The organism is Pseudomonas sp. JAI120, from assembly GCF_014207255.1.
In the GTDB taxonomy this organism is placed as follows: domain Bacteria; phylum Pseudomonadota; class Gammaproteobacteria; order Pseudomonadales; family Pseudomonadaceae; genus Aquipseudomonas.
In genome coordinates this window covers 2,251,987-2,307,514 of sequence record NZ_JACHCZ010000001.1, presented here as the reverse complement: position 1 = coordinate 2,307,514, position 55,528 = coordinate 2,251,987, and the positions used below count along the sequence as shown (strand labels likewise).

58 protein-coding genes and 2 pseudogenes (2 of these 60 running past the window's edge) are annotated in these 55,528 nt (G+C 60.4%); 30 read left to right on the top strand and 30 right to left on the bottom strand.

Annotated features, from left to right (window positions below):
* From HDC32_RS10905 to HDC32_RS10880, 6 genes are all read right to left on the bottom strand, one after another.
* Positions 1-39, bottom strand: partial view of a HAMP domain-containing sensor histidine kinase gene (locus tag HDC32_RS10905; protein WP_145337872.1) — the beginning only. Its footprint begins 1,305 nt before the window's first position; the window shows 39 of its 1,344 coding nt (coding positions 1-39); it begins with the start codon at positions 37-39; its stop codon lies off the left edge, out of view.
* 68 nt (positions 40-107) lie between these two features.
* Entirely contained in the window at positions 108-572 is a 465-nt protein-coding gene (locus tag HDC32_RS10900) for an LTXXQ domain protein (protein ID WP_184743922.1), read from the bottom strand.
* Positions 573-714: 142 nt separating this feature from the next.
* Complete coding sequence (locus tag HDC32_RS10895) at positions 715-1,392, bottom strand: response regulator transcription factor (RefSeq protein ID WP_131697875.1); 678 nt, start codon at positions 1,390-1,392, stop codon at positions 715-717.
* Between the two features lie 7 nt (positions 1,393-1,399).
* Positions 1,400-1,807: a translation initiation factor 2 gene (locus HDC32_RS10890; protein ID WP_184743919.1), complete on the bottom strand. Its 408-nt coding sequence runs from the start codon at positions 1,805-1,807 to the stop codon at positions 1,400-1,402.
* Between the two features lie 106 nt (positions 1,808-1,913).
* The gene (locus HDC32_RS10885) at positions 1,914-2,213 is read right to left on the bottom strand and encodes a YciI family protein (RefSeq protein WP_090400541.1); all 300 of its coding nucleotides are present in this window, start codon (positions 2,211-2,213) and stop codon (positions 1,914-1,916) included.
* A gap of 1 nt (position 2,214) precedes the next feature.
* Positions 2,215-2,811, bottom strand: coding sequence for a septation protein A (locus HDC32_RS10880; RefSeq protein WP_090400540.1), 597 nt, complete (start codon positions 2,809-2,811; stop codon positions 2,215-2,217).
* A gap of 87 nt (positions 2,812-2,898) precedes the next feature.
* On the opposite strand from HDC32_RS10880, the gene HDC32_RS10875 reads away from it, so the two are divergent.
* The 6 genes from HDC32_RS10875 (at position 2,899) to HDC32_RS10850 (ending at position 8,728) form a co-directional block, all read left to right on the top strand.
* The gene (locus HDC32_RS10875; RefSeq protein ID WP_027605570.1) at positions 2,899-3,762 is read left to right on the top strand and encodes a PHP domain-containing protein; all 864 of its coding nucleotides are present in this window, start codon (positions 2,899-2,901) and stop codon (positions 3,760-3,762) included.
* A gap of 13 nt (positions 3,763-3,775) precedes the next feature.
* Positions 3,776-4,405 (top strand): L-threonylcarbamoyladenylate synthase, encoded by a 630-nt coding sequence (locus tag HDC32_RS10870; RefSeq protein ID WP_027605571.1) that lies wholly within the window; start codon positions 3,776-3,778, stop codon positions 4,403-4,405.
* A 120-nt stretch (positions 4,406-4,525) separates the two neighbouring features.
* Complete coding sequence (locus HDC32_RS10865) at positions 4,526-5,224, top strand: ScpA family protein (RefSeq protein ID WP_169898658.1); 699 nt, start codon at positions 4,526-4,528, stop codon at positions 5,222-5,224.
* Positions 5,225-5,236: 12 nt separating this feature from the next.
* Positions 5,237-6,157, top strand: coding sequence for an SMC-Scp complex subunit ScpB (scpB, locus tag HDC32_RS10860; protein ID WP_184743916.1), 921 nt, complete (start codon positions 5,237-5,239; stop codon positions 6,155-6,157).
* 206 nt (positions 6,158-6,363) lie between these two features.
* Positions 6,364-7,611: a 23S rRNA pseudouridine(2605) synthase RluB gene (gene rluB, locus HDC32_RS10855; protein ID WP_092488924.1), complete on the top strand. Its 1,248-nt coding sequence runs from the start codon at positions 6,364-6,366 to the stop codon at positions 7,609-7,611.
* Between the two features lie 199 nt (positions 7,612-7,810).
* Positions 7,811-8,728: a tyrosinase family protein gene (locus tag HDC32_RS10850; RefSeq protein WP_184743912.1), complete on the top strand. Its 918-nt coding sequence runs from the start codon at positions 7,811-7,813 to the stop codon at positions 8,726-8,728.
* Positions 8,729-8,849: 121 nt separating this feature from the next.
* On the opposite strand, the gene HDC32_RS10845 is transcribed toward HDC32_RS10850, so the two are convergent.
* Entirely contained in the window at positions 8,850-9,809 is a 960-nt protein-coding gene (locus tag HDC32_RS10845; RefSeq protein WP_131697871.1) for a leucyl aminopeptidase, read from the bottom strand.
* Positions 9,810-9,882: 73 nt separating this feature from the next.
* Positions 9,883-10,020, bottom strand: coding sequence for a hypothetical protein (locus tag HDC32_RS10840; protein WP_034100099.1), 138 nt, complete (start codon positions 10,018-10,020; stop codon positions 9,883-9,885).
* 638 nt (positions 10,021-10,658) lie between these two features.
* Here HDC32_RS10840 and HDC32_RS10835 point away from each other — a divergent pair.
* Both HDC32_RS10835 and arfB read left to right on the top strand, forming a co-directional pair.
* Positions 10,659-12,086 carry an amino acid permease gene (locus tag HDC32_RS10835; protein WP_145337874.1) on the top strand — a complete coding sequence of 476 codons (1,428 nt, stop codon included), beginning with the start codon at positions 10,659-10,661 and terminating at the stop codon, positions 12,084-12,086.
* A gap of 68 nt (positions 12,087-12,154) precedes the next feature.
* Complete coding sequence (arfB, locus tag HDC32_RS10830; protein WP_017139168.1) at positions 12,155-12,568, top strand: alternative ribosome rescue aminoacyl-tRNA hydrolase ArfB; 414 nt, start codon at positions 12,155-12,157, stop codon at positions 12,566-12,568.
* Here the strand turns inward: arfB and HDC32_RS10825 are convergent.
* The 3 genes from HDC32_RS10825 to HDC32_RS10815 all read right to left on the bottom strand — a co-directional run bounded on the left by HDC32_RS10825 (position 12,565) and on the right by HDC32_RS10815 (position 14,718).
* Positions 12,565-13,761: an MFS transporter gene (locus tag HDC32_RS10825; protein WP_184743909.1), complete on the bottom strand. Its 1,197-nt coding sequence runs from the start codon at positions 13,759-13,761 to the stop codon at positions 12,565-12,567. The genes arfB and HDC32_RS10825 overlap by 4 nt on opposite strands.
* A gap of 93 nt (positions 13,762-13,854) precedes the next feature.
* Entirely contained in the window at positions 13,855-14,040 is a 186-nt protein-coding gene (locus HDC32_RS10820; RefSeq protein WP_184743906.1) for a hypothetical protein, read from the bottom strand.
* Between the two features lie 366 nt (positions 14,041-14,406).
* On the bottom strand, positions 14,407-14,718 hold the full coding sequence (locus HDC32_RS10815; protein WP_027605580.1) for a DUF962 domain-containing protein: 312 nt from the start codon (positions 14,716-14,718) through the stop codon (positions 14,407-14,409).
* A gap of 163 nt (positions 14,719-14,881) precedes the next feature.
* On the opposite strand from HDC32_RS10815, the gene HDC32_RS10810 reads away from it, so the two are divergent.
* Positions 14,882-15,940, top strand: a complete 1,059-nt coding sequence (locus HDC32_RS10810; protein ID WP_131697867.1) for an AraC family transcriptional regulator — start codon at positions 14,882-14,884, stop codon at positions 15,938-15,940.
* On the opposite strand, the gene HDC32_RS10805 is transcribed toward HDC32_RS10810, so the two are convergent.
* From HDC32_RS10805 to HDC32_RS10780, 6 genes are all read right to left on the bottom strand, one after another.
* A complete protein-coding gene (locus tag HDC32_RS10805; protein ID WP_131697866.1) occupies positions 15,897-17,351 on the bottom strand; it encodes a TrkH family potassium uptake protein in 1,455 nt (484 codons plus the stop codon). The genes HDC32_RS10810 and HDC32_RS10805 overlap by 44 nt on opposite strands.
* Before the next feature lie 235 nt (positions 17,352-17,586).
* On the bottom strand, positions 17,587-18,930 hold the full coding sequence (locus HDC32_RS10800; protein WP_131697865.1) for an imelysin family protein: 1,344 nt from the start codon (positions 18,928-18,930) through the stop codon (positions 17,587-17,589).
* A gap of 126 nt (positions 18,931-19,056) precedes the next feature.
* Positions 19,057-21,108, bottom strand: a complete 2,052-nt coding sequence (locus tag HDC32_RS10795; RefSeq protein ID WP_167655098.1) for a bifunctional diguanylate cyclase/phosphodiesterase — start codon at positions 21,106-21,108, stop codon at positions 19,057-19,059.
* 583 nt (positions 21,109-21,691) lie between these two features.
* Positions 21,692-22,288, bottom strand: a complete 597-nt coding sequence (locus tag HDC32_RS10790; protein WP_003212997.1) for a superoxide dismutase — start codon at positions 22,286-22,288, stop codon at positions 21,692-21,694.
* A 177-nt stretch (positions 22,289-22,465) separates the two neighbouring features.
* A complete protein-coding gene (locus HDC32_RS10785) occupies positions 22,466-23,068 on the bottom strand; it encodes a LysE/ArgO family amino acid transporter (protein ID WP_131697863.1) in 603 nt (200 codons plus the stop codon).
* Positions 23,069-23,072: 4 nt separating this feature from the next.
* Complete coding sequence (locus tag HDC32_RS10780) at positions 23,073-23,474, bottom strand: ACT domain-containing protein (RefSeq protein ID WP_027605586.1); 402 nt, start codon at positions 23,472-23,474, stop codon at positions 23,073-23,075.
* Between the two features lie 100 nt (positions 23,475-23,574).
* On the opposite strand from HDC32_RS10780, the gene HDC32_RS10775 reads away from it, so the two are divergent.
* The 10 genes from HDC32_RS10775 to HDC32_RS10730 all read left to right on the top strand — a co-directional run bounded on the left by HDC32_RS10775 (position 23,575) and on the right by HDC32_RS10730 (position 34,665).
* The gene (locus HDC32_RS10775) at positions 23,575-24,468 is read left to right on the top strand and encodes a LysR family transcriptional regulator ArgP (RefSeq protein ID WP_184743902.1); all 894 of its coding nucleotides are present in this window, start codon (positions 23,575-23,577) and stop codon (positions 24,466-24,468) included.
* Positions 24,469-24,520: 52 nt separating this feature from the next.
* Positions 24,521-25,519: an NAD(P)-dependent oxidoreductase gene (locus HDC32_RS10770; RefSeq protein WP_145337879.1), complete on the top strand. Its 999-nt coding sequence runs from the start codon at positions 24,521-24,523 to the stop codon at positions 25,517-25,519.
* Between the two features lie 127 nt (positions 25,520-25,646).
* Positions 25,647-26,492 (top strand): ATPase, encoded by an 846-nt coding sequence (locus HDC32_RS10765; RefSeq protein ID WP_131697860.1) that lies wholly within the window; start codon positions 25,647-25,649, stop codon positions 26,490-26,492.
* 152 nt (positions 26,493-26,644) lie between these two features.
* The gene (locus HDC32_RS10760) at positions 26,645-27,904 is read left to right on the top strand and encodes an AGE family epimerase/isomerase (RefSeq protein ID WP_184743899.1); all 1,260 of its coding nucleotides are present in this window, start codon (positions 26,645-26,647) and stop codon (positions 27,902-27,904) included.
* 104 nt (positions 27,905-28,008) lie between these two features.
* Positions 28,009-29,295, top strand: a complete 1,287-nt coding sequence (locus HDC32_RS10755) for an ABC transporter substrate-binding protein (protein ID WP_131697858.1) — start codon at positions 28,009-28,011, stop codon at positions 29,293-29,295.
* 80 nt (positions 29,296-29,375) lie between these two features.
* Entirely contained in the window at positions 29,376-30,284 is a 909-nt protein-coding gene (locus HDC32_RS10750) for a carbohydrate ABC transporter permease (RefSeq protein ID WP_048726858.1), read from the top strand.
* Positions 30,277-31,122 carry a carbohydrate ABC transporter permease gene (locus tag HDC32_RS10745; protein ID WP_034115702.1) on the top strand — a complete coding sequence of 282 codons (846 nt, stop codon included), beginning with the start codon at positions 30,277-30,279 and terminating at the stop codon, positions 31,120-31,122. The genes HDC32_RS10750 and HDC32_RS10745 overlap by 8 nt, the downstream gene beginning before the upstream one ends.
* Positions 31,123-31,124: 2 nt before the next feature.
* Complete coding sequence (locus HDC32_RS10740; RefSeq protein ID WP_184743896.1) at positions 31,125-32,285, top strand: ABC transporter ATP-binding protein; 1,161 nt, start codon at positions 31,125-31,127, stop codon at positions 32,283-32,285.
* Between the two features lie 85 nt (positions 32,286-32,370).
* Positions 32,371-33,717 (top strand): carbohydrate porin, encoded by a 1,347-nt coding sequence (locus HDC32_RS10735; RefSeq protein WP_184743893.1) that lies wholly within the window; start codon positions 32,371-32,373, stop codon positions 33,715-33,717.
* A gap of 102 nt (positions 33,718-33,819) precedes the next feature.
* Complete coding sequence (locus tag HDC32_RS10730) at positions 33,820-34,665, top strand: D-hexose-6-phosphate mutarotase (protein ID WP_131697855.1); 846 nt, start codon at positions 33,820-33,822, stop codon at positions 34,663-34,665.
* Positions 34,666-34,734: 69 nt separating this feature from the next.
* On the opposite strand, the gene HDC32_RS10725 is transcribed toward HDC32_RS10730, so the two are convergent.
* A complete protein-coding gene (locus HDC32_RS10725; RefSeq protein ID WP_169898656.1) occupies positions 34,735-35,595 on the bottom strand; it encodes a MurR/RpiR family transcriptional regulator in 861 nt (286 codons plus the stop codon).
* 219 nt (positions 35,596-35,814) lie between these two features.
* Between HDC32_RS10725 and zwf the strand changes: the two genes are divergently transcribed.
* Genes zwf through HDC32_RS10710 form a run of 3 tightly spaced genes read left to right on the top strand, consistent with a single transcriptional unit; the run spans position 35,815 to position 38,664 of the window.
* Positions 35,815-37,281, top strand: a complete 1,467-nt coding sequence (zwf, locus tag HDC32_RS10720; protein WP_131697854.1) for a glucose-6-phosphate dehydrogenase — start codon at positions 35,815-35,817, stop codon at positions 37,279-37,281.
* Positions 37,268-37,981 (top strand): 6-phosphogluconolactonase, encoded by a 714-nt coding sequence (gene pgl / locus HDC32_RS10715; protein ID WP_184743890.1) that lies wholly within the window; start codon positions 37,268-37,270, stop codon positions 37,979-37,981. The genes zwf and pgl overlap by 14 nt, the downstream gene beginning before the upstream one ends.
* Positions 37,982-37,998: 17 nt before the next feature.
* Positions 37,999-38,664: a bifunctional 4-hydroxy-2-oxoglutarate aldolase/2-dehydro-3-deoxy-phosphogluconate aldolase gene (locus HDC32_RS10710; RefSeq protein ID WP_026067364.1), complete on the top strand. Its 666-nt coding sequence runs from the start codon at positions 37,999-38,001 to the stop codon at positions 38,662-38,664.
* A gap of 101 nt (positions 38,665-38,765) precedes the next feature.
* Here HDC32_RS10710 and HDC32_RS10705 read toward each other — a convergent pair whose 3' ends face one another.
* Positions 38,766-39,941, bottom strand: coding sequence for an aminotransferase class V-fold PLP-dependent enzyme (locus tag HDC32_RS10705; protein ID WP_184743886.1), 1,176 nt, complete (start codon positions 39,939-39,941; stop codon positions 38,766-38,768).
* Between the two features lie 10 nt (positions 39,942-39,951).
* On the bottom strand, positions 39,952-40,188 hold the full coding sequence (locus HDC32_RS10700) for a DUF3820 family protein (RefSeq protein ID WP_017139191.1): 237 nt from the start codon (positions 40,186-40,188) through the stop codon (positions 39,952-39,954).
* A 206-nt stretch (positions 40,189-40,394) separates the two neighbouring features.
* On the opposite strand from HDC32_RS10700, the gene HDC32_RS10695 reads away from it, so the two are divergent.
* Positions 40,395-40,862 (top strand): ferritin-like domain-containing protein, encoded by a 468-nt coding sequence (locus HDC32_RS10695; protein WP_032891010.1) that lies wholly within the window; start codon positions 40,395-40,397, stop codon positions 40,860-40,862.
* A 136-nt stretch (positions 40,863-40,998) separates the two neighbouring features.
* Here HDC32_RS10695 and HDC32_RS10690 read toward each other — a convergent pair whose 3' ends face one another.
* Positions 40,999-41,469, bottom strand: a complete 471-nt coding sequence (locus tag HDC32_RS10690) for a MaoC family dehydratase (RefSeq protein ID WP_003175719.1) — start codon at positions 41,467-41,469, stop codon at positions 40,999-41,001.
* A 56-nt stretch (positions 41,470-41,525) separates the two neighbouring features.
* The gene (locus tag HDC32_RS10685) at positions 41,526-42,470 is read right to left on the bottom strand and encodes an alpha/beta hydrolase (protein WP_184743883.1); all 945 of its coding nucleotides are present in this window, start codon (positions 42,468-42,470) and stop codon (positions 41,526-41,528) included.
* 222 nt (positions 42,471-42,692) lie between these two features.
* Here HDC32_RS10685 and fadD2 point away from each other — a divergent pair, with 222 nt between their 5' ends.
* Positions 42,693-44,381 (top strand): long-chain-fatty-acid--CoA ligase FadD2, encoded by a 1,689-nt coding sequence (fadD2, locus tag HDC32_RS10680; RefSeq protein ID WP_145337886.1) that lies wholly within the window; start codon positions 42,693-42,695, stop codon positions 44,379-44,381.
* 398 nt (positions 44,382-44,779) lie between these two features.
* A complete protein-coding gene (fadD1, locus tag HDC32_RS10675) occupies positions 44,780-46,471 on the top strand; it encodes a long-chain-fatty-acid--CoA ligase FadD1 (RefSeq protein WP_131697849.1) in 1,692 nt (563 codons plus the stop codon).
* Positions 46,472-46,539: 68 nt separating this feature from the next.
* Here the strand turns inward: fadD1 and HDC32_RS10670 are convergent, their stop codons facing one another.
* A complete protein-coding gene (locus tag HDC32_RS10670; protein WP_131697848.1) occupies positions 46,540-46,917 on the bottom strand; it encodes a hypothetical protein in 378 nt (125 codons plus the stop codon).
* A 199-nt stretch (positions 46,918-47,116) separates the two neighbouring features.
* On the opposite strand from HDC32_RS10670, the gene HDC32_RS10665 reads away from it, so the two are divergent.
* From HDC32_RS10665 to def, 3 genes are all read left to right on the top strand, one after another.
* Complete coding sequence (locus HDC32_RS10665) at positions 47,117-47,302, top strand: CsbD family protein (RefSeq protein ID WP_131697847.1); 186 nt, start codon at positions 47,117-47,119, stop codon at positions 47,300-47,302.
* Between the two features lie 182 nt (positions 47,303-47,484).
* Positions 47,485-48,429 (top strand): YihY/virulence factor BrkB family protein, encoded by a 945-nt coding sequence (locus HDC32_RS10660; protein WP_131697846.1) that lies wholly within the window; start codon positions 47,485-47,487, stop codon positions 48,427-48,429.
* A 3-nt stretch (positions 48,430-48,432) separates the two neighbouring features.
* Entirely contained in the window at positions 48,433-48,972 is a 540-nt protein-coding gene (def, locus tag HDC32_RS10655; protein ID WP_184743880.1) for a peptide deformylase, read from the top strand.
* A gap of 81 nt (positions 48,973-49,053) precedes the next feature.
* Here the strand turns inward: def and HDC32_RS10650 are convergent.
* The 3 genes and pseudogenes from HDC32_RS10650 to gstA all read right to left on the bottom strand — a co-directional run.
* Positions 49,054-49,290 (bottom strand): annotated as a pseudogene (locus tag HDC32_RS10650) (methyltransferase); the annotation flags it as partial.
* Positions 49,208-49,696: a GNAT family N-acetyltransferase gene (locus HDC32_RS10645; RefSeq protein ID WP_260403592.1), complete on the bottom strand. Its 489-nt coding sequence runs from the start codon at positions 49,694-49,696 to the stop codon at positions 49,208-49,210. The pseudogene HDC32_RS10650 and the gene HDC32_RS10645, both read right to left, overlap by 83 nt.
* A gap of 353 nt (positions 49,697-50,049) precedes the next feature.
* Positions 50,050-50,652, bottom strand: coding sequence for a glutathione transferase GstA (gene gstA, locus HDC32_RS10640; protein WP_184743877.1), 603 nt, complete (start codon positions 50,650-50,652; stop codon positions 50,050-50,052).
* A 96-nt stretch (positions 50,653-50,748) separates the two neighbouring features.
* Between gstA and HDC32_RS10635 the strand changes: the two genes are divergently transcribed.
* Together HDC32_RS10635 and HDC32_RS32445 are read left to right on the top strand one after the other, a co-directional pair.
* Positions 50,749-51,618, top strand: a complete 870-nt coding sequence (locus tag HDC32_RS10635) for a LysR family transcriptional regulator (RefSeq protein ID WP_145337893.1) — start codon at positions 50,749-50,751, stop codon at positions 51,616-51,618.
* Between the two features lie 41 nt (positions 51,619-51,659).
* Positions 51,660-51,728: pseudogene (locus tag HDC32_RS32445) on the top strand (hypothetical protein); the annotation flags it as partial.
* 452 nt (positions 51,729-52,180) lie between these two features.
* Here HDC32_RS32445 and HDC32_RS10625 read toward each other — a convergent pair.
* From HDC32_RS10625 to HDC32_RS10610, 4 genes are all read right to left on the bottom strand, one after another.
* Entirely contained in the window at positions 52,181-52,681 is a 501-nt protein-coding gene (locus tag HDC32_RS10625) for a hypothetical protein (protein ID WP_131697842.1), read from the bottom strand.
* Between the two features lie 133 nt (positions 52,682-52,814).
* Complete coding sequence (locus HDC32_RS10620; RefSeq protein WP_167655090.1) at positions 52,815-54,224, bottom strand: MFS transporter; 1,410 nt, start codon at positions 54,222-54,224, stop codon at positions 52,815-52,817.
* A gap of 12 nt (positions 54,225-54,236) precedes the next feature.
* Entirely contained in the window at positions 54,237-54,974 is a 738-nt protein-coding gene (locus tag HDC32_RS10615; RefSeq protein ID WP_167655089.1) for an NAD(P)-dependent oxidoreductase, read from the bottom strand.
* A 10-nt stretch (positions 54,975-54,984) separates the two neighbouring features.
* Positions 54,985-55,528: the 3' portion of a glutathione S-transferase family protein gene (locus HDC32_RS10610; protein ID WP_131697839.1), read on the bottom strand. 89 nt of this gene lie beyond the right edge of the window; the window shows 544 of its 633 coding nt (coding positions 90-633); its start codon lies off the right edge, out of view; the stop codon is at positions 54,985-54,987.

Here is a 55,528-nt window from a genome sequence, read left to right as displayed (position 1 = left end):
CCAGAAACTGGCCAGGATGCGCCAGAACAATGAACGCACAGGAAACCCTCAAACAGGAAAAGCCCAGTGGCGGGGGCCACTGGGCTGGGAGCGTTAACGCTGGAGCATTATTGCGCTTTTTGCGGCTGTTGCGCTTTCCAGGCTTGGAATTCCTTCCATTCGGCACGGCGCTGTTCTTGCTTCTTGACGATCTCGTCGAACTTCTTCTGTTGGTCAGGCTTGAGCACGGCACGGATGTCGGCCTGGGTTTTCTGCTTGCCGGCGGCGATTTCATCCTGCATGGCTTTCTGGTCGGCGGCCGGGAGCTTGTCCAGGTACTTTTTGACCAGGTCCTCGCGAGCGTGCCATTGGTCGCCCATCAGCTTGCCGATCTGCTCGCGCTGTTCGCGGCTCAGGTCCAGTTGGCTGAAGGGGCCGCCTTTGCCACGCGGACCGTGTTCACCGCCGTGGCCCGGGCCACCCATCATGTGACCTTCAGGGCCGCCCATCGGGCCTGGGCCTTCGGGCATAGCGGCCATGGCAACGGTCGGCAGGGCGGCGGCGAACATCAAAGCGATAAGGGTCTTGCGCATGGTGATTCTCCTGTCTCTATTCCGGCGAGTCCGGATGTGAGTAGATTACGGAGATCAAGGTCAGCGGCGGTCAGGTGTGGGTAAAGCTTGGGTAAAGAGGGTTTTGTTGCGAACTGACAAAACCCTGTAGGCGCGGTGGGGGTTAAAGGCTGTAGTAGTAGCCCCGGCTACGCAACGCCACGATCCGTGGCCGGCCATCCGGGTGCGGGCCGATCTTCTTGCGCAGGTTGCTGACGTGCATGTCCAGGCTGCGATCGTAAAGGGTCAGCTTGCGGCCCAGGGCGATCTGCGCCAGTTCCTGCTTGTCCAGTGGCTCGCCGGGCTGGCGCAATAAAGCTTCCAGCAGGCGGCTTTCGGAGACGGTGAGGGTGAATTCCTGCTCATCGATGCTGACCACGCCGCGCACCGGGCTGAAGCACAGGTCGCCCAGTTCCAGTTGGCTGGACACGGCGGCCGGGTGGCTGCGGCGCAATACCGCGCGCAGGCGGGCGGTAAGTTCGCGTGGGTCGCAGGGCTTGGCCAGGTAGTCGTCGGCGCCCAGTTCCAGGCCGAGGATGCGGTCCAGGGGTTCGCCCCGCGCCGAGAGCATCAGCACCGGCAACTCCGGGTGGTCGTTACGCAATTGCTTGAGCAGCTCCAGGCCGCTGCCGTCGGGCAGCATCACGTCGAGCACCACCGCCGCCGGCGCGTTGTCGGCCAAGGCCTTGCGCGCGCTCAAGCCATCGTGGCAGGCGCGCACCTGGAAACCTTCCTGGCTCAGCCAACTGGTCAGCAGCTCGCAGAGCTCCTGGTCATCATCTATCAGTAACAGCTCGCTCATGACTCACTCAATTTAGCCATTGTCGACGACGACGGTGTCCACCGCTGGCGAAGATCCCGCACAGCAGGGCGATCAGTGCGACGGCCCCACCGGTGACGAACCATTGTTGCTGCTCGGTCAGCCATCGGGTCAAGGCGCCGCCCTGTGCATCTTTGAGTTGCTGGGCCAGGCGTTGGTTCTCCTGGCGAAGGCGACTCAATTGAGCGCTTTCGCGGGCAGCATCCGCGCTCTGCAGTTGCCTGCTCAGTTCTTCACGCTGCCGTTCGCTTTCTTTCAAGCGTTGCTGCAACTCGGTGATCTGGGCGCCGGCACTCAAGGACAGGGGCGTGGAACTGCCGGTGTTCGAGGTTTCTTCAGCGTGGGCCGTAGCCCCGATCATTAACACTGCCAACAGACACAACTGACGTAAGCGCATCGGAACTCCTGATTCCACACGAATATTCAGAACGTTGTCGGCAGGTTGCCGAAAATAATGAGCAATTAGGCGTGCGCCGCACTCAATAGGTTCGGCGCAACCAGGATCAGGGCAGGACTTGCTTGAAGGGTTTGACCGCCACGTCGGCGTAGACACCGGCTGCGACATAGGGATCAGCCTTGGCCCAGGCCTGGGCGTCGGCCAGTGACGCGAACTCGGCGACGATCAGGCTACCGGTAAAACCGGCGTCGCCCGGGTCGTTGCTGTCCACGGCCGGATGCGGGCCGGCCAGCACAATGCGGCCTTCGGCTTGCAGCACCTTGAGGCGCTCCACGTGAGCCGGGCGTACGGACAGGCGTTTTTCCAACGAGTTGGCAACGTCGGTGGCAATGATGGCGTAGAGCATGTCAGTCCTCGGTTTTCGGCGTAGTAGGCTCGGTGTCATGCAGGTGGCGCGACAGGTAGATGCCCTGGGCGACCAGGAACAGCACGGTCATGCCCAGGCTGCCGAACACTTTGAAGTCGACCCAGTAGTCCTGGAAAGTAAACGCCACGAACAGGTTGGCGGCGCCGCAGAAGATGAAAAACGCAATCCAGGCCACGTTCAAGCGTGTCCACACCGGTTCCGGCAGGGTCAGCGCGTGGCCCATGATCCGCTTGATCAGCAGGCGATCACCGATGAAGTGGCTGCCGATGAACGCCAGGGCAAACAGCCAGTTCACCACCGGCGCTTTCCATTTAAGGAAGGTTTCGCTGTGGAAGGCCAGGGTCAGGCTGCCGAAGACCAGGCAGGCGACCAGGGTCAGCCACTGGCTTTTTTCCAGTTTGCGCTGGGAAATGAAGATGGCGCCGTAGACCACGACGGAGCTGATGATGAGCACGGCGGTGGCACTGTAGATGCCGCCGAAGGTCAGCTCATGGCCGGCCAGATCGATGACCCTGGGGTCGAGTTTGTAAACGATGAAAAACAGCAACAGCGGGATGAAGTCGATGAATTGTTTCACAGTAAGAGCCAGAAGCTGGATGTGGCGGCATAATAACAAACATCCTTGGTTGCGATAGCGCCAGCTGACTTGAGGTAACACACCCCCGTGAATGTTGATTTGCACTGCCACAGCACGGCCTCCGACGGCGCACTGGCGCCCGCGGTACTGGTTGCGCGTGCGTTTGAAAAAGGCGTGCGAGTCCTCTCGTTGACCGACCACGACACCCTCGAAGGCCTCGACGAAGCCCGTACAACGGCCCATGCCCTGGGCATGCAGCTGGTCAACGGGGTGGAGTTGTCCTGCACCTGGGGCGGCGCCACCATTCATGTGCTCGGCTACGGTTTTGATCAAAAAGCGCCGCCGTTGGTGGAGGCTATCGCGCAATTGCACGATGGCCGCTGGCTGCGGTCCGAAGAAATAAGCCGAAAACTCAGCCTCAAAGGCATGCCCAACGCCCTCGACGGCGCCCGCGCCATCCAGCAGGAACTGGGCGACAGCGGCAACGCGCCGGCCCGTCCGCACTTTGCCGACTGGATGGTGCGTGAAGGTTTTGTCAAAGACCGCGCCGAAGCTTTTCGCAAATGGCTGGGCGCCGGCAAGTTGGGCGATGTAAAGCAACATTGGCCGACCCTTGAAGACACCGTCGAGACCCTGCGGGCCTCCGGGGCCTGGGTCAGCCTGGCGCATCCCTGGCATTACGATTTCACCCGCAGCAAGCGTCGCAAGCTGATTGGCGACTATATTGGAGCGGGCGGGCATGCGATTGAAGTGGTCAACGGCTTTCAACCCGCCGAACAGGTGGGGAGCCTGTCGATCCTTGCCCGCGAATTTGGTCTGCTGGTCAGCGCCGGCAGTGATTTTCATGGCCCTGGCGGCTGGTCCGAGATCGGCGAGTACCGCGCGGTCCCGGAAGATTTGCCGCTGTTGTGGGGGAGATTCAAGCATGACCCCATTATTGCCACCGTCTGAACAGGTAGAACCCGTGAGTCAATTCTTCCAGATTCATCCGGAAAACCCCCAGGCGCGCCTGATCAAGCAGGCCGTAGAGATCATTCGCGCCGGTGGCGTGGTGATCTACCCAACCGATTCGTCCTACGCCATCGGTTGCCAGATCGGCGACAAGGGCGCAGTCGAACGTGTAAGACGCCTGCGTCAGCTGGATGACAAGCACAACTTTGCGCTGATCTGCAGCGACTTGTCCCAGCTGGGTCTGTTCGCCAAGGTCGACACCGGCACCTTCCGCCTGCTCAAGGCCCATACGCCCGGGCCCTACACCTTTATCCTCAACGCCACCCGCGAAGTGCCGCGCCTGCTGCTGCACCCGAAAAAACGCACCATCGGCCTGCGGGTGCCGGAGCATCCTATCGCCCTGGCGTTGTTGGCCGAGCTGGGTGAGCCGCTGATGAGTGTGTCGTTGATCATGCCCGGCGACACCGAGCCGCTGGAAGACCCATACGAAATGCGCCAATTGCTGGAAAAACAGGTCGACCTGATCATCGACGGCGGTTTCGGCGGCAACAAGGCCTCCACCGTGATCAACCTGGCCGACGGCGAACCTGAAGTGATCCGTGTCGGTTGCGGCGATCCTGCGCCCTTTATGGCTGAGGCCTGAATGTCAGCCGTGGAAACCGTCGACAGCCAGGCGGGCGCCCAGCAGGAACTGCCGTTTGCCATGGTCTATGGCCAGGCGGTGCTGGAAATGCCGCTGGACCTGTACATTCCGCCGGACGCCCTGGAAGTCTTCCTTGAGGCTTTCGAGGGCCCGTTGGACTTGCTGCTGTACCTGATCCGCAAACAGAACATCAACATCCTCGACATCCCGGTGGCGGAAATCACCCGCCAGTACATGGGCTATGTCGAGTTGATGCAGTCGGTACGCCTGGAACTGGCTGCCGAGTACCTGGTGATGGCCGCCATGCTCGCCGAGATCAAGTCGCGCATGCTGTTGCCGCGCGCGGAGACGGTCGAGGCCGAAGAGGACGACCCACGCGCCGAACTGATCCGCCGCCTGCAAGAGTACGAACGCTTCAAGGCCGCCGCCGAAGGCATCGACGGCCTGAGCCGCGTGGGCCGCGACGTGGTGGTACCCAAGCTTGACGCCCCGGAAGCCCGCGCGCGCAAGCTGCTGCCGGACGTGAGCCTGGAAGAGTTGCTGATGTCCATGGCCGAGGTGTTGCGTCGGGGCGACATGTTCGAACACCACCAGGTCAGCCGCGAGGCCCTGTCCACCCGCGAGCGCATGAGCGATGTGCTCGAACGCCTCAAAGGCGGCGGGTTTGTGCCGTTCGTCGAGCTGTTCACGGCAGAAGAAGGGCGCCTGGGGGTGGTGGTGACCTTTATGGCGGTCCTCGAACTGGTCAAGGAATCCTTGGTCGAGCTGGTCCAGAATGAGCCTTTTGCGGCTATCCACGTGCGGGCGCGAGCCGAATAAAGAGCTGAATCGATGAATCTGACTGAACCCCGCGAACTGGCCCCGTTGCTGGAGGCCTTTCTCCTGGCCTCGGGTAAACCGCAATCCCTGGAGCGCCTGTTCGAACTGTTTGAGGAAGCCGAGCGCCCTGAACCGCCGGTGTTCAAGAAGGCGCTGGAAATCCTGCGCAAGTCCTGCGACGGCCGCGCCTTTGAACTGCGCGAGGTGGCGTCGGGTTATCGCCTGCAGATCCGTGAGAAGTTTTCCCCGTGGGTCGGCCGCCTCTGGGAAGAGCGCCCGCAGCGCTATTCACGGGCGATGCTGGAGACCATGGCGCTGATCGCCTATCGCCAGCCCATCACCCGTGGCGAAATCGAGGACGTGCGGGGCGTGGCGGTCAACAGCCATATCGTCAAGACGCTGCTGGAGCGCGAGTGGATCCGCATCGTCGGCTACCGCGACGTGCCCGGCAAACCGGCGATGTTCGCCACCACCAAGGTGTTCCTTGACCATTTCAACCTGAAGAACCTCGACGATCTGCCGCCCCTGGCCGAATTGCGCGAGATGGAGGCCGAGCCGGTCCTCGACTTCGACGACGCCCCGGTCCCGGCGAGCTTGCAGGAACTGGCCGACGCCACGGCCGAGTTGGAAGAGCCAAAGGACGAAACCAGTTTCCATACGTTGTTGCTGGAACTGGACGACATGGAGCAGGGCATCAAGACCGACTTTGACGACTTGCTGCGTGATGGTGCGGCCGAGCCGGAAGCCCAGGTGAGTGTTGAATCTGAGCCTGACGTCGAAGCCGAAGACGATGTCCTCGGCGTGGCCGAAGCCCGCGAAAAACTCCTGGCCGCCGTCGCCGCCCTCGAACAACCGCCCCTGAGTGACGAGGAAGACGAAGCCAGGGCACTGGCCGAGGCCATCGAGGCCGAACGCCGCCAGTTCGAAGACTGACGCTATCCCACATGGGGTCATGTGTTGCCCTGGGCATCACCGGTCGGCGGAAAAACCACTGACCTGGCGCTTATCGACTAGTCTCTGATGCGCAACGCGCGCCATGCGCGTATGATTCGCGACCCTTTGCCGACCTATTCGGCCAAAGCCCCGCTTTCAACACTCTTCAGGCCACGCCTGAATCGACCCACCGGGAGGTGCTTAAGATGAACGATAAAGACCAGAACGACAGCCAGGAAATCGGCCCTGCAGGCGAAAAGCTGCAAAAGGTGCTGGCGCGTATCGGCGTGGGCTCGCGCCGCGACGTCGAAGCCTGGATCACCCAGAAGCGCATCAAGGTCAACGGCGTCGAGGCCACCCTTGGCCAGCGCGTCGACCTGCACGATGCAATCACCATTGATGGCAAGGTCATCAAGCGTGAAGAGGCCGCCGAATCGGTGCGCCGCGTGATCATGTACAACAAGCCCGATGGCGAGATCTGCACCCGTGACGACCCGGAAGGCCGTCCGACCGTGTTCGACAAGATGCCCAAGCCCAAAGAAGGCCGCTGGATCAACATCGGTCGTCTCGACATCAACACCACTGGCTTGTTGATGTTCACCACCGACGGTGAACTGGCCAACCGCTTGATGCACCCGTCCTACGAGATGGACCGCGAATACGCCGTGCGTGTACGTGGTGAAGTCGATGACGAGATGATCGAACGCCTCAAGGCCGGCGTAGTGCTGGAAGACGGCCCGGCCAAGTTCACCGATATCAAGCAGGCGCCGGGCGGTGAAGGTTTCAACCACTGGTACCACTGCGTGGTGATGGAAGGCCGTAACCGTGAAGTGCGTCGCCTGTGGGAATCCCAGGGCCTGGTGGTCAGCCGCCTGAAGCGCGTGCGTTTTGGCCCGGTGTTCCTCAACTCCGACCTGCCAATGGGCCGCTGGCGCGAAATGAGTCAGTACGAAGTCGACATCCTCAGCGCCGAAGTCGGCCTGACGCCGGTCGCCATGCCGCAGATGAACGCCAAGAGCAAAGACAAGCTCGATCGTATGCAGCGTAAATCGTCGCGCCCTGTGGCCCGCACCGAACGCGTTGCCCGCACCCTGCGCCCGGCGCTGGATGCACCGGCTACCGGCGGGCGTATCTCGCGTCAGCCGCACATCGAAGGCGAGCGTCGTCCAACCGCGCCATCGCGTCAGGAAGGCGAGCGTGCTCCCCGCACCCCGCGCCCGGCCGGTCGTGGCGAAGCGCCAAGCGGTGGTCGCAGCAACCGTGGTGACGCCGGTCGCGGTGCTCCGGCATCCGATCACCCAGCCGACAGCGCCAACACCAAGCGCCCAGCCAAGCCCGCGCCGAAAAAGCGTCCAGGCTTGAAGTTGGTCGCGGACGAGCCATCGGGCAAGCGCCGTGGCGCACCGGCCGGTTCGGGTCAGCGTCCTGGTTTTGGTCGTAAGAAGCCACAGTGATGTTTTAGACACTGCATAAAAAAACGCCAACTGTCGAAGTTGGCGTTTTTTTTGAGCTGGATTTACGTCTGAGTGCCCAGGTGGATCTTCATTCGCCGAGGGATTGTTGTGCGCCCCGGGCTAAACAGTTACCACCGGCTTTGGTGGAGAGGGCACTAGATTGGGCCTCGTACTCACTTTTTGCTACGAGGCTATTTCCGTGGATATTCGCATCAATCATCGCTACATGACCCGCGGCCAGAAAGACGTTCTTATCCAGGCCATCCTATTGCTGAAAAACGACGTCGAGAGTGTCCTGCGTCCCGGACGCCAAAAACGCTATGACGATTACGTACAGGTTCACCGCAGCGCCATGGGTGGTCCGGGTGCTTTCATGCCGATGCCGCACCGCTCGCCGTTGTTTTTCCCCTGGCACCGTGTATTCCTGCGCCAGTTCGAGCAGGATTTGCAACGCGCCGTCAGCGATTCCTCCCTCACCCTGCCGTTTTGGGATTGGTCGTTGGAGGGCCCAAGTAATCCGTTCACTCCTGGCTTTTTGGGCGGCAATGGCGACAGTGCTCAAGACCAGCGTATTACGTCGGGTCCATTTGCCTTACAGGGTGGCCGCTTTGAAGTTCGTCTATGGGACCTGGAATTGGGCGATTCGGGCTTGCGCCGGGAACTGGGCACAGAGCCCGGCGCGCACTTGCCGGACTCCGAGCAAGTGCTAAGCGCGCTGTCCAAGACACCTTATGGGCCAGGGCCGGACAGTTGGGTCAATTATTGCGAAGGCATGCTGCATGATCCTGTGCACCGTTGGGTGGGCGGTAACATGTCGCTGCCCACCTCGCCCAACGATCCGGTGTTTTTCCTGCACCACTGTTACCTTGATCTGTTGTGGGAACGCTGGAAGCGCCAGCATCCGAGCTCTGCGGCGTACTATCCGGTAAGCGGCGTACCAGGGTTGGATCGTGAGGCCACGCTGGTTTTCCACACGCCGGGCGATTCCGCGCCTTGGCCGGGGACTTGGACCGTTGACCAGGTGATCAGCTCTGAAGCGCTGGACTACACCTACGGTCTATTTACCTCGATAACCACCTGCGCGCCGGTGCCACCCGTTTGTGATGTGCTCACGTAACATTCTTCAACCTGCTCGGCATCGAAAGTGCTGGCTCGCGATAGAGGTGTTCTCGGCTTAAGAAGCACCGTTATCGCGAGCAAACCGCACATTCGGACCCCATTGCTTTCAAGGTCGATGTTCAGAACGCAAAGGTGCCGTCAAAGACGGGTTTGTCATCCAACGCCAACACCCCGCTGGCAAAGATCAGGTCCAGGTGATGACTGCCTTTCTGCCCGCCACCCAAGCCCAGGTGCAAGCCGCAATGGCGCTCCTCAAACCCGGCATTGCGCGCATACAGGTCCTTCACCCCTTCATTGGTGCCAATCCCCAGCTCCTCCACCCGGCGGTTGGACGGGTTGGCATTCAGGTATTTGTTGAAGTCGTCGGCCAGTCCCGGCACGTCACTGGCCACGCTGCAGATGGTTGAGTTCTCGATCCACAGTTCCAGCGGTGACTGCAGCACGCCGTACTTGCGTGCGAAGGGGATGGTGCTGAGAAAGGTGCCGACAAACCGCACCTGGCCATTGATGGCCTCGCTGTGGGTAGCGATTTCGCCGGGGGCCAGGTCGTGGTTGCCGATGCCGTTGATATTGGTCCACTTCTTGATGCTGCTCATGGGCGCCTGCAGGCGTGAGCCGTGTTTGTCGGTAAAGCTCAGTACAGCGGCTTGGGACATGCGCCGGATCAGCGTGGCGTTGAGGTCGGCGATGCGCTGCGGCTCGACGCTGAAGGTGTCGTAGAAATAGTCGCCGTAATCCTTGAACAGCAGGGATTTCTTCCAGTGTTCGGCCATCACGCCTTGCAGGGCACGGATAAAGTCCGGACCCTCGGCGCGCGGGTTGGGCAGGGTGGAGGAGTCGTAGAGGAACAGGTACAGGTCGCAGGCTTCGATGGCCTGCGCCAGGCGGTCGCTGTCGGCCAGGTCCAGGCGCTGCACCTGGAAGTTGAAACGGGCGGCGCTGCTCTGGGTGATCGCCTGGGCGATGGCGTCGTAGCGCTCGGTGTGGCCCAGCAGCACGGTGGGGCAGCTCAGGCCGCTGAGGGCCGGATGGTGTGCAAGGTAGTAGAGAAAGTGTTCAACGGCGCGGGCCTTGTCCATGACGTGTGTCCTTGTGTGCCTTGGGTAAGGAGGCAGGTGCCGTGCACAGCACCTGCCGAATACGTGCCGGGTGTCAGAAAGGCCACATCGCCGTGCCAAAGGGCACAACGGCATCGGCTTGCATCATTTCAACGGCGGCCTCGTGGGTCGGCGCTTCAAACCAATCGTCGAGTTGCAGTTCGGTTTCCAGGTCGTTTTCCAGTACTTGCATGGTGTATCTCCTAGAGGACGTTGTTTGAGAACGGCTTGCCAGCGGGCTTCGCTGGGCAAGTGAAAGAACCTAGGTGAGAGTGTTTGGGAATGCAAAAATTTTATTGACACGGTCTCATTTGGATTTTTTCTTCTGTTTTTTCGCCAGCTTTTTTTCTTCAGGAAATACAGCGAGCTGGCGTCGCTAATGTTGATGAATTTTCCTACCGCCATTTTTTCGAAAACTTACAGCTGTAACGCCGATTTTCCATGCTGTAACGATTAATTTACGTCTAGCTCGCGGCCTGATTGGCCTATTTACCGCTGTAAGGAATACCTGACAGATCGTCGCACGCGCTCCGCGGGTACGGCTTCAAGCTGTCGAGCGGTGTACAATGCGCCGCGTTTTACTGTGACCCCCTTGCGTAACCACGCAAAAGGCCAAGACCTCAGGGTTTACCCACCCTGATCACTCCGCCTGGCCACGAGCCCGGCGGGTTCGATTTCGTCACAGATAAAAACAAACAGGTGACGCATGACCGTTAGAAAGACGCTGTACTCCTGGTGCCTGCGCTGGGGTTTGAGCGGCGCTGCTTGAGTCGGTAATTCAAGGCAGCAACCTGCATTCAACATCATCAAACCTTGCGTGAGACCCTTTTCATGAGTGAACCCCATTCCTCTTCAGGCGAGCTGAAACGCGGCCTGAAAAATCGGCATATCCAGTTGATCGCCCTCGGTGGCGCCATCGGCACCGGCCTGTTCCTGGGCTCTGCCGGCGTGCTCAAATCCGCCGGCCCGTCGATGATCCTGGGTTATGCCATCTGCGGCTTCATTGCCTTCATGATCATGCGCCAGCTCGGCGAAATGATCGTCGAAGAGCCGGTCGCCGGTTCCTTCAGCCACTTTGCCCACAAGTACTGGGGCGGTTTCGCCGGCTTCCTGTCGGGCTGGAACTGCTGGATCCTGTACATCCTGGTGGGCATGTCCGAGCTGACGGCCGTTGGCAAATACGTACACTACTGGTGGCCGGAGATCCCGACCTGGGTCTCGGCGGCGGCGTTCTTCGTGTTGATCAACCTGATCAACCTGGCCAACGTCAAAGTCTTTGGTGAAGCCGAGTTCTGGTTCGCCATCATCAAGGTAGTGGCCATCGTCGGCATGATCGCCCTGGGCAGTTACCTGCTGGTCAGCGGCAGCGGCGGCCCACAAGCCTCGGTGAGCAACCTGTGGGAACACGGCGGGTTCTTTCCCCATGGCGTGGGCGGCTTGGTGATGGCCATGGCGATCATCATGTTCTCCTTTGGCGGCCTGGAAATGCTCGGCTTTACCGCCGCCGAAGCCGACCAGCCACGCACCGTGATCCCCAAGGCGATCAATCAGGTGATCTACCGCATCCTGATCTTCTACATCGGCGCCCTGGTCGTGCTGTTGTCGCTGACGCCATGGGACAGCTTGCTTGCCACCCTCAACGCCTCCGGCGATGCCTACAGTGGCAGCCCGTTCGTGCAGGTGTTCTCCATGCTGGGCAGCAACACCGCTGCGCATATCCTCAACTTCGTGGTGTTGACGGCGGCGTTGTCGGTGTACAACAGCGGCACCTACTGCAACAGCCGCATGCTGCTGGGTATGGCCGAGCAGGGTGATGCGCCCAAGGCGCTGGCCAAGATCGACAAGCGCGGCGTGCCAGTGCGTTCGATCCTCGCTTCGGCGGCGGTTACGCTGGTGGCGGTGTTGATGAACTACTTCATCCCGCAACACGCCCTGGAACTGCTGATGTCCCTGGTAGTGGCCACGCTGGTGATCAACTGGGCGATGATCAGCTTCTCCCACTTCAAGTTCCGCCAGCACATGAACCGCACCGGCCAGGTGCCTTTGTTCAAGGCGTTGTGGTACCCGTACGGCAACTATGTGTGCCTGGCGTTCGTGGTGTTTATCCTGGTGATCATGCTGATGATTCCGGGGATCCAGGTGTCGGTGTACGCGATCCCGGTGTGGGTGGCGTTTATGGCGGTGTGTTACGGGATCAAGAACAAGCGCAGTGCTGACGCCGCGTTGAGCGCAGCGAGTGCGGGTTCAAAGGCACCGTGATTGCCAAGGCCCAGGCGTCGATGTTGTTGTCCCGGTCGGGCTTATCCGTTGCCTGAGGTTTTTGATTGATGCTGGTAATTTCCAATAACGTGCACCTGCCCGACGCCGAAATCGAGTTGACCGCCATCCGCGCCCAGGGCGCCGGCGGGCAGAACGTCAACAAGGTGTCGAGCGCGGTGCACCTGCGGTTTGATATTCCGGCGTCGTCGCTGCCGGCGTTCTACAAGGAGCGACTGCTGGCACTGCGTGACAGTCGTATCACCAGCGAAGGCGTGCTGGTGCTCAAGGCCCAGCAGTACCGGACCCAGGAACAGAACCGTGCTGATGCGCTGGAGCGGCTGGTGGAGCTGATCCTCAGTGCCACCAAGGTCGAGAAGAAACGCCGCCCGACCAAACCCACCCTGGGCTCGAAAAAACGTCGCCTGGAATCCAAGACCAAGCGCGGCAGCATCAAGGCCGGGCGCGGCAAAGTCGACTTTTAGGCGTCGCGCGCTGCACGGGCCAGGGGTGCTTGCCGGTACAGGTACACACTCAGCAGCAAACCGCCAAGGGCGGCGAGGGCGGCGAACAGGAAGATCGAGGCAAAGCCGAAGCCTGCCGCCACGGCCCCCGCCAGCGGCCCGGTAATGCCCAGTGACAAGTCGATAAACAACGAGTAAGCCCCCACCGCCGAACCTCGGCTGGACGTCGGCACCAGATTGACCGCCTCCACCCCCAGCGCCGGAAACACCAGGGAAAAGCCGAAGCCACTCAACGCCGCGCCGGCCAGGGCCAGGTTGGCGTCTGGCGCCAACCACAGCAACAGCAGGCCGAGGATCTCCACCGACAGGCACGCGATCGCCACGCGAAAGCCGCCGATGCGGTTGATCAAGTTGCCGAACAGCAGGCGCGCACCGATAAAGCTGGCACCGAACAGGCTCAATGCCCACACCGCGTTATCCCAATGCTGAGTGGTGTAATACAGGGTGATAAAGGTGGCGATGGTGCCAAAGCCGATGGAGCCCAGGGCCAGCGCGCAGCCGTGGGGCAACACCCGGCCCAGCACATTCATGAACGGCAGGCGCACGCCGGCGACGATGGGGGCGGCCACTTTGTTCCAGGCCAGCAACACGCCTACTACTGCCAGCAGGATAATGCTGACACCCATGCTCCACAGTCCGAAATTCTTCACCAGCAGCACGCCCAGCGGCGCACCGACCGCCAGCGCGCCGTAACTGGCGATGCCGTTCCACGAAATGACCTTGGCGGTATTGGCCGCGCCCACCCGGCCAATGCCCCAGCCGATGGCACCTGAGCCCACCAGGCTTTCTGCGCTGCCCAGTACCAATCGACCGATGAGCAGGCTGACCAGGCTGACGGCCGGCAAGCTTGAAAACCACGCCGCAAGCAACATGAACACGCCGCTCACGCCGCAGCCCACCAGGCCGATCAGCACCGCACGCTTGCTGCCCAGGTTATCGATGATTTTGCCGGCATACGGACGGCTCAACAGCGTGGCCAGGTACTGCACGCTGATCACCAGCCCGGCGATCACCGCGCCGTAGCCCAGTTCGCTGTGGACATAGCCCGGCAATACGGCCAGGGGAATGCCGATATTCAGGTAGCCGATAAAGGTGAACAACACGATGGAAACAACTTGCAGCGTTACCGCCAGGGGGCGCTGGGTATCGGGCATGGGAGAGGTCCACTGTCGCAGCAGGTAAAGATAGGCTGCTAATGATACCGGGGCTTAGACGTGCGCAGGGCGGTAAAACGCAAAAACGTCAGATCAAAAAGACGTCAGGCTTGAAGGGGCGGCGAGTAATTGGGTGGTGACCAGGGCGGCCAGGGCGTTTTCCTGGGTGCCGAAGCGCTTGAGCAGCAAGGCTTGTTTGTCCGCGCTGAGGCGGTTCCACACTTCGACCATCTGCAGGGCGGTGTCGAGTACGGCGGTGTCCGGGAGGGTGTCTGTCATGGCGGGGACCTCGGGGTGATTCAGGCAGTGTGGAAAGCGTTCAAAGGTACGCTTTCCACACGGTCTGGTACGGCGTCAGTCCTGGCTCTTGCTGTCGACTGGTTTTGCTTCTTTGGCCTCAGGCTGCTTCGCGCTGGCCTGCTGCGGTGTTGGCTGCTCAGTTTCGTGCAGGCTTGGGAAGGGGAGATTAGGTATCTCGTGCATCGTCGTCGCTCCTCGCAAAGTCTGTTTTTTCAATCGCAGGTGATTCCGCGCTCTCAAAAAGCCTTGGCAGGATACAGCACTGTAAATGACAAAAAGACTTTTATATCGCCGGGTGAACGAACCTTTTATCGTTTTTATGCAAGTGACAAGAGGTCACACCGTTCAGAACGGCACCTTGCCCAGGATCATGTCGCGGTACATCACAAAATCCCCCAGCAGGCTGTAGAACGGGTGCTGAAACGTCGCCGGACGGTTCTTTTCGAAGAAGAAGTGCCCGATCCAGGCGAAGCTGTAACCGGCAATCGGCACGGCCAACAACAGGCCCAGTGAACCTCTGCCGATGGCGTAGGCCAGGATGCCGATCACCAGGGTAGTGCCGATAAAGTGCAGGCGCCGGCAGGTGCTGTTGCCGTGCTCAGTCAGGTAATAAGGGTAAAACTCGGCAAAGCTATTGAATCGCTTGAGGTTTTCCACTGTGGCCGGCCCTTTGATTGTTGTGCTGCCCAACAGATGTTCGGCGGGGAGCTTATTTGAGTCTAGAGTGATCAGTGGTAACAGCCAGTGACAATAGATGCCACTTTAGTATCCTTGGCTTTCCTGGCTGACGTTTTGAGCCTGCTTTATTCAAGAAGACGCCATGAGCGAACGAACAACTTCTGCAAGCTGGGCGATGGGGATAGTCAAGGCATTGGAAATGGACGGCCTGGATTGCCGCGCCTTGTTCAAGCAGCTGGGCCTGGACTACGCCGCGCTGAGTGACCCCGATGCGCGGTTCCCGCAAGACTCCATGACCCGCCTGTGGCAGCGCGCGGTAGAGCTGTCGGGCAACCCGGCGATTGGCCTGAACATGGGCAAGGTGGTGCGCCCGGCGTCGTTTCATGTGGCCGGTTACGCCTTGATGTCCAGCAACACCCTGGCCGAAGGCTTTATGCGGCTGGTGCGTTACCAGCGGATCATCGCCGAAAGCGCCGACTTGAGTTTCCGACTATTGCCTGAAGGCTATGCGCTGATTCTGACGGTGCATGGCGATCATCTTCCGCCGACCCGACAAAGCGCCGAAGCCTCCCTGGCCTGTGCATTGGCGCTGTGCGGCTGGCTCACCGGCCGGACCCTGCAACCACGCAAAGTATTGCTGCAGGGCGATCAACCCGAGGACCTGGCCCCCTATAGACAAGCGTTCCATGCCCCGCTGGAGTTCGATGCGCCGTATGACGCGCTGATCTTTGAGCGCGCCGACATGGACGCGCCGCTGCCCACGGCCAACGAGGCCATGGCGCTGTTGCACGATCGATTTGCTGGTGAGTACCTGGCGCGTTTCTCGGAAAGTCGTGTGACCCACAAGGCCCGGCAGGTGCTGTGCCGGCTGTTGCCTCAGGGCGAACCCAAGCGCGAAGTGGTGGCCCAGACCCTGCACCTGTCCCAGCGCACCTTGCAGCGGCGCCTGCAGGAAGAGGGCACGAGTTTCCAGACCCTGCTCGACGACACCCGCCGCGAACTGGCCGAGCAGTACCTGGCGCAGCCGAGCATGACCTTGTTGGAGATTGCCTACCTGCTGGGCTTTGCCGACCCGAGCAACTTCTTTCGCGCGTTTCGCCGCTGGTTCGATGCCACACCCGGCGAATACCGGGCGCGACTGCAGGATGCGTCGACGGTCAGTGACGCCAGAACGCAGGAATGCACAGAACAAAGACTGTGATGATTTCCAGCCGGCCCAGCAGCATGCCCAGGGACAGGATCCACTTGGCCGCATCCGGCAGGCTGGCGAAGTTGCCGGCCGGGCCAATGGTTTCCCCCAGGCCGGGGCCGACGCCGGACACGGTGCTGGCGGCGCCGGTGAGTGCGGTCATCCAGTCCAGGCCCAGCAGCGACAACGCCAGGGCGATGGCGCAGATGGTGATGGCGAAGAAAAACGAAAAGGTCAGGATCGAACGCACAATCTCTTCGTCGAGGCGGTGCCCGTTGTACTTCTGCTTGATCACCGCGCGCGGGTGAATCAGCTGGTTCAAGTTGGCCTTGAGCAGGATATAGGCGACCTGGAAGCGGAAGATCTTGATCCCACCCGCCGTGGAGCCGGAACAGCCACCGATGAAGCCCAGGTAGAAGAACAGCATCAGTGAGAAATTGCCCCACAGGCTGTAGTCCCCCAGTGCAAAACCAGTGGTGGTCACTATCGACGTGACGTTTAACGCCACATGGCGCAAGGCATCCAGCCAGTGCAGATTGGTGGTCCACCAGTACCAGGTGCCGAGCACCAGCCACGTCACGATCAACAAACCGAGTAAGCCCTGTACTTGCTGATCCTTGATCAATGCCTTGCGATTGCCCCGCAAGGTGGCCACGTAAAGGGTAAACGGCAAGCTGCCGAGGATCATCACCACCACCGCCACCCAGTGCACCGCCGGTTGTTTCCAGTGCGCCAGGGATTCGTCGGAGGTGGAGAAGCCGCCGGTGGAAATCGCCGACATTGCGTGGTTGATCGCATCGAACAGGCCCATGCCGGCCCACCAGAATGCCAGGCTGCCGAGGATGGTGATGCCGACGTAGGCCGCCACGATCAGTCGCGCCACCATGTGCGAGCGGGGCATGACCTTCTCCGAGCGGTCCGAGGATTCGGTCTGGAACAGGCGCATGCCACCGATGCGCAGCAGCGGCAGGATCGCCACCGCCATGCCGATAAAGCCGATGCCGCCGAGCCAGTGCAGCAGCGAGCGCCACATCAGAATGCCGGGTGACAGGGTGTCCAGGCCGCTCAGCACCGTGGAGCCGGTGGCGGTGATGCCGGACATGCTTTCGAAAAACGAGTCGGTGTAGCTGATGTGCTGGGTCAGCAAGAACGGCAGCGCGGCGAACACGCACACCACCACCCAACTGCTGACCGTGAGCAGGTACATGTCTCGCGGACGCAGGTGCACGTGTTCGGGCCGACCGGGAATCACCAGGGCGAGCCCGGCGACAAAGGTGATCAGGCTGGCCCAGAGGAACGACGGCAGGTCGCTGGTGCGTTCGAAAAACACCAGGGTGGCCATGGGCACGACCATGGCGATCGCGAGAGTGATCAGGAAGATGCCGATGATGAAACCGATGATGCGGAGGGTCGGCAACGCCATGAAGTGAGCTCGAAAGAGGGCAGAGACGCCATTCTACCTGGGGTGCAGGGCATGTAAACCGGGCCTTGAAAGCGACGCCAATCAAATGTGGGAGGGGGCTTGCTCCCGATGGCGGGGGGGCAGCAGATACTTTCTTCTCTGACAGACCGCTATCGGGAGCAAGCCCCCTCCCACATGGGTTCCGGGGGGTAAAAAAAAGGCGACCCGAAGGTCGCCTCATTCAACACGGCACTGATCAGAACTCGTGATCAGCGTTATCCGGGTTCAGGTCGCTGATGCCCAGCTTGCCAGCAGCGGCCTCGATCGAACCGGTCTGCTTGACCAGGGCGGCGATGGCGTCACGTACGATCTGGTTGCCCGCGTCGTTACCGGCCGCGATCAACTGGTCGTAGTGCTCACCCTTGTTGGCGTGATCAACCATGACCTGGATCTTCGCTTCGGTCGCCGCCAGGTCTGCTTTCAGCGCGGTATCGGCAGCAGGGTCGGCCTTGGCCACCAGGGACGACAGGCTGGCGCCGGTCATTTTGGTGCCGTCGACGCGGGTGTACTCGCCCAGGTAGACGTTGCGGATGCCCTTGGCGTCGTAGAAGTGCGAGTAGTGGGTATTGTCACTGAAGCAGTCCTGTTCGTCTTCCGGCGAGTTGGCTTCCAGGGAAACCTTCATGCGCTCACCGGCCAGCTCGCCCAGGGACAGGCTGCCCATGCCGAACAACATTTTGCGCAGGCCTTCGGTGGCAGGTTCTGCCTCCAGGGTGGCGCGGTAGTTGTCTTCGACGTTGGGTTTCCAGTTGCCGACCATTTCCTGCAGGTCGCTGACCAGCAGTTGGGTCACGGCGGTCAGGTAGGCGCGGCGGCGCTCGTTGTGGCCGCCGGTTGCGCCGTCGCCGGTCAGGTAGTCCGACGCAGGGCGGTTGCCGGCGCCTGGGCCGGTGCCGTTCAGGTCCTGGCCCCAGAGCAGGAATTCGATGGCGTGGTAGCCGGTGGCGACGTTGGCTTCGGAACCGCCCAGCTCATTGAGGCTGGCGAGTTTTTCCGGGGTGATGTCCTTCACGTCGACCTTGTCTTCGCCGACCTGAACTTCGGTGTTGGCGATGATGTTGGCGTTAGCGCCAGGGTTACCCAGGGCGTGCTCGTAGGATTTGTCGACGTAGTCGATCAGGCCTTCGTCCAGCGGCCAGGCGTTAACCTGACCTTCCCAGTCATCGATGATGGTGTTGCCGAAGCGGAACACTTCGCTCTGCAGGTATGGAACGCGAGCGGCAACCCAGGCGGCGCGGGCGGCTTTCAGGGTTTCGTCGTTGGGCTTGGCGAGGAAGGCATCGATCGCGGTTTGCAGGGTTTTTGCGGTGGATTCAGCATCGCTGTACACCGCGAAGACCATGTCGGCGTAATGCGCAACCACGGCCTTGGCGGCCGCTTCGTCGACCTGGCCGGCAGGGGTGGCAGCCGCTGGAGCGGTAGTGCTGGCAGCCGGGGTCGGCGCCTGGTTGGCTGCGGGCTTGTCTTTACCTTCGCCGCAACCGGCGAGAGAAATGGCAATGGCCAGCAGACTGGCGGTGGCCAGGGGCATACGAATCATGGCGAACATCCTGCTTCGGTTGTTGATGGGCGCGCGGGGGTCGCGCAAAACTGCGACATAATGCGAAAGATTTGCATTTTGTGTAAAGGGTTATACGCAGGAAATATTCAGTATCGTTTTACCCGATCAGAGAATGGCCGCGCTATTGCGCTCGGCCTGCTTCAAAAAAGCCGCCAACTCCCGGGCCGGCAGGGGTTTGCTGTAGTAGTAGCCCTGACCTTCATGGCAGCCTTCGGAGATGATGTAAGCCTCCTGCTCCGCGGTCTCCACGCCTTCGGCGATGACCTGCATGCCCAGGCTTTTGCCCAGTTGGATAATCGCGCGAACGATGGTGGCGTCGTCATCGTCGTCCAGCAGGTCCTGGACGAAGCTTTTGTCGATCTTGATCTTGTCCAGCGGCAGGCTTTTCAAATAGCTCAAGGAGGAATAGCCGGTGCCGAAGTCATCAATGGCGATCAATGCCCCGGAGCGGCGCAGGCTCAACAGGTGCTGGGCGGCGGTGCTGATGTCTTCCATCAGGCCGGTCTCGGTGACTTCCAGTTCCAGGCTGCGCGGCGGCAGGCGGTAGATCTGCATCAGGTTGTTGACCACCCGTGGCAACTCGGTGTGGTGCAGTTGCACGGTGGACAGATTGACTGCCATGCGCAGTTCGGTGAAACCCAGGTCATGCCATTCGCGCAATTGTCGACAGGCCTGGTCCAGCACCCATTCGCCAATCGGAATAATGGTGCCGTTCTGTTCTGCCAGCGGGATGAACAGGTCCGGCGGCACCAGGCCGTGTTCCGGGTGCTGCCAGCGGATCAGGGCTTCCACGCCTACCACTCGCTGGTCGCGATAGCTGATCTGCGGCTGGTAGACCAGGTGAAACTGGTCGCGACCCAGGGCATCGCGCAGGTCTTTTTCCAGTTCGCGGCGGCGGCGCATTTCGCTGTCGACACTGGCGATATAGAACTGATAGCGGTTGCGTGAGCGGCTCTTGGCCAGGGTCATGGTCTGTTCGGCTTTTTGCAGCAGCTTCTCGGTGCTGTCGCCATCTTCGGGAAACAAGGTGATGCCGATGGTGGCGCGCAGGCGAATTTCCTCGTGGTCGAGGGCGAACTCCGCCTCCAGGTCGTCGAGGATGCTTTGCGCCAGTTCGGCCGCTTCGTAGGGCTGGTCGATATCGGCCTGTACCAGCGCGAACTGGTCGCCCCCCAGGCGGGCGAGGGCGCCGAGGCGACCGCTGTGGGCGCGCAAGCGATCGGCCAGGGCCAGCAGCAATTTGTCGCCGGCCTGGTAGGTGAACTGCTCGTTGACGCTCTTGAAGTCATCCAGCCCCACGCATAACACGGCGACGCGGCGCTGGCGGCGGCCGGCGTCGATGAGGATCTTGTCCAGTTGCTCCTGCAGTTTCTGGCGGTTCGGCAGGCCGGTGAGAAAATCGTACTGGGCCATGCGCAGCAGGCTGGATTCCGCCTCATGGCGCAGGTGGGTGTTACGCTCGATGGATTCGAGCAACTGGTTGGCGGTGTTGATCCACAACCCCAACTCGTTGCGCTCGTGCCCCTTGAGTTGCGGGATCTTGTGCTGGCTGGGACGGTCCGGGTTGATCGATGTCAGGTGCTCGATAATCCGCGACAGCGGTTTGGTCAGCAGCCAGTGGTAAACCAGGTACAACACCAGGCCCATGGCCAAGGCGCGTAACACGCCGGAAATGAAGATGATCACCGAACTGACGAGAAAGCCCTGGCCGTAAGTGGCGGTGTCGAGGGTAATGCTCAGGTCGCCGTAATACTCGCTGTAGGGGCCTTTGCCGACCAATGAAGTGGTGAAGGTGCGTTCCTGGCCAAGAATCAGGTCGGTGAGCCAACGGCTGGGGGAGTGCTGCAAGGCGCGGCTTTTTTCCGCCAGCATGGTTTCGTTGGGATGGCCGATGGAGGCCATGCGCACCGCCTCGTCCTGGAACAGCCCTTCGATCACCTGCATGCCCATCTCGCGGTCCAGGCTATAGACGGCCTGGGTCGAGGGGTCGCGAAACATGTCGAGGATGCGCTGGGCATCACCGGCCACGGCCTGGCGCGTCTTGTAGGCATCGAAAACGATCTGCGCCACGCTCAGCGTCACGCCCACGATCAACGCCGACAGCAGCACAACCCGTAGCAACTTCACCGACAAGCTGTTCTTGAGTTCCAGCTTCAAAGGGGCATTCCTTGTCTCATGCGGGTGGCCTTCAATATGCCATGAGTATTGGCAATCCCGTGATTGCAGTCAAAGGGACATTGCGGCTTACGGTACTTTGTGGCGCTGGGTGAGCCTGAGGCGGGTGGTGTTGGCGGGCGCGGGGTGAAATGGAGAGGTGGTTCAATCAGGCGAGCGATGGACGGGGAGAGGCTGCGCTTTTCGCTTCCCTGGAAGCCCTGAGAAGCGAAAGCTGCGGCTTTTACCCGGCTGGTACCTGGTTTGGATTATCTTTCTGCGCGTCTGTCATGGATTTAGCCAGCGACGAGCCTGTGTTGATTGCCATTCCTAAGGTTTTAATCCCGAGGTCTATCGCCATCGGGGCGACGGTTGAGATTATTGGGACCGCCACTGCTGCTGCGCCTGCGCCTGCGATTGCCATAATTACGCTCTCCTACATCAATTAAGAGGGACATTCCTCCTGCCGCCTGGGTGGTCATTTCTTGTCGTTGAGTTCCGTGGGTCTTTGCCTGCCCTTGTGGTTGCATCGCGCCCATAAAAAAGCCCGGCACATTCGCCGGGCTCTCTTTACTGCAAGGGTTGCTTAGGCAGTGAAGGTCTTGCCTTCGAACTGCTCAGCCACGAACTTCCAGTTGACCAGGTTCCAGAACGCTTCCACATACTTTGGACGCACGTTGCGGTAGTCGATGTAGTAGGCGTGTTCCCACACGTCGCAGGTCAGCAGCGGGGTGTCGCCGCTGGTCAGCGGGTTGCCGGCGCCGATGGTGCTGGCCAGGGCCAGGGAACCGTCAGCCTTTTTCACCAGCCAGCCCCAGCCGGAACCGAAGGTGCCGACGGACGTCTTGGTGAATTCTTCCTTGAACTTGTCGAACGAACCGAACGCAGCGTTGATGGCTTCAGCCAGCGCGCCGGTAGGTTGGCCGCCGGCGTTTGGTGCCAGGCAGTTCCAGTAGAAGGTGTGGTTCCAGACCTGAGCGGCGTTGTTGAAGATGCCGCCCGAAGAAGACTTGACGATCTCTTCCAGGGTCTTGCCTTCGAACTCGGTGCCTGGCACCAGGTTGTTCAGGTTCACGACATAGGTGTTGTGGTGCTTGTCGTGGTGGTATTCCAAGGTTTCCTTGGAGATGTGCGGCTGCAGGGCATCGTGTGCGTAGGGCAGCGGCGGCAATTCGAAAGCCATGATGATTCTCCTAATCAGGTCAGTTGCGGTGAGCGCAAGGCCGATCACGGGCGGCCAAACAAGCGCCGGGGAGTTTGTACTCTTTGCGGCGCAGGGTCCGGATCATAGCACCGGGGGTGCGGCAAAACCACGCAACAACTGTGTGGGATAGAGGTTCCAGAGCCTTTTGGAATAAGTTCACTGTGCGCTTATTAATTGGTAGGCCACGCTGAACATCATCCCCGCCACCAGCAAGTCCAGCAGGCGCCATGTCGCCGGGCGTGCCAGCCACGGCGCCAGCCAGGCCGCGCCGAGCGCCAGGGTGGCGAACCACAGCAACGATGCACTCGCGGCCCCGGCCACGTAGGCGCCGGGTTCGGTCTGTTGTGCGCCCAGTGAGCCGATCAGCAGCACCGTGTCCAGGTACACATGAGGATTGAGCAACGTGACCGCCAAGGCACTGAGCAACACGGCACGCAATGAACGGACCTTGAGGTTGCCCCCTTGCGCCAGGCCCTGTGTCGAAAACGCCCGGCGCAGCGCCAGGGTGCCGTACCACAGCAGGAACGCGGCGCCGCCCCAGCGGGCAATCGCCAATAAGAGCGGGCTTTGTGCCAGCACCGTCGCCAGGCCGAATACCCCGGCGGCCACGAGCAAGGCGTCGCACACCACGCACAATGCCGCCACCGGCAGGTGATGTTCACGGCGCAGGCTTTGCGCCAATACAAATGCGTTTTGCGTGCCGATGGCCATGATCAGCCCCAGGGCCACCAATAATCCGTTCAGATAGCTTTGCCACATACCATTACTCCGAAGTCGCTGCCAGTTGGCGCAATACGTCCATGGCCCGCTCGGCATCCGCGCGGCCGACGAACAGGTGGTCGTGGTAGTAACCGGCGATTACGTTGCAACTGATCCCGGCCTTGCCGAGCGCACTGGCAAAGGCGGCCGTCAGGCCCACGGCTTGCAGCGCTGAATGCACATTCAGGGTGATCCACGCGGCGATGTAGTCGAACGCCAGGCCGGCCTGTTCCGCCTGCCGTCGTTCCAGGATCAGGGTCAACCCTTCCTGCTCGCGAAAGCTGCCGATGGCCTCGCAACCGGCCGGGATGCGATGGTCAGGCAGGGTGCAGAACACGTAGTCACCGTCATTGAGCTGCGGGCTCATGCTGCGCAGTAGGGTTGCCAGGGCGGTTTCGCCAGCCATGATGAAGAGTCCTTATAAAGAGAGAAGCGATGCTGGCTATTCTCATGGCGCAGGCTGTATAAGAAAAACCAATATTACTGATCGCTCATTAGAGAAACTGATGTTCGACTATAAATTGCTTTCCGCCCTGGCGGCGGTGGTGGAACAGGCCGGCTTCGAGCGCGGTGCCCAGGTATTGGGGCTGTCGCAATCGGCGATTTCCCAGCGCATCAAGTTATTGGAAGCACGCGTCGGCCAGCCGGTGCTGGTGCGGGTTACGCCGCCGGCGCCCACCGATATTGGTCGGCGTTTGCTTAACCATGTGCAGCAGGTGCGGCTGCTGGAGCGCGACCTGCAAAGCCAGGTGCCGGCGCTGGACGAAGAAGGCATGCCTGAGCGCCTGCGCATCGCCCTGAATGCCGACAGCCTTGCCACCTGGTGGGCCGAGGCGGTCAGTGACTTTTGTGCCGAGCAGCATTTGCTGCTGGATCTGGTCGTAGAAGACCAAACGGTGGGGCTCAAGCGCATGCGTGCCGGCGAGGTGGCGGCCTGCATTTGCGCCAGTGAACGCCCGGTGGCCGGTGCCCGCAGCCTGTTGCTCGGCGCCATGCGATATCGGGCGCTGGCCAGTCCGGCGTTTGTTGCACGGCATTTCCCGGAGGGCGTCCGCGCCGACCAACTGGCCCGCACACCGGCGCTGGTGTTTGGCCCTGATGATTTCCTGCAGCACCGCTACCTGGCGTCTCTGGGCGTGGACGGTGGTTTCGAACACCATTTATGCCCATCGTCCGAAGGCTTTATACGCCTGGCGGAAGCGGGGCTCGGCTGGGGGCTGGTGCCTGAGTTACAGGTGCGCGACCAGCTGGAAAAGGGCGTACTGATCGAGTTATTGCCAGATAAGCCCATTGATGTGCCTTTGTACTGGCATCATTGGCGCAGCGGCGGGCAGCTGTTGGGTTTGTTGACCGACCATCTGGCCCAAGCCTGTGGACAATGGTTGGTGCCGTTGGACTGATGACGGTCGTCAAGGCAACAGCGATGAAAAATGAAAGGACACGGGGTAATACATGAAGATTCTGGTCACCGGCGCAAGCGGCTTCATCGGCGGGCGCTTTGCGCGTTTCGCCCTGGAGCAGGGCCTGGACGTGCGGGTCAACGGGCGGCGCGCCGAGGGTGTGGAGCACCTGGTTCGGCGTGGTGCCGAGTTTATCCAGGGTGACTTGAGTGACGCCGACCTGGTGCGCGATCTGTGCCGCGATGTCGAAGCCGTGGTGCATTGTGCAGGCGCCGTGGGCTTGTGGGGGAGGTATCAGGACTTCCATCAAGGCAATGTGCTGGTGACTGAAAACGTCGTGGAAGCCTGCCTCAAGCAGCGCGTGGGCCGTCTGGTGCACCTGTCGTCGCCGTCGATCTACTTCGACGGGCGCGATCATCTCGGGTTGACCGAAGAGCAAGTCCCCAAGCGCTTCAAGCACCCTTATGCCGCCACGAAGTACCTGGCCGAGCAGAAAGTGTTCGGCGCCCAGGAGTTCGGTCTCGAGGTGCTGGCCCTGCGTCCGCGTTTCGTTACCGGTGCCGGTGACATGAGTATTTTCCCGCGCCTGTTGAAAATGCAGCGCAAGAACCGCCTGGCCATCGTCGGCGACGGTCTCAACAAAGTCGACTTCACCAGTGTGCACAACCTCAACGAAGCGCTGCTCAGCAGTTTGCTGGCCACCGGTTCGGCGCTGGGCAAGGCCTACAACATCAGCAATGGCACGCCGGTGCCGGTGTGGGATGTGGTGAATTACGTGATGCGCCAAATGGAGTTGCCCCAGGTGACCCGTTATCGCTCCTACGGCTTGTCCTACAGCGTCGCGGCGCTTAACGAAGCCTTTTGCGCGATGTGGCCCGGTCGTCCGGAGCCGGCGTTATCGCGCCTGGGCATGCAGGTAATGAACAAAGATTTCACCCTCGACATCAGCCGGGCCAGGCATTATCTGGATTACGAGCCCAAGGTCAGCCTGTGGACCGCTCTCGACGAGTTCTGCGGTTGGTGGAAGGCCCAGGATCCCGGGTTCAAATAAGGTCACAACAGGCAACACATAGGGAACCGAATTCCAGGTTCCGGGTCGATCAACGCGATGGGGTTGGGGTTTATACTCCCGTCGCTCGGCTTTCCAGCCAGCTAACTCACCGATTCAGGGTTGATTCATGCGCAACGATGCTAAAGACGATTTCGACAACATTCCCAGCCTGCGGGCCGATCTTGGGGATGACGATGATTTCGAACCTTCCCCGGCCACCTCGGTGCGTTCGCGCAACACGCCCGTGGTCAAGGTCAAGGGGGCCAGCACCGGCCCGCTGTGGGCACTGATCGGTGCGCTGCTGATCGCGTTCGCCGGCCTGGCCTGGTGGAGTTTCCAGCAGATATCTCTGATGGGCCAGCAGTTGGTTGCCACCCAGGAGAGCTTTGCGCGCATCAGCGAAGAAGCGGCAGGGCGTCTGCAGGACATTTCCGGCAAGGTCGTAGCCAGTGAAGCCAACGTGAACAACGGCAGCGAAGCATTGAAACTGCAGATCAAACAGCTGGAAAACCAGTTGCTGGAGCAGGGCAAGCAGCAGCTCGGCGTTGCCGGCCAGGCCACCGAGCTGGACACGCGCCTGGCGCAAATGACTGCCAGCACCACTGAGTTGTCGAGCGCCAATGCCAAGCTGCAAGGCCAGGTGCAGGCCTTGACCGATGCTGTGGCCACCCTGAAGGCAGCGCAGGGCGATGCCGGCAAGCGCGATACCGAGATAAAGGAATTGGTCGCTGATGTGGCTGCCTTGAAAAAACAAGGTAACCCAAGCGCAGCCATCGCCCGTCTTGAGCAGGACCTGGTGGTACTCAAAAGTGCGCAGGACAGCCAACCGGCTAACAGCGATGCGCCGACCAATAAAGAGTTCGACGTGTTCCGCATCCAGACCACGCGCAATATCACCACCTTGCAGAGCCAGGTGCAGAACCTGAATCAGCGCCTCAACGCGTCAGCGGCTGTCACGCCGCTCGGCCAGTAATATTCGGGCCTGTGGCAAGCCCGCTCGCCACAGGCCGCCTAAGCGGCTTGAATGTCACCGTCTGGTGACATTTCCCATCCCCTTCGTTACTTGCCCCCACCTCGCCCTTGTTTAGACTCCGGTCATCCCACAAAAAATAATAAGGGCCACCCATGACCACGCAACCACTGCCTGCCAGCAGTTGGCTGAATGCACCTGCCCATCACGCTTGGCTCGCCGCCGAAGGCCAGCGCCTGCTGGCATTCGCCAAGGCCTCCCGTCTGCCTGAGGGTTTTGGCAACCTCGACGACAAAGGCCAGTTGCCGGCCGATGCCCATGCCGAAACCATGAATACCGCGCGCATGACCCACAGCTTCGCCATGGCCCATGCCATGGGTTTGCCGGGTTATGCCGAGCTGGTGGCGCACGGTATTGCGGCCCTGGGCGGACCTTTGCGTGATAGCGAACACGGTGGCTGGTTCGCCACGCCCCAGGCCCTGGACGGCAATACCGGCAAAGCTGCCTACCTGCATGCCTTTGTCGCCCTGGCCGCCAGCTCGGCCACGGTGGCGGGCGCGCCCGGTGCGCAAAACCTGCTGAGCGACGCCATCTCTATCATCGACCAGTTCTTCTGGAGTGAGAAGGAGGGCGTGATGCTCGAGTCCTTCGCCCGGGACTGGAGCGGCGTCGAAGCCTATCGCGGCGCCAACAGCAACATGCACGCCACGGAAGCCTTCCTGGCCCTGGCCGATGTCACCGCTGACACGCGTTGGCTGGACCGCGCCCTGCGTATCGTCGAGCGAGTGATTCATACCCACGCCGCTGCCAATCAGTTCATGGTGATCGAGCATTTCGACGCTCAGTGGAAACCCCTGCTCGATTACAACGAAGACAACCCCGCCGATGGCTTCCGCCCCTACGGCATCACCCCCGGCCACGGTTTTGAGTGGGCGCGGCTGGTGCTGCACCTGGAAGCCGCGCGCCTGCAGGCCGGGCTGGCCACGCCGGACTGGCTGCTGAGCGCCGCCAAGGGCCTGTTCGCCAGCGCCTGCGAATATGCCTGGGCCGTGGATGGCGCCCCCGGCATCGTCTACACCCTGGACTGGAACCACCGCCCGGTCGTGCGCGAGCGTCTGCACTGGACTCACGCTGAAGCCAGCGCCGCTGCCCAGGCCTTGCTCAAACGCACGGGGGAGCTGCATTACGAAACCTGGTACCGGCGCTTCTGGGAGTTTTGCGACACCCATTTCATCGACCGTATCCACGGCAGCTGGCACCACGAACTCAACCCCCACAACCAGCCCAGCAGCACTATCTGGGGTGGCAAACCGGACCTGTACCATGCCTGGCAAGCGGTCGTGCTGCCTGCACTGCCCCTGGCACCGAGCATGGCCAGCGCTTTAGGCGCTGGGTGTTATGTCACCAGTTGGTGACATTTGTGCATCCCTTTGTTACCTGCGCTCGAAAAAACCATGTTTAAACTCCGTGCAGCGCAAGCTCTAGACTTGCATGCATAACAACAAGAAAAGGTATTCAGATGAACGCGATTAATCGCCTCGCCGTAGCTATTTCCGTTGCCTCGTTGTTTCCCCTCAGTGCCTTTGCCGCCGACTCCAAAGGGACGGTTGAAGTTGTGCATTGGTGGACCTCGGGTGGCGAAAAAGCGGCTGTAGATGTCCTGAAGGCCCAAGTAGAGAAAGACGGCTTCACCTGGAAAGACGGTGCCGTCGCAGGTGGCGGTGGCGCCACTGCCATGACCGTGCTGAAAAGCCGCGCGGTCGCCGGCAACCCACCAGGCGTTGCCCAGATCAAAGGCCCCGACATCCAGGAATGGGCGTCCACCGGCCTGCTCGACACCGACGTCCTGAAGTCCGTCGCCAAAGACGAAAAATGGGATTCCCTGCTCGACAAGAAAGTCTCCGACACCGTGAAGTACGACGGTGACTACGTTGCCGTACCGGTCAACATCCACCGCGTGAACTGGCTGTGGATCAACCCGGAAGTCTTCAAGAAAGCCGGTATCACCAAGAACCCTACCACCCTCGAAGAATTCTACGCAGCCGGCGACAAGCTCAAGGCCGCGGGCTTCATTCCGCTCGCCCACGGTGGCCAGCCTTGGCAGGACAGCACCGTCTTCGAAGCGGTGGTCCTGTCGGTAATGGGCGCCGATGGCTACAAGAAAGCCCTGGTCGACCTGGATAACGCTGCGCTGACCGGCCCGGAAATGGTCAAGTCCCTGACCGAGCTTAAGAAAGTCGCGACCTATATGGACGTCGACGGCAAAGGCCAGGACTGGAACCTCGAAGCGGGCAAGGTCATCAACGGCAAGGCCGGCATGCAGATCATGGGTGACTGGGCCAAGTCCGAATGGACCGCCGCCAAGAAAGTCGCCGGCAAAGACTATGAGTGCGTAGCCTTCCCAGGCACCGACAAAGCCTTCACCTACAACATCGACTCCCTGGCGGTGTTCAAGCAGAAAGACAAAGGCACTGCCGCTGGCCAGCAGGACATCGCCAAAGTCGTGCTGGGTGAAAACTTCCAGAAGGTGTTCAGCATCAACAAGGGGTCGATCCCGGTTCGTACCGACATGCTCAATGAAATGGACAAGCTCGGCTTCGACTCCTGCGCCCAGACCGCTGCCAAGGACTTCCTGGCAGACGCCAAGTCCGGCGGCCTGCAGCCAAGCATGGCGCACAACATGGCCACCACCCTGGCTGTGCAAGGTGCGTTCTTTGATGTCGTGACCAATTTCATAAACGACCCGAAAGCCGACCCGGCCGACACCGCCAAGAAACTCGGCGCTGCGATCAAGTCAGCCAAGTAACAGCTGACCTTGTGAGGGGGACCCCTAACCCCTCACAAGGCTTGTTCCTGTAGTCCTTTTTCCCTGTATTGGATTTCCCCATGAGTTCTGTTGCTGTGTTCAGCAAAGCCTCGCCGTTCGATGCACTGCAGCGCTGGCTACCCAAACTGGTGCTGGCGCCCAGCATGTTCATCGTGTTGGTGGGCTTCTACGGCTACATCCTGTGGACGTTTGTGCTCTCGTTCACCACGTCTACGTTCCTGCCGAGCTACAAATGGGCGGGTCTTGCGCAGTACCAGCGGCTGTTCGACAACGACCGCTGGTGGGTGGCGAGCAAGAACCTGGCGCTTTTCGGCGGGATGTTTATCGGCATCACCTTGGTGATCGGCGTGACGCTGGCGATTTTCCTCGACCAGAAAATCCGCCGCGAAGGTTTTATCCGCACCATTTACCTGTACCCGATGGCGCTCTCGATGATCGTCACCGGTACCGCGTGGAAATGGCTGCTCAACCCGGGCATGGGCCTGGACAAACTCCTGCGTGACTGGGGCTGGGAAGGCTTCCGTCTCGACTGGCTGATCGACCCGGACCGTGTGGTCTACTGCCTGGTGATCGCTGCCGTGTGGCAAGCCTCCGGTTTCATCATGGCGATGTTCCTTGCCGGTTTGCGTGGCGTTGATCAATCGATCATCCGTGCCGCCCAGATCGACGGCGCGAGCCTGCCGCGCATCTACTGGAGCGTGGTGCTGCCCAGCCTGCGTCCGGTGTTCTTCAGTGCGGTGATGATCCTGGCGCACATTGCCATCAAGAGCTTCGACCTGGTGGCGGCCATGACGGCCGGTGGCCCGGGCTACTCGTCCGACCTGCCCGCCATGTTCATGTACTCGTTCACCTTCAGCCGTGGCCAGATGGGCATGGGCTCGGCCAGTGCAATCCTGATGCTCGGTGCGATCCTCGCGATCATCGTGCCGTACCTCTACTCCGAGCTGAGGACCAAGCGTAATGACTAGTCTCGCTGCCAAACCTGCCATCAGCCTGAGCCGCATCGCGATCTACGCGGTGTTGATCCTCGCTGTGTTGCTGTACCTGGTACCGCTGGTGGTGATGTTGCTCACCAGCTTCAAGACCCCGGAAGACATCAGCACCGGCAACCTGCTGAGCTGGCCGACCGTGGTCAGCGGCATCGGCTGGGTCAAGGCCTGGGCCACTGTGGATGGCTACTTCTGGAACTCGATCAAGATCACCGTGCCGGCCGTGCTGATTTCCACCGCCATCGGCGCGTTGAACGGTTATGTGCTGTCGTTCTGGCGCTTCCGTGGTTCGCAGCTGTTCTTCGGTTTGCTGTTGTTCGGCTGCTTCCTGCCGTTCCAGACCGTGCTGCTGCCCGCGTCGTTCACCCTTGGCAAGATGGGCCTGGCCAGCACCACCACTGGCCTGGTGTTTGTGCACGTGGTGTACGGCTTGGCGTTCACCACGCTGTTCTTCCGCAATTACTACGTGAGCATTCCGGATGCGCTGATCAAGGCGGCACGCCTGGACGGTGCCGGTTTCTTCACCATCTTCCGTCAGATCATTTTGCCGATGTCCACGCCGATCATCATGGTCTGCCTGATCTGGCAGTTCACCCAGATCTGGAACGACTTCCTGTTCGGTGTGGTGTTCTCCAGTGGCGACTCCCAGCCCATCACGGTGGCGCTGAACAACCTGGTCAACACCAGCACCGGGGCCAAGGAATATAACGTAGATATGGCGGCGGCGATGATCGCCGGGCTGCCGACCCTGCTGGTCTATGTGATCGCAGGCAAGTATTTCGTGCGCGGCCTGACGGCCGGCGCGGTCAAGGGGTAATCATGGCTACGCTTGAACTTCGCAATGTAAACAAGACCTATGGCGCCGGCCTGCCCGACACCTTGAAGAACATCGAACTGTCGATCAAGGAAGGGGAGTTCCTGATCCTGGTCGGCCCTTCGGGTTGCGGTAAGTCCACGTTGATGAACTGCATCGCCGGCCTTGAGACCATCACCGGCGGCGCGATCATGATCGGCGACCAGGACGTCAGCGGCATGAGCCCCAAGGACCGTGACATCGCCATGGTGTTCCAGTCCTACGCACTGTACCCGACCATGAGCGTGCGCCAGAACATCGAATTCGGCCTCAAGATCCGCAAGATGCCCCAGGCTGACATCGACGCCGAAGTGGCGCGCGTGGCCAAGTTGCTGCAGATCGAACACCTGCTTAACCGCAAGCCCGGCCAGCTTTCCGGCGGCCAGCAACAGCGCGTGGCCATGGGCCGGGCCCTGGCGCGTCGGCCGAAGATCTACCTGTTCGACGAACCGCTGTCGAACCTCGACGCCAAGCTGCGCGTCGAGATGCGTACCGAAATGAAGCTGATGCACCAACGTCTGAAAACTACCACCGTCTACGTGACCCACGACCAGATCGAAGCGATGACCCTGGGCGATAAAGTGGCGGTGATGAAGGACGGCATCATCCAACAATTCGGCACGCCGAAAGAAATTTACAACGACCCTGCTAACCTATTTGTGGCAAGCTTTATCGGTTCACCACCGATGAACTTCGTTCCTATGCGCCTAAAACGCAAGGACGGGAGGCTGGTGGCGCTGCTCGACAGCGGCCAGGCGCGTTGCGAATTGCCGCTGGGTATGAACGACGCCGGTCTGGAAGACCGTGATGTGATTCTGGGCCTGCGCCCGGAGCAGATCGTGTTGGCGGCGGGTGAGGGTAATGGTTCATCGAGCATTCGTGCCGAGGTCCAGGTCACCGAGCCGACCGGTCCGGACACACTGGTGTTTGTGCAGCTCAATGACACCAAGGTCTGCTGCCGTTTGGCGCCTGATGTGGCGCCGCAGGTGGGCGAGACCCTGACACTGCAATTCGATCCATCCAAGGTATTGCTGTTCGACGCCAACACGGGCGAGCGCCTCGGCACTGCTTCTTCATTGCCCGCACAGGGGCATGCGGACAACGTGGCCCAATTCAAAGGTCGCTGAAGTAGATAAGTTGTTGTTTTAGATGAAAAAAGTAACCCGCGTTAGATAAAAACAGTTTAATAACAATAAAGACGAGGATGTAGGGATGAAAAAGCAACACAACAACACCCGGCTGATCTGCCAACTGTCAGCAGCAGCAGCCCTTGTACTGTCCGCCAATGCGATGGCGGCCGATGCATTCAGTGCCGACTCCAAGTGGATGACCGGCGATTGGGGCGGTGAGCGTACCAAGCTGATCGAGCAAGGTATCGACATTAAGGCTGACTACGTAGGGGAAATGGGCGCCAACCTGCGGGGCGGCTATAACGATGACAGAACCGGCCGTTACTCCGACCAGTTCGGGTTGGGCGTAGCGCTGGACCTGCAAAAGCTGTGGGGCTGGGATAACACCCAGGCCAAGATCCAACTGACTAACCGTAATGGCCAGAACATCTCCAACGACCGCATTGGCGACCCGCGTGCCGGCACGCTGAGTTCGTCCATGGAAGTCTACGGTCGTGGCCACATGGTGCGTCTGACCCAGTTCTGGATCCAGCACCAGATGTTCGACAACAAGCTGGACGTGAAGCTCGGCTACTTCGGTGAAGGCGAAGACTTCAACACCTTCCCGTGCGACTTCCAGAACCTGTCGTTCTGTGGCTCCCAGGTCGGTAACTATGTAAACACCTGGTACAACTGGCCGGTCAGCCAGGCCGCTATCCGCGTGAAGTACAACATCACGCCTGAGCTGTATGCGCAAATCGGTGCGTACAACCAGAACCCTTCGCAGCTGGAGCACGGCAACGGCTTCAAGCTCAGCGGCAGCGGCACCAAGGGCACCGTGATTCCGGTGGAGTTGGTCTGGTCGCCGAAGGTGAATAACCTGCCGGGCGAATACCGTGTGGGTTACTACAAGAGCGCGGCTGATGCACCGGACGTGCGTGAAGACGTCAACGGCGGCAATGCGGTCCTTACTGGCGCAGACTTCCGTACCCGCAGCAGCAAGAAAGGCTACTGGTTCGTTGCCCAACAGCAACTTACCACCCATAACGGCGACGCTTCCCGTGGCTTGAACATCGCAGCCAACGCGACCTTCCACGACAAGGAAACCAACCTGGTCGATAACTACCAGTCGTTGATGCTGGTGTACAAAGGCCCATTCGACGCGCGTCCAAAAGATGACGTCGGTATTGGCGCTGCGCGTCTGCACGTCAACAATGACGTGAAGAAAAACGCCGAACTGCTTAACGCCGCCAATGGCGTGAGTGATTACGACAATCCGCTGTACACGCCTATTCGCGAAACCGAGTACAACTTCGAAATCAACTACGGCTTCCACGTCACCAACTGGCTGACCGTGCGTCCCAACCTGCAATACGTTGTCCAACCGGGCGGCGTGGATAAAGTCGACAACGCGCTGGTGGCGGGCCTGAAAATTCAGTCTACGTTCTAACGCTGTTGCGATAAGCTCCTTCTCTCTGTGCGCATTTGCGGGTAGCCATGGCTATCCGCTTTTTTTTGGGCCGCATTGTGAAGACATTCAGGACCGTGGCACATGCATGAGCAACCGCTGCAACGCTTTTTCAAATCCCTGCGCGAGCGTCCAGTGTTCGCCTGGGAGCGCTTTCAGATGCGCGACGTGCTGGTGATCGACCACCCGCTGTGCCAGGCGGTGTTCAGTCGCCAGGGTGCGCAACTCTTGCACTTTCAGCCCCGTGGCCAGAAACCCTGGCTGTGGTGCGCGGCCAAGTGGCCGCAAGTCGGCGCCATCCGTGGCGGCGTGCCGGTGTGCTGGCCGTGGTATGGCCGCCATCCGAGCGAAAACGCGTGGCCGTCCCATGGTTGGGCGCGGTTGATCGACTGGAAACTGCTCGACAGCAGCACCGACGACGACGGCGTGCGCCTGCACTGGCAATTGCAGCTGTGCGACTGGCAGGTCGACCTGCACGCGCACCTGGGCGACACCCTGGAGTTGCGCCTGAGCACCGAGCATCAAGACGAGTTGCCGTGCCAGTTGAGCCATGCTTTGCACGCTTACTGGCGTATTGGTCACGTCGATGAGATAGCGCTGTCTGGACTCGACGGTGCGCACGGTTACGACCAGCTCAATCGCCAGGCGTGCCAGCAGGAAGGCGAGTTGCGCGTGGACGGCGGGTGCCAGCGGGTGTTCCAACACGACGGCGAACTGCACCTCAAGGATCACGCCTGGCAGCGTGAATTGTGCATCGATACCGGCGACAGCGCCGACACCGTGGTATGGCATCCCGGCAGCCGGCCGCTGCTGGGGGTGAGCTTCAACGAGGCGTCGGGGTTTGTGTGCGTGGAGTCGGCGATGGCCGGGGCGAGCCTGGCGCCGGGGGAGAGGGCGCATCTCAGTTTGCAGGCGCGGGCTGGGGTTTAGCGGTGTGGTTGATGGCCTCATCGGGGGCTTGCCGCAGATGAGGCCAGTGAAGCCAACGCACAGGCTGGCTTAGTTAAACTCATCCCCCACCGGATACCGGCTGTCATTCAAACTCTCTTTGATCTTGCGCAGATGCGGCTGGAAATCCACGCCACGGCGCAAGGTCATGCCGGTCGCCAGCACATCCAGCACCGTCAACTGAATGATCCGTGAGGTCATCGGCATATAGATGTCGGTGTCTTCGGGCAGCGGAATGTTCAGGCTGACGGTACTGGCCTTGGCCAGCGGTGAGTTCTCGGCGGTTACGCCCAGCACCGACGCACCGTTTTCCCGGGCGATACGCGCCACTTCCACCAGTTCGCGGGTGCGCCCGGTGTAGGAAATGATCACGAACAGCTCGCCCGTGTGGGCCACCGAGGCGATCATGCGTTGCATCAGCACGTCGGCGTGGGCGGTGACCGCCAGGTTGAAGCGGAAAAACTTGTGCAGCGCGTCCATGGCCACCGGCGCCGAAGCGCCCAGGCCGAAGAAGTGGATCTGCCGCGCCTGGATCAACAGGTCCACGGCCTTGCTGATCAGGGCCGGGTCCAGGGCCTGGCAGGCGGCGTCCAGCGAGGCGATGGCGCTGCCAAAGATCTTCTGGGTGTAGGCCTCGGGGTTATCGTCGGCCTCCACGGCGCGGCTGACGTACGCTGCGCCACTGGCCAGGCTTTGCGCCAACTGCAATTTAAGTTCAGGGTAACCGCTGACGCCGAACGAACGGCAGAAACGGTTGACCGTCGGTTCACTGACCGAGGCGGCTTGGGCGAGGGCTGCGATGGAGAAGCGGGTCGCCTGCTGCGGGTTGAGCAGGATGACCTCGGCCACTTTTTTCTCAGCCTTGTTCAATTCTTCGAGGCGGTTCCGGATCTGTTCCAGAAGATTTCGCACGCGGTCCATTCAGTCTTTCCTTCGGGCGACGATGCAAATAAAGGGCGGCAACCAATCGACGAGTGGCCCTTTGCGGTGGCCTATCCTACTGAGGGTAGCTGAACACCACCACTCGGAATGCGTATTTCGGGAAAATGTTGTGGTTATTACTACATTTTTCCTTGAGTGATGCCTTGAAAAAAGGTATTTGTAGTTTAACTTGATAAAAGAACAAACATCATGCCTTCAATAACCGTAGAACCCTGCACCTTTGCCCTGTTTGGCGCCTTGGGTGATCTGGCGCTGCGCAAGTTATTTCCTGCCCTCTATCAACTCGATGGCGCCGGGCTCCTGCACGACGACACCCGCATCCTGGCCCTGGCCCGGGAAGCCGGTTCCGAACAGCAACACCTGGCCCATATCGAAAAAGAATTGCGTAAATATGTCGGCAAGGAACTGGACGAGAGCATCGCCCAGCGTTTCCTGGCGCGCCTGACCTATGTCCATGTCGACTTCATGAAAGCCGATGACTACGTGGCTCTGGCGGAAAAGGCCGGCACCGAACAACGCCTGATCGCCTACTTCGCCACGCCTGCGTCGGTGTATGGTGCGATCTGCGAGAACCTGTCCAAGGTTGGCCTGGCGGAGAACACCCGCGTCGTGCTGGAGAAACCCATCGGTTCGGACCTGGAATCCTCGCGCAAGGTCAACGACGCCGTGGCGCAGTTCTTCCCGGAAAACCGCACCTACCGCATCGACCACTACCTGGGCAAAGAGACCGTCCAGAACCTGATTGCCCTGCGTTTCGCCAACAGCCTGTTCGAAACCCAGTGGAACCAGAACTACATCTCCCACGTGGAAATCACCGTGGCCGAGCAGGTCGGTATCGAAGGCCGTTGGGGCTATTTCGACAAGGCCGGCCAGCTGCGCGACATGATCCAGAACCACTTGCTGCAGTTGCTTTGCCTGATCGCCATGGACCCGCCGGCCGACCTGTCCGCCGACAGTATCCGTGACGAGAAGGTCAAGGTGCTCAAGGCCCTGGCGCCGATCAGCCCGGATGGCCTCACCACACAGGTGGTGCGTGGCCAGTACATCGCCGGCTACAGCGCCGGCAAGCCGGTGCCCGGTTATCTGGAAGAAGAGAACTCCAACACCCAGAGCGACACTGAAACCTTCGTCGCCCTGCGGGCCGATATTCGTAACTGGCGTTGGGCCGGGGTGCCGTTCTACCTGCGCACCGGCAAGCGCATGCCGCAGAAACTGTCGCAGATCGTCATCCACTTCAAGGAGCCGTCCCACTACATCTTCGCTCCCGAGCAGCGCCTGCAGATCAGCAACAAGCTGATCATCCGCCTGCAGCCGGACGAAGGTATTTCCTTGCGCGTGATGACCAAGGAGCAGGGCCTGGACAAGGGCATGCAACTGCGCAGCGGGCCTCTGCAACTGAATTTTTCCGACACCTATCGCAGCGCACGCATCCCCGATGCCTACGAGCGGTTGTTGCTGGAAGTGATGCGCGGCAATCAGAACCTGTTTGTTCGCAAAGATGAAATCGAAGCCGCGTGGAAGTGGTGTGACCAGTTGATCGCCGGGTGGAAAAAATCCGGTGATGCGCCCAAGCCGTATGCGGCGGGGTCCTGGGGGCCGATGAGCTCGATTGCACTGATCACGCGGGATGGGAGGTCTTGGTATGGCGATATCTGAATTGAAACTGCCTCGGGGCGTGACTGCCCACGAGTACCGCACGCCCGTGCTGCTGGCGGACGGCCTGGCCAACGACGTGGCCGAACAACTGCGCGAGGCCATCAGTGCCCGTGGCGAGGCAATCCTGGTGGTGTCCGGTGGCCGCAGCCCCGTGGCGTTTTTCCAGAACCTGGCCAAGCAAGGCGTGGACTGGTCCAAGGTCACCATCACCCTGGCCGATGAGCGTTGGGTGCCGGTCGAACACGCCGACAGCAATGCCGGCCTGTTGAAGCAGCACCTGTTGCAAGGACCGGCGGCCAAGGCCAAGTTCCTCAGCCTGTACAGCGCCGCCGCCAACCTTGAAGACGCTGCCGAGCAGGCCGATCGCCTGCTGGCCGAGTTACCAGCCATTGATGTGCTGGTGCTGGGCATGGGCGATGACGGCCACACCGCATCGCTGTTTCCCAACAGCCCGAACCTCGCTGAGGCCTTGCAGGCCGACGGTACCCGCCGTTGCTGGCCGATGCTGGCGCCGACCGTGCCGCACCAGCGCCTGACCATGAGTCGCGCGTTGCTGGCCACGGCCCACTACACCGTGCTGTCGATTTCCGGCAGTTCGAAATTGACTACCTTGAGCGCCGCCCTGGCCAGTGACGACGTTGCTGCCATGCCGATTCGCGCGTTTTTGCAACCTACTTTAGAGATTTACTGGTGCCCATGAGCCAAGGATCAGCCGCTATGAAAAGCCCTCAACCGACCGTGTCCATGGCGGATAAAGTTGCCCTGATCGACAGCCTCTGCGCCAAGGCGCGGATCCTGCCGGTGATCACCATCGCCCGCGAACAGGACATCCTGCCGCTGGCCGATGCCCTGGCCGCCGGTGGTTTGACCGCATTGGAAGTGACCCTGCGTTCCGAGTTCGGCCTCAAGGCCATTCAGGTGCTGCGTGAGCAGCGTCCTGAACTGTGCACCGGCGCCGGCACCGTGCTCGACCGCCACATGCTTGAAGCGGCGGAAGTCGCCGGTTCGCAATTTATCGTTACTCCCGGCATTACCCGCGACCTGCTGGAAGCCTCGGTACACAGCCCGATCCCGCTGCTGCCAGGCATCAGCAATGCCTCGGGCATCATGGAAGGCTATGGCCTGGGCTACCGCCGCTTCAAGCTGTTCCCGGCCGAAGTCAGCGGCGGCGTTGCTGCGATCAAGGCCCTTGGCGGCCCGTTCGGCGAAGTGAAATTCTGCCCGACCGGCGGCGTCGGCCCGGCCAATATCAAAAGCTACATGGCGTTGAAAAACGTGATGTGCGTGGGCGGTAGCTGGATGCTTGACCCGGAGTGGGTCAAGAACGGCGACTGGGCCCGCATCCAGGAAGTCACCGCGCAGGCGCTGGCGCTGCTGGATTGATCTGATTCACCGAATCGTTGTTGCTGTGCTTAACGGCATTTTTGCGGTGCACTTGGTCGGTGTACCGCTTTTTTTTGCCTGCAAAAAACTGAGACCCCCATTTAATCGCTGCTTAGCTCGGTAATGGCGTTGACCAGGACATTGATGTCCGCTGCTGACGTCACCAACCCCGGTGTCACGCGGATACAGGTACCAAACGCAGCACCCGTGCGCGTGGTGGTGAACAGGTCGTAGTCCTCGAGCATGCGATCCACCATCACCAACTGATCCCGCCCGCTGAACTTGAACGCCGTAATCCCGCAATACAGCCGTGGATCATCCGGCGTCAGCACCTCGATCCCCGGCAACGGCCGTACTTGGCTCACCCATAAATCCCGCAGGTAATTGATCCGCGCGCCCTTGGCCGCCGCGCCACCCAGCGCGCGATGTTCTTGCAGTACCAGCGGCAAGGTCATCAGTGCCGGAAAGTTCGGCGTGCTGTACGACGTGCGCGCACGCACGTCATTTACGGGATAGTGGAACTCGCCCATGTCCGGATCAATGTCAGCCAGGCGTTCGGGGGCGATATAGAGGAACCCCAGGGTCAGCGGCGCGCCGATCCATTTGTGCAGGTTGAACCCGGCGAACGCAATGCCCAGCGCGGCGAGGTTGAACTCGATCTGGCCCAGGGCATGGGCGCCGTCGAGGATCACGTCGATGGCATGCTCACGCGCAGCCTTGGCGATGGCTTCAACAGGCATCACCAGGCCGGTGCGGTGGGTCACATGGGTAAGTGCCATCAGCCTGAGGCGCGGATACCGGGTGAACGCTTCGCGATAGGTCTGCACCAGGCTGTCGAAACTGGCCGGATGAGTGTGGGACAACTCGATCACTTCCACACCGCGAGCACCCGCCAACCAGCGCATCGCACCTTTGACGGTGTCGTATTCCAGGTCACTGATCAGCACCTGATCGCCGGCTTGCAGGCGGTTGTAGTTGCGGATCAGTGATTGCAGGGCTTCGGTGGCGTTGCGGGTAAAGGCGACTGCCTCGGGGTCGACGTCGATCAGGCCCGCCAGTTGGCGACGGATCTCGACGTTTTCACCTTGCTCGAAGCGCTGGCGCACATACAGTGAGTTGCTGCGGTTGATAAACGCCACGTGTTCCAGGTACTGCGCCTGCACGTCGCGGCTCATGCGCCCGAAGTAGCCGTTCTCCAGGTTGATCGGGCCGGGCTCCAGCGCATAGCGCTGGGCGATGGCCTGCCAGTGAAGTTCGTTGTCAGCATTCCTTGGCATGGCGAGTCTCTTAATGGCGGGGGGCGGGTTTACCGTGTTTAACGCGCAGCGGTTCCAACAGTTCAGACAAACCGTTGTGGTCGATTTCCTGCATCAGTGCCAGCAACCCGCCCAACTCGCCGTGGGGAAAGCCTTCGCGGGCGAACCAGTTCAAGTAGGGACCCGGCAGATCGGCGATGATCCGGCCCTTGTACTTGCCGAAGGGCATTTCGCGGGTGATCAGCAGTTCCAGTTTTTCGGGATTCATGGGCTTCGTGTGAGTGAGGCGAGATCTTCGAAAATACAGGCATTCTGCATGAAGGCCAAATGACAGATCATGCAAATAACGTACATACAGATGGTTCAAATATTTTTAAGTTATTGAAAATAAACATAAAAGTAATTTTTAAAAACCTGGCATGGGCGCTGCAATCATTAAGGCAACCCTTCTTCACCTGCCTAAGGAATTGAAAAATGACTGACATCAACAAAGAATCGATCTCCGTACTGAACGACCTGATCGAAACCAGCATCGACGGCCAGAAAGGCTTCAAGGAATGCGCTGAAGACATCAAGCATCCGGAACTCAAGGCTCTGTTTGCCAAGCGTTCCGCTGACTGCGCCACTGCCGCCGCCGAACTGAAGACGGCTGTACGTGCCTTGGGCGGTGATCCGGAAGATTCCGGCAGCGTTGCCGGCGCCCTGCACCGTGGCTGGGTCGACGTTAAGTCGATGGTTACCGGTAAAGACGAAGAGGCTGTGCTGAACGAAGCCGAGCGCGGCGAAGACCACGCACTGAAGGCTTACAAAGAAGCCATCGAGAAGATCAACAAGCACAACCTGCTGGGCATTCGTGACCTGGTTGAGCGTCAGTATCACGGCGTACAACGCAATCACGATCAGGTAAAAGCCCTGCGTAACCAGGCTCGCGCTCAGTCGTAAGCCCTGCTGTGTAACAAATGTGGGAGGGGGCTTGCTCCCGATAGCGGTGGATCAGTCGACATTTCAATGACTGACTCACCGCAATCGGGAGCAAGCCCCCTCCCACAGTTGTATGGTGTTGGCCTTGAAACCGTACTCAGCCAATGCTGATCGGCGGCAGCTCGGTCAATGTCACGACCTGCTGCTTGCGTGGTGCAAGAATTTCCGCCTCGCCATCCACTACCAGCTCATCGCGCTGGTTGAACACACGGGTGGCGATGCGTACGCGAAACTTCGGCAGCTTCTCGAGGATTTCCAGGCGCACGGTGAGGGTATCGCCGATTTTTACCGGCTTCTGGAAGCTCATCTGCTGGCCGATGTAGATGGTACCCGGCCCAGGCAGCTCGCAGGCAACGGCCGCGCTGATCAGGGCGCCGCTGAACATACCGTGGGCGATACGCTCCTTGAACATGGTCGCCTTGGCGTATTCGGCATCCAGATGCACCGGGTTGTGGTCGCCGGACATGGCGGCAAACAGCTGAATATCACGTTCTTCGACGGTCTTGCTGTAGCTGGCGGTCTGGCCGACTTCAAGGGCTTCGTACGGGGTGTTGGTTACCTGGGTCATCTAAAGGTGCATCCTGTGGCTAATCGGTAATTTAACTATCTGATTTTAAACAAAATTTATTCGCAGCGGGCCGGCCTGTGCAAGGTCATGACCTGGTCGAGCCACGCCAGTACGTCTGCCGTGACTTCATCGCGGTTGGTTTCGTTGAACACTTCATGACGCGCCTGCGGGTAGATATTCAGTTGCAGGTTCTGGCAGCCGGCTTCGCGCAGGGCATCGGCCAGGCTTTTGAGACGCTTGCCCTCACTCACCGGATCACATTCGCCGCCCATCACCAGGATGGGCAGGCCCGGATCGATCTGCACGAGATTGGACGCTTTGCTGATTTGCTGCAAGCCACCGAGCAGGTCGATCCACAACTGGTTGGTGCAGCGGAAACCACAGAGTGGGTCATTGATGTACTTGTCGACTTCAACCGGGTCGCGACTGAGCCAATCGAACGCCGTGCGATTGGGTTTGAACGCCTTGTTGAATGAGCCGAATGACAGGAACTCGATCAGCGCACTGCGCCCACGCACACCCTGGCGCAGACGTTCGGCGCGTGCGATCAGCCGTGCGGCGCGGTAGAGCGCCACGGGCTGGAAATTCGAACCACTGAGAATCGCCCCGTTGAGGCTGGCGCTGTGGTGCAGCAGGTAGGCCTGGGCGATGTAGCTGCCCATGCTGTGGCCCAGCAAAATGATCGGCAGCCCCGGTTGTTGCTGGCCGATGTGCTGGTTGAGGCTGGCCAGGTCGCCCACCACTTTGTTCCAGCCATCTTTCTCGGCGTAGAGCCCCAAGGTGCCCTCGTCGGCGGTGCGGCCATGGCCGCGCTGGTCCGGCGCATACAGGCCGAAGCCTGCGCCACACAAGGCTTCGGCCAGGCGCGCGTACCGACCACTGTGTTCGGCCATGCCGTGGGACAGCATGAGCAGCGCCTTGGGCGGAGCATCGGGCAGCCATTGATTGACGTACAGGCGGCTGTGGTCATTCGCGGTCAGCCAGAAGGTGCTGTGATTCATGGCGGTTCCTTTTCTCAAGGTCTGCACAGGGACGTTGCAGTGTATAGCTCATCCCGCGGGAAGCGTCTGATCAGCACAGGCCCCTGTAGGAAGATTCACGCAATAAATGACGCTCCTTCCTGTATTTGCCTGTTTGGCCATAGCTGCTAACGTCCCCAAAGCTCCGCTTTTTATAAGCAGTACAAAAGCGGCCGGACACATTCAGGTAAGAGGACAAGAATAATGCAACCTGATTTCTGGAATGACAAACGCGCGGCGGGCGTTCCTAACGACATCGACCTCTCGGCCTACAAGTCGGTGATCGAAGTCTTCGAGCGCTCGTGCAAGGCCTTTGCCGACCGTCCGGCATTCAGCAACATGGGTATCACCCTGACCTACGCCGAGCTTGAGCGCCAGAGTGCGGCGTTCGCCGGCTACCTGCAGCAGCATACCGACCTCAAGCCCGGCGAGCGCATCGCCGTGCAGATGCCCAACGTGCTGCACTACCCGATTGCCGTGTTCGGCGCACTGCGTGCCGGGTTGATCGTGGTCAACACCAACCCGCTGTACACCCCGCGCGAGATGCGCCACCAGTTCAAGGACGCCGGCGTGCGTGCCCTGGTCTACCTCAACCTGTTTGGTTCGCGGGTGCAGGAGGTATGCACCGACACCGAGATCGACTACCTGATCGAAGCCAAGATGGGCGATTTCCTGCCCGCCGCCAAGGGCTGGCTGGTCAACACCGTGGTCGACAAGGTCAAGAAGATGGTCCCGGCCTACCAATTGCCGCGTGCGGTGTCGTTCAAGCGCGCCTTGCGCATGGGCGCGGGCCTCGGCGTGACGCGCCACCCGGTAAACCTGGACGATATCGCCGTGCTGCAATACACCGGCGGCACCACCGGCCTGGCCAAGGGCGCGATGCTCACCCATGGCAACCTGGTGGCGAACATGCAACAGGTGCGCGCCTGCATGTCCCAGACCGGCGATGACGGCCACCCACTGATCAAGGAAGGGCAGGAAGTGATGATCGCGCCGCTGCCGCTTTACCACATCTATGCCTTCACCGCGAACTGCATGTGCATGATGGTCTCGGGTAATCACAACGTGCTGATCACCAATCCGCGGGACATCGGTGGGTTTATCAAAGAGCTGAAAAAGTGGCGCTTTACCGGGTTGCTGGGGCTCAACACGTTGTTTGTGGCGCTGATGGACCACCCGGACTTCAAGAACCTGGATTTCTCCCACCTCAAGCTCACCAACTCCGGTGGCACGGCACTGATCAAGGCCACGGCCGAACGCTGGGAGCAAATCACCGGCTGCTCGATCGGCGAGGGCTACGGCCTCACGGAAACCTCGCCGGTCGCCAGCACCAATCCCTACGGCAACAAGTCACGGCTGGGTACCGTGGGTATCCCGGTGCCCGCCACGGCGATGAAGGTGATTGATGACGAAGGCACCGAGCTGCCCCTGGGCGAGCGCGGCGAGTTGTGCATCAAGGGCCCGCAGGTGATGAAGGGCTATTGGCAGCAACCGGCCGCCACCGCTGAGGCTCTGGACGCCGAAGGTTGGCTGAAGACCGGTGACATCGCGGTGATCGACGACGATGGGTTTGTGCGCATTGTCGACCGCAAGAAGGATTTGATCATCGTCTCGGGCTTCAACGTGTACCCCAATGAGATCGAAGACGTGGTAATGGCCCACCCGGCGGTGGCCAACTGCGCGGTGATCGGCGTACCGGACGAGCGCACGGGGGAGGCGGTGAAGCTGTTTGTGGTGGCGCGTGCGGAAGGGGTGAGCCTTGAGGAGTTGAAGGCGTACTGCAAGACCAACTTCACCGGGTACAAGGTGCCCAAGCACATTGTGTTGCGCGACTCGTTGCCGATGACGCCGGTAGGGAAGATCCTGCGCAGGGAGCTACGCGACATCGCCTGATGTGAAATGCGGTAAAAAATGTGGGAGGGGGGGGGCGACGATTCGATTTGCCCCCGATAGCGGAGAATCAGTCACCCGATATATAGACTGAGCCACCGTTATCGGGGGCAAGTCCCTCCCACATTTATCGTGTGCCGTCCTGAAGGCCTATTCCAGAGCCTTTCATCAAAGGATTTCACTTCCGTTTAAAGTGTGACCAAATATTGTAGGACAGTCATGATTATGACTGTAGGGCCCTCCTTTGGCTCTAGGCGGCCCTTGGCAAAGCTGCTACTCTCGGCGCGCTTTGTGACGTCTAGGCCTGCTTGAAAGCGCCAGATTCACCAAAAAAAAACATACACCAATAATAATCGCATCAAATGCGATGATGAATTCGCGTCGCTGAGGAGTGGGCTTCCATGCACGAAGACTTTTGGAAGGATAAGTACCCCGCCGGGATTGCTGCAGAAATCAATCCAGACGAGTATCCGAATATTCAGGCGGTATTGAAGCAGTCCTGCCAGCGCTTCGCCAACAAACCGGCTTTCAGCAACCTGGGCAAGACACTCACCTATGGTGAATTGTACGAACTGTCCGGCGCCTTCGCCGCGTACCTGCAACAGCATACCGACTTGAAGCCCGGCGATCGAATTGCCGTGCAGTTGCCCAACGTCCTGCAATACCCGGTCGCCGTGTTCGGTGCCATCCGTGCCGGCCTGATCGTGGTCAACACCAACCCGCTGTACACCGCGCGGGAAATGGAACACCAATTCAATGATTCCGGCGCCAAGGCGCTGGTTTGCCTGGCCAACATGGCCCACCTGGCGGAAAAGGTCGTACCCAAGACCGCCGTCAAGCATGTGATCGTCACCGAAGTCGCCGACCTGTTGCCGCCGCTCAAGCGCCTGCTGATCAACAGCGTCATCAAGTACGTGAAGAAAATGGTTCCGGCCTATCACTTGCCCAAGGCGATCAAGTTCAACGACGTACTCGCCAAGGGCCAGGGGCAAGCGGTCAACGAAGTCTGCCCGGCCAGCAGCGATGTGGCTGTATTGCAATACACCGGTGGCACCACCGGTGTGGCCAAAGGCGCGATGCTCACCCACCGCAACCTGGTCGCCAACATGTTGCAATGCAAGGCGCTGATGGGCTCCAACCTCCATGAAGGTTGCGAGATCCTGATCACGCCGCTGCCGCTGTACCACATCTATGCGTTCACCTTTCATTGCATGGCGATGATGCTGATCGGCAACCACAACATCCTTATCAGCAACCCGCGCGACCTGCCGGCGATGGTAAAGGAACTGTCGAAGTGGAAGTTCAGCGGCTTTGTCGGCCTGAATACCCTGTTCGTGGCGCTGTGCAACAACGAAGCCTTCCGCAAGCTGGACTTCTCCGCGCTGAAGGTCACCCTGTCGGGCGGCATGGCCCTGCAACTGGCGGCGGCCGAGCGTTGGAAAGCCGTGACCGGTTGCGGCATCTGCGAAGGCTACGGCATGACCGAAACCAGCCCGGTGGCCACGGTGAACCCGATCCAGCATATCCAGATCGGTACCATCGGTATTCCGGTGCCGTCGACCCTGTGCAAGGTCATCACCGACGACGGTGTCGAACTGGCCCTGGGTGAAGTCGGAGAACTGTGCGTCAAGGGCCCGCAGGTGATGAAGGGCTACTGGCAGCGCGAAGACGCCACTGCCGAGATGCTCGACAGCGAAGGCTGGCTGAAGACCGGCGACATCGCGATCATCCAGCCGGATGGCTATATGCGTATTGTCGACCGCAAGAAGGACATGATCCTGGTCTCCGGTTTCAACGTGTACCCCAACGAGCTGGAAGACGTGCTGGCGGGCCTGCCGGGCGTGCTGCAGTGCGCGGCCATCGGTGTGCCGGATGAAAAATCCGGGGAACACATCAAGCTCTTTATCGTGGTCAAGCCGGGTGCCACCCTCACCAAGGAACAGGTGATGGAGCATATGCGCGCCAATGTCACCGGCTACAAGGTGCCAAAGGCCGTGGAATTCCGCGATGCGTTGCCGACCACCAACGTGGGCAAGATCCTGCGCCGCGAATTGCGTGATGAAGAGTTGAAGAAACTCGGTCTTAAAAAGTAACGCAGTCCAAAGGTGGGAGGGGCGGTGCGACGATTCGACTTGCCCCCTCCCACCTTTAAATCCGGTGCTTACACGGCGAACTGCGCGAAGCTGATTCCCGCACCCGCCGGCCGCACATCCTTCAAGAACGAATCCTTGTCCGCACTCAGCTCCAGGGTAATTTCCGGCTTGCGCTTGCCCGCATTGCGCACCACCAGCCCTTCGAGCTTTTCACGCAGGAACGCTGTCGGCACCTTCAGGTGCAGCAGCTGGTCGGTCTCGGCGTTGTGCATCAACAGGTGAATCCACTCGTACTGGCCGACGGCAATACGACCCACCGGCAGATCGAACCACCAGATGTTGCGTTTGCGGTCCAGGTCGGTGAAGTGGCAGTTGTTGACGCCGAGTACGGCACCACCCAGTTCCTGGTTTCTGCGGGCGATGGCCTGTGCTTTATTGAGTTTCATAACCTTCCTACGGGATCTGTTATTCAGCGTTAGAGCCTGAATCTGCCGGGCATTCTCGTGGGTTGGCTGCAAAACATAAAGCCAAACCTGCGGCTGGTGATGAAATGCGCACTGAAAAATAATTGAAACTCTGCCGAACGGCCTCGGGTCAACCTCTACGTAATGACCAAAATCCTTGATTGTTCCCAGGAGAGATACCATGAGTAGCACATCGGATAAGGCAAAAGGCTTGGCGAATGAAGCCGTCGGCAATATCAAGCAGGGCGTCGGCAAAGCCACTGACAACGACAAGCTGCGCGCTGAAGGCGTCATTCAAGAAAAGAAAGGCGAAGTTCAAAAAGCGGTTGGCGACACCAAGGACGCGGTCAAGAAAGCGACCAAATAGTCCTGACCCGGCTGACGGCAATTGCCCAGTTTTGCGGCCATCCACGGATGGCCGTTTTTATGTCATGTGTTGCAACTAAAGTTTCGAAATTGTTTCAAAGTCGCCAAATGGGCTACTTTGATGTAGAAAACGGCCCCTGAGTCGCCCACGAACTTACCCTCTTTGCGGCGAAAGGAGACGCTATGATCTTTCCGGTTCTCGATGGTCTCAAGCTGCACAAGGTGCTGGTGCGTACCGTCAAGGAATTCGTCGATGACGAGATGTCCACCTATGCCTCGGCACTGGCCTACCAGATGCTGTTCTCGTTGTTTCCCTTCTTGCTGTTCCTTATCGCTCTGATCGGTTTCCTGCACCTGCCGGACTTTTTCACCTGGCTGCGCCTGCAGTCGGAGCTGGTGTTGCCGCCCCAGGCCCTGGAGCAGGTCAACCCGGTGATCGACCAGTTGCAGCAATCCAAGGGCGGCTTGCTCTCGGTGGGTATCGTGATTGCCCTGTGGACCGCCTCCGCTGGCGTGCGCCTGATGATGAGCGCCATGAACGCTGCGTACGACGTGGTGGAAGGCCGGCCGATCTGGAAGCGTTTTCCGTTGTCGATTTTCTACACCGTCGGCATCGCCGGCATGCTGCTGGCCGCCGCCGCGCTGATGGTGCTCGGCCCACAGGTGATGGAATGGCTGGCCGGCCAGATTGGCATGCAGGAGTTCGTGGTCACCCTGTGGACCATCGTGCGATGGCCGCTGATTGTGATCCTGCTGATGTTCGCCGTGGCCCTCATGTATTACGTGATGCCGGACGTTGAGCAGAAGTTTCGCTTTATCACCCCCGGTTCCGTGCTGGCGGTGGTGGTGTGGATCGTCGCCTCTCTTGGTTTTGGCTACTACGTCAAAACCTTTGCCGACTACAACGCCATGTATGGCAGCATCGGTGCGATCATCGTGCTGCTTCTGTACTTCTATATTTCCGCCGCCGTGCTGCTGCTGGGGGCGGAGATGAACGCCGTGATCGAGCATATGTCGGCCGAAGGCAAGGAACCCGGCGCGAAGGATTTCGACGAGCCCCCGCAGGAAAAACAACACGTCTCCGGCCTCGGCCGCGACCACTCCAAACCCACTACCGACGAAGTCTGATCGATGATCCGTGAAATCCTGAAAATGGGCGATGAGCGCCTGCTGCGTATCGCCCCGCCGGTACCGCCGGAAATGTTCGACAGCCCCGAGCTGTGGCAATTGATCGACGACATGTTCCAGACCATGGAGCACGTGGGCGGCGTCGGCCTGGCCGCCCCGCAGATTGGTGTCGACCTGCAATTGGTGATCTTTGGTTTCGAGGCCAGCGAGCGTTACCCGGATGCGCCGCCGGTGCCGCAGACCATCCTGATCAACCCACTGATCACGCCGCTCAGCCCGGTGTTGGAAGAAGGCTATGAAGGCTGCCTGTCGGTGCCCGGCCTTCGTGGCGCGGTGGGCCGTTACCAGCAGATTCGCTACGAGGGTTTTGATCCGAAGGGCGAGCCGATCGTACGTTTCGCCGATGGCTTCCACGCGCGGGTGGTGCAGCATGAATGCGACCACCTGATCGGCCGGCTGTACCCTTCGCGGATTACCGACTTCAGCAAGTTCGGGTTCATTGACGTGATGTTTCCCGACATGGACCCTGCGGCTGACGAGTAATCGCAGACACGCTGAGATCAAAATGTGGGAGGGGGCAAGTCGCACCGCCCCTCCCACATTTGATTTGCATTTGAGGCCAGGTTATTTGGCCGGTTTGACGAACCGCAACGTCATCCGGTCCGACTCGCCAATCGCCACATACTTGGCCTTATCCTGCTCCCCCAACTTCAACGTCGGCGTCAACGTCCACACACCAGCGGGATAATCCTTGGTGTCCTTCGGGTTGGCGTTGACCTCACTCTGGCCAGCCAGCTTGAACCCCGCATCGGTGGCCAGTTTCACCACCTGGGCGGTGGTCAGGTAACCGCTGTCCTTGACGATCTAAGCCCATCGCGATCATCGGTTTGTTGCGCTTGTAGCGCACCAGCCGCTCGCTAAGCGATTGCGGCAATAGCGTGTCCTGGGTGAAACCCATGCGCTGATACAAACCCTCCAGGTCCGGATGGCACAACAACCACAGGGTGCCTTGCACCTCGGCCGCCGCCGCAGCTATCAATCGCCCCGCCAACCCTTGGCCGCGATACGCCGGGTCGACAAACACCCCGGTCAACCACTGTCCGCCGACCACGGGCGTCAGGCACAGACCTGCGACAATTTCGCTGTCGCGCGCTACCCACAAACGCCCGCCCTTGAGCGCCTTCATCGGTGAGTGATGGCTGCGATAAAACTTGTTCAGCAGCGGCCACAGCGGCTCAGCCAGGGGTTCGATGTGCAGTTCGGGCATGGTGTTTGGCCGACATAATCAAGGGCCGGGGATTATAAGCGCCTTCTGTGCGGCAATAGGTGGTATACCCAGTGTTACATCCCCTGTAAGTGGAGCATGCATCATGGCCAAAGGTATGGATTCAAAGAAAGCCGCGAAGAAGAAACCGGCAAAGACCGCCGACGAAAAACGCGCGGACAAGAAAGCCAAGAAAACCGAGACAGGCCTGTTCGGTCACTGAGTTACACGCTTAGAACCAAACGATCTGCAAGATTTTCCCGCGTCACGGCACAGGGCAGGAAATACCTGCTCTGAGTTGCCGATGCCCAACAATTCACGGCGTCGGCGGTTCCTGCACTCCGTTGCATTTCAGCTTATGGGTTTTCGGCGGCCAACGCGGCGATGACCGCTGGCCGCTCGCCTACCCGCTGCATAAACGCCACCAGCGCCGGCCACTGTTGCAGATCAATGTGGTGAAACGCCGCCCAGCGCAGCACCACAAACAAGTACGCATCCGCCACCGAATACTGCCCGCCCAACAGATAATCCTGGCTCTGCAGGGTCTGCACCAGAACTGCCAAACGCTTGTACAACGTGGCCAGGAACATCGCCCGCACGTCACCCTGGATCGCACCGTTGAAGAACACCGCCAGGCCTCCATGAATTTCCGTGGCAATAAAATTCAGCCATTCCTGCAAGCGCACGCGCGCCCAGCTGTCATTGGCCGGGGCCAGGCCCGCTGTGGGTTTCAGGTCGGCCAGGTATTGCAGGATCGCGCTGGCTTCGGTCAGCACCTGGCCGTTATCCAGTTGCAGCGCAGCGACGTAGCCCTTGGGGTTGATCTGAAGGTAGTCCTGGCCATCGGCAGTGGTTTTGGCCTGGTTGTCGACCCGTACCAACTCGAACGGCAACGCCAATTCGCGCAGCACGATATGCGGCGCGAGGGAACAGGCGTTCGGCGAAAAATACAGCTTCATCGTGGGCAACTCCGTAGGATTTGCGTCAGTCTCACGGGCATGGCACCGTGCGTAAAATTAAACCTTCAGACCCCTGCCATAAGGACAGCGACTGCCATGATGAACCTGATGCACTGGCGCCTGCTGGTGGCTGTGGCCGATCAGGGCAGCATTACCGCTGCCGCCGAATGCGTGGGCATGACCCAATCCGCCGCCAGCCAGGCCATGGCCAGCATGGAGGCAACCCTGGGCGCGCAACTGTTCACCCGCGAACCACGCAAGACGTTGCCCACTGCCCTGGGGTTGAGTGTGATCGAGCAGGCACGGGTGATGCTGGGTGCGTTGCAGACCATTCGCAGCACTGTGGATGAAGCGCGCCCGATGCTGCGTGGAAGTCTTCGTATCGCCAGTTTCCCCAAGGTGCTGGCAACGTTTCTGACACCGCTGTTGCAACGTTTCCGTCAGTTGTACCCCGGCATCGAGGTCACCACCCTGGATGTCACCGACAACGAAGTACTCACCCTGCTCGATGCCGACCTGATCGACCTGGGCGTGGTGCTCAACCCCCGGCCCGAGCGCAACGCCACGGTGTTGGGGCGGGACTTGTGGCTGGCGGTGCTGCCCGCGAACCATACGTTGGCGCAACGCTCGGTTGATGCCACGGTGTCGCTTGAGGAATTGCTCGCACAACCCTTCGTCCTCGCCACCGGTGGTTGCACTGCCAATGCCCGTAGCCTGGGAGCCGCGGCGGGGCTGAGCCTGAGCGATATCCGCGTGGAAGTGCGCGAATGGAACAGCGCGTTTAGCCTGGTGCGTGAGGGCGTCGGCGTCACGCTGGTACCGGAAATGGCCCTGCCGGTTCAACGTAATGGTCTGCGCGTAATGCCGTTGACGGTGCCGCTGCACCGCGAGTTTGCCTTGGTCGGTTCACCCACCCGTCCCCCTTCGGCCGCCAGCAGTGCCTTGTTGAAAATGCTGGCTGATTAGTGGCATTGCCTCACGGCAAGCTGTGTCTATGCTCACGCTGGCGTGGGTTTGCGGTAGTGGCCGATGAAGTGTGCAGCCTCGCTGCACGTACCAGCCAGGCGACGGTGGAAAATGTGGAGGTGTGCGCAAGTAAAACCACGGCATGTGGTGGATGCGATCGGGCATTTCAATTCGACATTGCAACTGCGGTAAACAGATTTCCACTTTGATAACCCGATCAATGTGGGAGCGAGCCAGCTCTTATCAAACTTGAAATAACTGACTGATTTTAAAGGGTTAAAATTTCACCCTAAAGTCTTGAGTCTTGCATAAGCAATTTCAGTCGACGGCATTCTTGTGGCGAGCGGGCTTGTCGAATCGTCGCACCGCCCGCGTTGGGCTGCGCAGCAGCCCCAAAACCAGGCGCAGAAGAGTGCCTGATACACTGCATTCGTCTTCATCAGGGGCTGCTTCGCACCCCAACGCGGGACAAGCCCGCTCGCCACAGAGGTTCCAGTTTGCTGCGCGACAGCGCTACGTTGAAGAGGTAGTGGGGCCTTCCACATTTGATCAGCGGTGCCTGTTAGATCGCCGCCAGGGTTTCTTTCACTGTCTGCGCCTGCGGCTCAGTGGTCTTCGCCGCCACCTGCTGCTCTTGCTGCTGCTTCAAGCGCTCAGCCACTTGCTTGGAAATGGCGTCCTGCTTTTCCTGCGACATGTTCTGCACATCCGCCTCGGTCAACCCCTGCTCCTTGAGCAATTGCTCACGGATTCGCTCGGCCGGGGTTTTGCTCATGTAATCGGTGAAGTCTGCACGGGCGGAGCTGGTGGCGGGTACATCCGTCGTCGCCGTGGTAGCCGCAGTGCTGGCCTGCAACTGCACGCGGGTCTTGGCGAAAGCTTCGTCGATGCGATCGCTCGCCTTGTCCAGATCCTTCTGCGCGGCCGGCAGGGTCACGCTTTGCTGCGCCGCTTGCAGGGCACCGCTGTACAGCGTGCTGGCGGCGGCGTTGGCAGGGTCCATGTCGGGCCGCGTGATCTTTTGAATGGTCGACACGGCTTGGGTGTTGTTGTTAACCAGCATGATCGGTCACCTGGGAAAATGTTCGGTGCCATAGCGGGAGCAAATAACATGCCGGGTCCGATAACCCCGGTTTTACTGGATTTGGCCTGGCCGCCGCGGCAAACATTGTCCCGCAGGCGGCCAACCGTTGCCGTCAATGGGCGATATTTTCCAAGGCCAGGTTGCGCGTACGCGGGCCGAACCAACTGATGGTGATCATCACGATCAGCATGCTGCTGGCAATAAACGCCAGCACACCGGGTGTGCCCAGGTGTTCGAGGATAAAACCGATCAACAGGCTGCTGAACACCGTCGACAAGCGGCTGAATGAATAGCAGAACCCCACCGCCCGCGCGCGGATATTGGTCGGGAACAGCTCGCTCTGGTAGGAGTGGTAACTGAAGCTCAGCCAGGCGTTGCAGAAGGTGATCATCACCCCGCAGATCACCAGCCCCACCGCCGTGGTCTGCAGGGCGAACAGGCTGCCGAAGATCACCGCGCCCATGGCCGAGCCGACAATCTGCCATTTGTTTTCAAAGCGGTTGGCCACCTTCACGAACAGCAACGGCCCCAGCGGGTAGGCGAGGGTGATGATAAAGGCGTACAGCAAGCTGTGGGTCACGCTGACGCCTTGCCCCGAGAGCAACGCCGGCAGCCAGTTGCCGAAACCAAAAAAGCCGATGGCCTGGAACACATGGAACACAATCAGCATCAACGCGCGGCGGCGGTATGGCGGTTGCCAGATGTCGGCAAAACGGCCGCTGCCTTGCACACTGACCGCTTCGGGTTCGGGTTCATCCAGCGGTTTGCCGTGGTCTTTCCGGCAGCGCGCCTCAAGGCTGTCCATGATCGTACCGGCTTCTTCGAAGCGGCCTTTCTGCGCCAGCCAGCGCGGTGACTCCGGCAGGCGCTTGCGCAGTTGCCAGATAAACAGCGCAAACACCGCACTGCTAAGCACCACCCAGCGCCAACCCGAGACCCCGAACGGGGCCTGGGGCACCAGCCACCACGACATCAACGCTACGGCCGGCACCGACAGGAACTGGATGAAAAACGCAAAGGCAAACGCTGAACTGCGCATGCGCTTGGGCACCAGTTCAGACAGATAGGCGTCGATGGTCACCAGCTCGATACCCAGGCCGATGCCCACCAGGAAACGCATGCAGATAATGCCCAGCGCGGACGTCTGAATGCCCATCAACACCGTGGCGACGGTGTACCAGATCAGCGCGAAGGTAAAAATCGCCCGGCGTCCGAAGCGGTCGGCGATGGGGCTGAGCAGGCTGGCGCCGAGGAACAGGCCGAGGAAGGTCGCCGAGGCGAATGCCGCCTGGTCCGAGAAGCCAAACACGCCCTCGCTGCCGGTGTGGAAAATCCCGTCACTGATCAGGCCGGGGCTGATGTAGGCGGTCTGGAACAAGTCATACAGCTCGAAAAAACCGCCGATCGACAGCAGCGCCACCAGGCGCCAGACCGTGGCGACGGCGGGCAGGCGGTCGATACGCGCGCTGATATGGGCGGCGCGGATCGGGTCGATGCCGTCTGTAGCGGGGAGTGCAGGCATGGCGGGAAAAACTCAGTCAGTGATGGGGATATCGAAGGTCTGAAATGCATCGTCCAGCGGATGGTAACCCAACACCCGCGTGGTTTCGCTCAGGTCCAGGCGCTTGAAGCGGTTATTAGAAATGCCGTGGGCGATCAGGTGTTTCACGCCTTCGGCCTCCACTGAACGCTGCAGCAGGTGCACCGCATCCCGCGGGCTGAGCCAGGCACTGAGGTCACGGGCGTTGTTCAGGTCGTGGGTTTCCACGAATTCGAAGGCGCCGATGCGCAGGGCAATCGTCGACAGCGGGGTTTTTGCCGCGTAGTAGCCACACAGCGCTTCGCCGTAGCATTTGCTCACGCCATACAGGTTGGCGGGCATCACCGGCATGCCTGGGGTGATCTGCCGGTCTACCGGATAGCCTTCGATGGTTTGTGCACTGCTGGCGAATACCAGGCGTTGCACACCCGCAGCCACGGCGGCTTCGAACAGGTAGGTGGTGGCGAGGATATTGTTCGGCAGCAGTTCGTCGAACGAGGCGCTGGCGTGGGGGATGCCCGACAGGTGCACGATCACGTCGATACCTTCGAGCAGGCTGGCCAGGGCGGCTTTGTCGCTGAGGTCGGCATGTACGAAGCGGTGTTCGCCCAAATCGAAATCCGGCGCGATGCGGTCTGTGAGGGTGAAACGGTAGCGGTCTTTCGAGGCGTCGAAAAACGTCTTGCCGATTCTGCCGCAGGCGCCGGTGAGCAGTACGGTGAGTCCTTTCACGTGCATGTCCTTAGTTGTGACCGTCGAGGGCGAAGAGCTGGAAGCCCTGGTGCTGGCCGAGGCGCTGGTAGTAGGCGGCAATGGCGGGGTAGGCCGGGCGCTCCATCGGCGTCATCTGCCAGCGGTGCACCGAGAGGCCGATGAGGATGTCGGCGAGGGTGAATTCATCGCCGGCAACAAAGGCGCCGGTCCTCGCCAACTGTTGCTCGAGGATGCCCATCTTGTCGTTCCAGAGTTGCACGGCGGCAGCAATCTGTGCCGCGTCCAGGCCGTCCGGGTTATTGCGTACCAGGGCGGTGAAGGCATCGCCCCAGGCACGATTGAGTTCGACGGCCTGCCAGTCGATCCACTGCTCGACCCGGGCCCGTGGTGCGGGCTCGACGGGCAGCAGGTCGTGGCGTTGGTAAAGCCCCACGAGGTAGCGGCAGATGGTATTGGATTCCCACAGCACGCCGTGGTCGTCGATCAGCACCGGTATCTGCGCGTTGGGGTTCAGGGCGAGGAATTCGGCGGACTGGGTGGGCTGGAAGCCGATGCCCCAGTCTTCGCGCACA

Excerpts from the sequence above, each read along its gene's own strand:
- HDC32_RS10900 (WP_184743922.1), bottom strand. The coding sequence starts at position 572 with ATGCGCAAGACCCTTATCGCTTTGATGTTCGCCGCCGCCCTGCCGACC.
- HDC32_RS10895 (WP_131697875.1), bottom strand. The coding sequence starts at position 1,392 with ATGAGCGAGCTGTTACTGATAGATGATGACCAGGAGCTCTGCGAGCTG.
- HDC32_RS10890 (WP_184743919.1), bottom strand. The coding sequence starts at position 1,807 with ATGCGCTTACGTCAGTTGTGTCTGTTGGCAGTGTTAATGATCGGGGCT.
- HDC32_RS10885 (WP_090400541.1), bottom strand. The coding sequence starts at position 2,213 with ATGCTCTACGCCATCATTGCCACCGACGTTGCCAACTCGTTGGAAAAA.
- scpB (WP_184743916.1), top strand. The coding sequence starts at position 5,237 with ATGAATCTGACTGAACCCCGCGAACTGGCCCCGTTGCTGGAGGCCTTT.
- rluB (WP_092488924.1), top strand. The coding sequence starts at position 6,364 with ATGAACGATAAAGACCAGAACGACAGCCAGGAAATCGGCCCTGCAGGC.
- HDC32_RS10845 (WP_131697871.1), bottom strand. The coding sequence starts at position 9,809 with ATGGACAAGGCCCGCGCCGTTGAACACTTTCTCTACTACCTTGCACAC.
- HDC32_RS10840 (WP_034100099.1), bottom strand. The coding sequence starts at position 10,020 with ATGCAAGTACTGGAAAACGACCTGGAAACCGAACTGCAACTCGACGAT.
- HDC32_RS10835 (WP_145337874.1), top strand. The coding sequence starts at position 10,659 with ATGAGTGAACCCCATTCCTCTTCAGGCGAGCTGAAACGCGGCCTGAAA.
- arfB (WP_017139168.1), top strand. The coding sequence starts at position 12,155 with ATGCTGGTAATTTCCAATAACGTGCACCTGCCCGACGCCGAAATCGAG.
- HDC32_RS10825 (WP_184743909.1), bottom strand. The coding sequence starts at position 13,761 with ATGCCCGATACCCAGCGCCCCCTGGCGGTAACGCTGCAAGTTGTTTCC.
- HDC32_RS10820 (WP_184743906.1), bottom strand. The coding sequence starts at position 14,040 with ATGACAGACACCCTCCCGGACACCGCCGTACTCGACACCGCCCTGCAG.
- HDC32_RS10810 (WP_131697867.1), top strand. The coding sequence starts at position 14,882 with ATGAGCGAACGAACAACTTCTGCAAGCTGGGCGATGGGGATAGTCAAG.
- HDC32_RS10805 (WP_131697866.1), bottom strand. The coding sequence starts at position 17,351 with ATGGCGTTGCCGACCCTCCGCATCATCGGTTTCATCATCGGCATCTTC.
- HDC32_RS10800 (WP_131697865.1), bottom strand. The coding sequence starts at position 18,930 with ATGATTCGTATGCCCCTGGCCACCGCCAGTCTGCTGGCCATTGCCATT.
- HDC32_RS10790 (WP_003212997.1), bottom strand. The coding sequence starts at position 22,288 with ATGGCTTTCGAATTGCCGCCGCTGCCCTACGCACACGATGCCCTGCAG.
- HDC32_RS10785 (WP_131697863.1), bottom strand. The coding sequence starts at position 23,068 with ATGTGGCAAAGCTATCTGAACGGATTATTGGTGGCCCTGGGGCTGATC.
- HDC32_RS10780 (WP_027605586.1), bottom strand. The coding sequence starts at position 23,474 with ATGGCTGGCGAAACCGCCCTGGCAACCCTACTGCGCAGCATGAGCCCG.
- HDC32_RS10775 (WP_184743902.1), top strand. The coding sequence starts at position 23,575 with ATGTTCGACTATAAATTGCTTTCCGCCCTGGCGGCGGTGGTGGAACAG.
- HDC32_RS10770 (WP_145337879.1), top strand. The coding sequence starts at position 24,521 with ATGAAGATTCTGGTCACCGGCGCAAGCGGCTTCATCGGCGGGCGCTTT.
- HDC32_RS10765 (WP_131697860.1), top strand. The coding sequence starts at position 25,647 with ATGCGCAACGATGCTAAAGACGATTTCGACAACATTCCCAGCCTGCGG.
- HDC32_RS10760 (WP_184743899.1), top strand. The coding sequence starts at position 26,645 with ATGACCACGCAACCACTGCCTGCCAGCAGTTGGCTGAATGCACCTGCC.
- HDC32_RS10755 (WP_131697858.1), top strand. The coding sequence starts at position 28,009 with ATGAACGCGATTAATCGCCTCGCCGTAGCTATTTCCGTTGCCTCGTTG.
- HDC32_RS10750 (WP_048726858.1), top strand. The coding sequence starts at position 29,376 with ATGAGTTCTGTTGCTGTGTTCAGCAAAGCCTCGCCGTTCGATGCACTG.
- HDC32_RS10745 (WP_034115702.1), top strand. The coding sequence starts at position 30,277 with ATGACTAGTCTCGCTGCCAAACCTGCCATCAGCCTGAGCCGCATCGCG.
- HDC32_RS10740 (WP_184743896.1), top strand. The coding sequence starts at position 31,125 with ATGGCTACGCTTGAACTTCGCAATGTAAACAAGACCTATGGCGCCGGC.
- HDC32_RS10735 (WP_184743893.1), top strand. The coding sequence starts at position 32,371 with ATGAAAAAGCAACACAACAACACCCGGCTGATCTGCCAACTGTCAGCA.
- HDC32_RS10730 (WP_131697855.1), top strand. The coding sequence starts at position 33,820 with ATGCATGAGCAACCGCTGCAACGCTTTTTCAAATCCCTGCGCGAGCGT.
- zwf (WP_131697854.1), top strand. The coding sequence starts at position 35,815 with ATGCCTTCAATAACCGTAGAACCCTGCACCTTTGCCCTGTTTGGCGCC.
- pgl (WP_184743890.1), top strand. The coding sequence starts at position 37,268 with ATGGCGATATCTGAATTGAAACTGCCTCGGGGCGTGACTGCCCACGAG.
- HDC32_RS10710 (WP_026067364.1), top strand. The coding sequence starts at position 37,999 with ATGAAAAGCCCTCAACCGACCGTGTCCATGGCGGATAAAGTTGCCCTG.
- HDC32_RS10705 (WP_184743886.1), bottom strand. The coding sequence starts at position 39,941 with ATGCCAAGGAATGCTGACAACGAACTTCACTGGCAGGCCATCGCCCAG.
- HDC32_RS10700 (WP_017139191.1), bottom strand. The coding sequence starts at position 40,188 with ATGAATCCCGAAAAACTGGAACTGCTGATCACCCGCGAAATGCCCTTC.
- HDC32_RS10695 (WP_032891010.1), top strand. The coding sequence starts at position 40,395 with ATGACTGACATCAACAAAGAATCGATCTCCGTACTGAACGACCTGATC.
- HDC32_RS10690 (WP_003175719.1), bottom strand. The coding sequence starts at position 41,469 with ATGACCCAGGTAACCAACACCCCGTACGAAGCCCTTGAAGTCGGCCAG.
- HDC32_RS10685 (WP_184743883.1), bottom strand. The coding sequence starts at position 42,470 with ATGAATCACAGCACCTTCTGGCTGACCGCGAATGACCACAGCCGCCTG.
- fadD2 (WP_145337886.1), top strand. The coding sequence starts at position 42,693 with ATGCAACCTGATTTCTGGAATGACAAACGCGCGGCGGGCGTTCCTAAC.
- fadD1 (WP_131697849.1), top strand. The coding sequence starts at position 44,780 with ATGCACGAAGACTTTTGGAAGGATAAGTACCCCGCCGGGATTGCTGCA.
- HDC32_RS10670 (WP_131697848.1), bottom strand. The coding sequence starts at position 46,917 with ATGAAACTCAATAAAGCACAGGCCATCGCCCGCAGAAACCAGGAACTG.
- HDC32_RS10665 (WP_131697847.1), top strand. The coding sequence starts at position 47,117 with ATGAGTAGCACATCGGATAAGGCAAAAGGCTTGGCGAATGAAGCCGTC.
- HDC32_RS10660 (WP_131697846.1), top strand. The coding sequence starts at position 47,485 with ATGATCTTTCCGGTTCTCGATGGTCTCAAGCTGCACAAGGTGCTGGTG.
- def (WP_184743880.1), top strand. The coding sequence starts at position 48,433 with ATGATCCGTGAAATCCTGAAAATGGGCGATGAGCGCCTGCTGCGTATC.
- HDC32_RS10645 (WP_260403592.1), bottom strand. The coding sequence starts at position 49,696 with ATGCCCGAACTGCACATCGAACCCCTGGCTGAGCCGCTGTGGCCGCTG.
- gstA (WP_184743877.1), bottom strand. The coding sequence starts at position 50,652 with ATGAAGCTGTATTTTTCGCCGAACGCCTGTTCCCTCGCGCCGCATATC.
- HDC32_RS10635 (WP_145337893.1), top strand. The coding sequence starts at position 50,749 with ATGATGAACCTGATGCACTGGCGCCTGCTGGTGGCTGTGGCCGATCAG.
- HDC32_RS10625 (WP_131697842.1), bottom strand. The coding sequence starts at position 52,681 with ATGCTGGTTAACAACAACACCCAAGCCGTGTCGACCATTCAAAAGATC.
- HDC32_RS10620 (WP_167655090.1), bottom strand. The coding sequence starts at position 54,224 with ATGCCTGCACTCCCCGCTACAGACGGCATCGACCCGATCCGCGCCGCC.